Genomic DNA, 57,671 nt, shown 5'->3' on the forward strand with positions numbered 1-57,671 from the left:
TAAAATTGATGAATAATCCTTTGCTATTTTATCTATAATTAATGGACGATTTAATTCTCCAATTATAGCTGGTTTATTTGCACGAAAAATACCAGATTTTTCTATAGCAATCTTATGTCGAGTTCCACCTAAAAAATCACTATGATCTATTGCAACATTCGTAATTACAGAAATATCTGGATTTATAATATTAGTCGCATCTAACCTACCACCTAAACCAACTTCTAAAATCACTAAATCTAATTTAAATTGCTTAAATATATATAATGCAGATAATGTTATAAATTCAAAATAAGTTAAAGCAATTCCATTTCGTGCACTTTCAACTACAGACATTGATTTCACATGTATATCATCAGGTAATTGCTTACCACATACACGAATCCGTTCTTTATAAGACAATAAATGAGGAGAAGTATATAAACCTACTTTAATATTATTATGTAATAATATTTGTTCTAATAAACAACATGTAGTTCCTTTACCATTTGTGCCTCCCACTAGTATGCTATAGAACCTAAAAGGTATTAACTTTAACTCCATAGCTACCATTTGTATTCTATCCAAATTTAAATTTACTAAAACAGGGCTTAAATTTTGCACATAATCCAACCACTCTATTAATGAATACTTTTTCTTAATTGATTTTAAGTAATTACACATATATTAAATATTTAATACCTATTATTTTCATACTCTTAACAAAACTCATCAACTCTAATTCACGCACCATCTTAATAAATTAAATAAAATTAAAAACATATAACTTCATATCATATATCTAATATGATATGACTTGATTAGTCAACTTAGATAATAAATTTGCTAACTTCATTCGCATATCTGGTCTACGTACAATTAAATCAATCATTCCTTTTTCTAATAAAAATTCACTACGTTGAAATCCTATTGGTAATTTTTCTCGAACAGTTTGTTCAATAACTCTAGGACCAGCAAAACCTATAAGCGCTTTTGGCTCAGCAATATTAAGATCCCCTAACATTCCCAAACTAGCAGACACACCCCCCATAGTTGGATTAGTTAAAACAGAAATATATGGTAAATTTTCATCATATAAAAGCGACAAAGCTGCAGTAGTTTTAGCCATTTGCATTAAAGATATAAAAGCTTCTTGCATACGAGCCCCTCCACTTGCAGAAAAACAAATAAACGGACACTTAAATCTCAAAGATTGATTCACTCCACTAATAAAACGCGATCCTACCGCCGAAGACATTGATCCTCCAATAAAATTAAACTCAAAAGCAGCCGTAACAACAACCATATTATATAAAGTTCCTTGCATAACAATTAAAGCTTCTGTTTCCTTAGTTATCTTTTGAGCAGAAATTAATCGATCTTTATACCTTTTCGAATCTTTAAATTTTAAGATATCTTTTGGTATAAACTCCTTTCCTATTTCTACAGCGCTACCTTGATCTAAAAATGCAAGTAAACGAGTTCTAGCAGAAATTTGCATGTGATAATCACACCGAGGACATACCTCTAAATTACGTTTTAATTCTTTAGTATATAACAATTGAGAACAATGACTGCATTTAGTCCATATTCCTTCCGGAATATTTATTTTTTGAGTAGACAATATCCTGTTTTTATGAATAATCCGTTCAATCCAACTCATTATTTACTCTTAATTAAAAATAAGTTATATTTTACTAATAATACAAATCCAATTATATAATTAAATAACACAATATATTCACCTTTATTTTATAAAACATTTTATACTTAAAGTAATCATAACTTACAAATAATTATATTTTTATTTTTATAAAAATATTTCTATATAAACATACATCTCAAAACATGTAATAAATTCATAAAATTCATTCTATTTGATAATTTTAAAAAATCTTCTATTTTTCAGTATCAGTAATAAAAAAATGGTTAGGATACTTTACTTCAGCTAAATATAAACCATATGCAGGAGCAGTGATTCCTGCTAATGATCTTTTACAATTTTTTAATAATTCTAAAATCCACATTTCTGGTTGATTTCCACATCCAACTTCTACTAAGCTTCCTACAATATTACGAACCATACGATATAAAAATGAATTAGCTTTAATATCTATAATTACATAATGACCTACACGAACAATTCTCAAATGATATATATTTCGATATGCAGAACATGACTGACATCTTGATGCCCGAAACGCTGAAAAATCATTCTCCCCTAATAAATATTGAGCTGCCCTAGTCATTTTACAAGTATCTAATAACTTTGAGTAATGCCAAGTGTTTTTAAAAAAAACAGCAGATCTCATTACATCATTATAAATACAATAATAATAACGTCTAGAAATCGCACTGAACCTAGCATGGAAATTTTTTTTTACTAAACTAGCCCAACGTATACAAATATTGTCGGGTAAATAACTATTTACTCCCAAAGTCCAAGCAGATTTTGGATATTTTACATCAGTTTCAAAATGTATAACTTGACCTAAAGCATGTACACCAGAATCTGTTCGACCTGCGCAAAATACCGTCACCGATTCTGATGTAATGGTATTTAAAGCCTTTTCTATACAATCTTGTACACTAACCCCACACTTTTGCTTTTGCCAACCACAATATCTAGATCCATCATATTCGACTCCTAAAGCTAATTTAGGCATACATATTTTATATATTAATAATAACAAATAATGATATATTACTAAAAATAAATCTCTTTTCCATTTTTATATAAAAAAATAAATAATCATCCTCACAATAAAAAATTTAAAATATACTAAAACCAAAATTTTTTAGTATTTCATCCGTATAATCTTTTCCAGAATTTACTAATATAGCAGACCACTCTCTACGAAAAAAATAATATTTACGTAACATATCAAATCCTCCTAAATTTAACGCATAACTTTTCAATAAAACATGATCTTTATATATATTATATACGGTTTTAATTAAATTAAATATAACATATTCATCTACTTTTTTTACAGAAAAAAAATTAACAAAAGATGACAATAAATTCAATACATTAATTTTATCAGAAATATCAAAATATTCACAATAAGCATTATATATCATAATAATACTTCTTATTTTACTTTCAATAGAGTATCCAGCAATATGAGCAGTCCCAATGTCTACATATAATAATAGTGGAAATAATAATCTTGGTTCACACTCCCATACATCTAAAATAATATTTATTTTTTTCCCACGTTGTAAAATTTGTAATAAAGCATCATTATCAAATACTTCTCCTCGTGAAGTATTAATCAACGTTTTATTAGATGGTAATGCTTCCAATACATCTTTATTTACCATATGCCATGTAGGATATTTCCCTGTATAAGTTAGAGGTGTATGAAAAGTTAAAATATCTGATTCAGCAACTAATCTTTCTAAAGATTTCCATGATTTATTAATATTTATCTTTGATAAATAAGGATCATATAATAAAGTTTGTATTCCAAAACTATTTAATCTTTGATTCAATAAACTTCCTATATGTCCAACTCCAATTATACCAATAATCTTATCTCTTAAAAAAAAATGATCGCGTTTTGCTAACCAAAATAATGCTGAAAAAACATATTCTACAACAGCAATAGCATTACTACCTGGAGCAAAAACACATTTAATTCTACGCTTCTTTAAATAATCTTGATCAATATGATCTACTCCAGCGGTAACAGTCCCAATAAATTTTACTGAACTATCATATAATAAAGAATGATTTACTTTAGTAGTTGACCGTATTATTAATATATCTATATTTTTTACATGTTTAGCAGAAATAAAACGTCCTTCATATGTTTGTATTTGATTATTTAATCTAAATAATTTATTAACATAAGGTATCTCTTTATCTACTAAAATTTTCAAATATTATACTCCGTATTTCAATAATTCATTGTTTAATAACAATCCTAAGTATTATACAAAATTAACTATGTTATATTATTAACCAAATATTCAATACAATTAAACAATTAAATTTAAAAATTATTAACTATATTTAATTACTTTATATAACTTTAGTTAATTGATCTAATTAAAAAATATTTTTAATTAGAAAAATAACTTTATATGCATCTTAATATAATCAAAATTAACAAAAAATTTTCATTATATCTTTGAAATTAACCATTACGTCATTATTTGTAATTCAAACATACTTACGAATAATTAATGTAGCATTTGTTCCGCCAAAACCAAAACTATTTGTCATAACCGTATTTAACTGCTTCAATTTTGGTTTTCTTACAATTTTCATATTATTTAAATACGGATCTAATTGATCAATATTAATGCTTGGTGCAATAAAATTGTATTTTAACATAAGCAAAGAATAAATAGTTTCATGAACCCCTGCTGCTCCTAAAGCATGTCCAGTCATAGATTTAGTAGAAGAAAAATATGGATGTTTGTCTCCAAAAATTTCACGAATAGCCCACAACTCCTTTAAATCTCCTATTTGAGTAGAAGTTCCATGCATATTAAGATAATCTATAGAATCATCAATATCCTTTAATGCCATTTTCATACATCTTACAGCTCCCTCTCCAGATGGAGCGACCATATCAAATCCGTCAGAAGTAGCACCATATCCTACAATTTCACCATAAATAAATGCTCCTCTATTTAAAGCATGTAGTAATTCTTCTAATACTATTACTCCTCCACCGCCTGAAATTACAAATCCATCCCTATTCAGATCATATGGACGAGATGCTTTTGTAGGAACTGTGTTATATTTAGTAGATAAGGCACCCATCGCATCAAATTCACATGCCATTTCCCAACATAATTCTTCTCCTCCTCCTGCAAAAACAATAATTTGTTTTCCTGATTGAATTAACTCAAATGCATTTCCAATACAATGAGTAGATGTAGAACATGCAGAACTAATAGAATAACTAACCCCACGAATTTTAAATGAAGTTGCTAAACATGCCGATACACCTGAAGCCATAGATTTAGTCACCATATAAGGTCCAACTCCTCTTAATCCTCTTAGTTTCATCCCATTAGACCCAAGAACTTGATTATAAGGAGAACCACCACCAGAACCAATAATTAAACCAGTCCTATCGTTCATAATCATTTCAGAAGATAATTTAGAATCTTTTATAGCCTGTTCCATAGATAAATACGCATATACAGAAGCATCACTCATAAATCGAGCAACTTTTCGATCAATTAATCCCTCCGTTTTTAGTTTAATATCTCCCCAAACATGACTACGCATACCTGACTCTTTTAATTCTTTAGAAAAAGTTATGCCAGATTGCCCATGTTTTAAACAATATAACACTTCATTTTGATTATTACCAATACTCGATATAATTCCCAAACCAGTAATAACAACACGTTTCATTTTAATATACCTCATATAATAATAGTTTGAGCATTACAGACATATTATATATATATACGATATTATTTTTTTTAAACAAAATATATCTAATAATGGCAATAAAATTGCCTAATCAAAAAAATTACACTTACAAGAATTATCCATAATCCCTATATTAACAAAGGCTATTATCTACTACTAAACAAAATTCCATTCTATAGAATATATAAAATAGAATATATATCATCCAAAAAAAATAATTTACTATTATATTTCCATAAATAATTTAACTTATTTATTACATACATACAAATAAATATAAAAATAACTGACACTATTTACTGTTTATATTCTTACTACCTAAATTTTAATAAATTATACTACACTTTATACTAATTAAGTCACATATAATATTATTATTATATTTATTAATAATACAGATAATTTTATATTATTAAATATTACATATTTAATAATATATATCAAATATAACTATAATAATTTAATTGATACATACTTAATAACTTAAAAATAAAAAATTCTTATTATCTAAATACTCATATAATTTTAGGTTAATATCATTATATATTTTTTACTTATATACATATATAATAAAAATCATTAATTACACAAATATTAAAAAATAATAAAATGCGTACTATATTAGATATGATAAGATGGTCTGTAAGTCAATTTAATTCCACGCAACTATATTATGGACATGGTACTAATAATTTTTGGGATGAAGCATTACATTTAATTTTAAGTAGTATAAAACTCCCAATAAATACACCAGTTGAAATGTTTTCTGCTTATTTAACTAAAAAAGAACGATCGTTAATCACTAAATTAGTCAATCTTCGTGTACATAAAAAAATACCAGTTCCTTATTTAACTAATAAAGCATGGTTTTGCGGTTTAGAGTTCTATGTGAATAATCATGTCTTCATCCCTCGTTCTCCTATAGGAGAATTAATTATGTCAAATTTTCATGATATTTTACCAATTTCTCCCAAATATATACTTGATATGTGTACTGGAAGTGGATGTATAGCAATCGCTATCGCTATGACAATATATCCAAAATCAGAAATAGATGCTTCAGATATTTCTATAGAAGCCTTAAAAATTGCAGAGTACAACATCAAATTATATAATTTAGAAAACAAAATCATCCCTATACACTCAAATTTATTTAATAATATTCCTAAACTCAAAAAATATGATTTAATTGTAATAAACCCTCCATACGTAAATAGTGAAGATATATGTAATCTACCTACAGAATTTCTCCATGAGCCTGTATTATCTTTATCTGCTAAACAAAATGGATTAGAAATAATTCATCAAATTTTTAAAAAAATTACCGATTATTTAAATAATGATGGTATATTAATATGTGAAGTAGGGATAACAAAAAATGAGTTAAAAAAATACTATTCAAATATCCCATTTTATTGGTTTAATCTTAAAAATGGTGGAACAGGGGTATTTGCATTAACTTATAAACAATTAATATTTTTAAACAAAAATTATAAATCACATCACTAGGGTATCATCATGGCTGGCAATAGTATTGGACTATATTTCAAAGTTACAACTTATGGAGAATCTCATGGGTTCGCTATAGGAGGTGTTGTCGATGGGGTACCACCTGGTTTTTCTTTACAAGAAAAAGATATACAATACGATCTAAATAGAAGACGACCAGGAACATCTCAATATACTAGTCCTCGAGTAGAATTAGATACCATAAAAATTTTATCTGGAGTTTTCAATGGAAAAACAACAGGAACAAGCATAGGATTAATGATTAAAAATACTGATCAACGACCACAAGACTATGAAAAAATAAAAAATTTATATCGTCCTGGTCATGCAGATTATACTTACGAAAAAAAATATGGATTAAGAGACTACCGTGGAGGAGGACGATCATCCGCTCGAGAAACAGCTATTCGGGTAGCAGCAGGTGCTATCGCAAAAAAATATCTTTTTGAAATTAAAAATATTAAAATTCGAGGATTCTTAGCTCAAATAGGCAATATTTATTGTGATTTAAAAGATTGGAATCAAATAAATAGTAATCCTTTTTTTTGTCCAGATCCTGATCAATTAAAAAAAATAGATTTATTAATACGTAATTTAAAAAAATCTGGAGATTCTATTGGAGCAAAAGTAACTATAATAATAGATAATTTACCTGTTGGATTAGGAGAGCCAGTATTTGATCGTTTAGATGCTGATCTTGCTCATGCATTAATGAGTATTAATGCTGTAAAAGGAATAGAAATTGGGGATGGTTTTTCAGTTATTACTAAATATGGAAGTGAACATCGTGATGAAATTACTCCTCAGGGATTCAAAAGCAACCATTCTGGAGGTATATTAGGAGGAATAAGTACTGGACAACCAATTATTATAAGTATAGCCATTAAACCAACTTCTAGTATATCAATACCAGGAAAAACCATAACAAATAACAATGAAGGAGTACAAATTATTACAAAAGGTAGACACGATCCATGTATAGGAATTAGAGTTGTTCCTATTGCAGAAGCAATGGCATCTATCGTATTAATGGATCATCTATTAAGGTATAGAGCTCAATGTGGCAACAAATAAATAATCACATTTAATAACACGTGAAACGTGTATATATTTATTGTTAATTACAATTAAATATTACTTAATATCTCTACAATACTTATTAAAGTATAATCAATATATAAACTTTTAATTAATATTTTTATTCTTTATGAAATATCATTTAATTTGCTTACAAATAACTTAATAAAATTTAAAAGTAATATGATATATACTATCTTTTCTTTATGTAGTCTTCGTAGTTAAATGGATATAACAAGCTTCTCCTAAAAGCTAATTGCAGGTTCGATTCCTGTCGAAGACAAACCTATCTATAAAAACTGCAACTACTCAATCATCAATACAATTAAATTATTATCATAATAATAGTAATTTTTCCCATTCTATTCTGTAAAAATACCTATTAATAAATATATATTTAATCCAATTACAATAGTTGTGATCATCCAACCAATAAAATTAATCCATGAAGAATTTACTAACTCATGCATCATATTAATATTTCCAGTAAATAACAACAACGGAATAATCGCTAAAGCAATCCCAAAACTCAATAACACTTGACTCATAATTAAAATACGAGTCGAATCCATTTCTAAAGCAATAATTATAAATGACGGAAGCATAGTGATAATACGACGTAACATCATCGGAATATAAAACCGAACAAAACCTTGCATGACAACTTGACCAGCTAAAGTACCTACTACCGTTGATGATAAACCTGCAGCAGTTAAACTTAATCCAAAAATTATAGCAGCAGTATGATTCAATAATGGAGAAAGAGTCAAATAAGCTTCATCTAAACTAGCAACACCAGTATGTCCACTAAAATGAAATACTGCTGCTGCTGTAGCCATTATAGATAAATTTACAAACCCCGCTATAGTCATGGCAATAGCAACATCTAATTTAGTAGAATCATATCTTTCTAATTTAGTTGATTCATTGACTTCATCCTGAGTAAGTGAAGAGTGTAAATAAATAACATGAGGCATAATAGTTGCACCTAACACCCCAGCAGATAAAAACACTGACTCTTTATTCGGCAATATAGGCAACAACATACCCATACCTAATACTAATAATTCAGGTTTAGAATAAAATAATTCAATCACATATGCAACTGCTACAAATAATAATAAACCACCTACAATTACTTCTAATGGCTTTTTACCATAATTTTGTAAAGTTAAAATTAAAAAAGTAGCTAAACCAGTCAATAAAGCTCCTTTTAATAAAGAAATTCCTAACAAAATTTGAAATCCAATAGCAGCTCCTATAAATTCTGCTAAATCTGTTGCCATAGCCATCACTTCTGCTTGTATCCAATACATCCACACTACAGACTTAGGAAATTGATCTCTAATATGTTCTGCTAAATTTTTTCCAGTAGCAATACCTAATTTTGCAGAGAGCAATTGAATCAACATAGCCATCACATTAGCCCATACCACCACCCATAATAATTGATATCCAAAAGTAGCTCCAGCTTGAATGTTGGTAGCAAAGTTCCCAGGATCAATATAACCAATGGCTGCTATAAAAGCTGGACCAAGTAATGTAAGTTTTATTTTTCTTTTAGCATAACTTTCTACTGCATCAGATTTATTTTTCAGCATTGAACCTCTCATTAAAATATATTTCTATATATTAATTGCAACGACATAACACTATTCTTAAAAAATATTTTAGTATATCGCAATTAATTTTTAAAAATCCTTTTAAATACATTGTCAAAATAATATACATTATATTCAATACATCTAAAACAAAAATAACAACTATATTATAATTTTTAAAATCAAACCATGTAATCAGATCATATGAAAAATACAAATACTATAACAATCACGATCCTGTATTAATAATACACTCCTATTAAAAATTAACACATAACCCCATGTTATACTACACCCTCAAAATCTTAATAATAGTAATTCCTAAACATTTTACCTTATATTACTTTAAAAATTACATAAAAATTTACATACTACTTATTTCTGTAATTAAAAACATTATTTTTAAACTAAACAGTATAAATTTCATATATTAATAAAATATATACATAAAATATTTGTTTTGTTAACACACCACATTTTAATATTTTAAAATTTTTATTTCTGCACTCATTAGTGTTAAACAAAAATCTTAAAAAATCAATTGATATTATTTGAATGAAAATATTAATTCTGTATATTTAAAACAAAATAATATATAAAATTACAAGATTTATAATTTTCAAAATCTCATCAAATATAATTTAAATTAAAATATATACTATAATAATATTTAACGCATTACTACATCTTTATTAATAAATACAATAAACACATTAAATTTTTACAAAATATATATAAGCAGCTAATACACTATACAACATATCTAACACTATTTATAGATAAATATACAATTTTGTTATCTTTATTACAAAAAACAAAAAATCTATATAATAACTACAATTACTTATTTTAAGTATTCATCATAACTTTTAAAGTAATATAAATGCACTTCTATTAAATTCAATATAACTACCAACATTATATAATTATGATAAATTTTATCATAATAATTAATCTTACGTAACGATTAAGTATATACTGTCTCTATAATCTATAAAAATTTTATTCATTTTAGCATTCTCTTCCAATTTTGACGACTAAAATTGTAATCAGCAATATTTAAGTAATAAATAAAAGACTTATATTATATATAATATAAGTCAAAACTAAATATACAAGTTAATTTTAATTAATTTCACAATTAACTACAGTAACAAACTCAATCACCTAACATTCATATTATTAGTAATAATAAAAGATATTACTTACAACATTATTCTATATTATAATTTTTTAAAAACAGCTCTAAATTATATCAAATTCTTGCATAAAAACTATGGAGCTAAGCGGAATTGAACCGCTAACCTCTTATATGCCATACAAGTGCTCTACCAATTGAGCTATAGCCCCACAACAATAATAATTGATTCTTTACTTAAGAATACTAAAAAATTTCATAATAAAACAATAATTATCTCTTTTATATAAATATTTTTATTAAACTAAACAAAAAATTAAATATGTAAATATATAACTTAATACCGCACATAATATCTACAATAGGACACAATATATATACATTTTTAATCAAATTTGCGTAAAATCATACAATTAAAACAGTTTAAATTAAAAATTCAGATTTATTATGTATGTAATCTACTGCTTTACTAAGACGATGTAATACTTGATGTTTTCCAATAATATATATAACCCCCCCTAGATCAGGAGATCTATCAGAGCCAGTTAAAGCAACTCGAAACGGAATACCTATGACATTCATATTCACATTCATCTCATCAATGGTTTCCTGTATTGCCATCTTAATTGAATCTATTGTCCAATTATCTATTTTACCTATCTTTTTTTTAAACAATTCTAACGGAGATAAAATAAAAGGAGTTAAAAATTTATTAGCAATTAATGGTTTATCAAAAATATTAAAATCTTTGTATACAGAAAAATAATTCAACACTATTTCTTTTAAAGTATTAGAACGTTTTAAAAATAGTTTTATTACATCCGATAATTTTGATTTCATAGATATACAATCCATACCTTGTTCTTTCATGTATACTAATAAATACTTTTCTATACTATTCACCGGTAAATGATTCATATAATAATTGTTATACCAAATTAATTTTTTCAAATCAAAGACACTAGAAGATTTACTAATTCTAGTAAAGCTAAAATATTTTTTCATTTGATCTATACTAAAAATCTCTTGATTACCATAAGACCACCCTAATCTAACCAAATAATTTAATATGGCTTCAGGTAAAAATCCATTATTCTTATATTTAAGAACTCCTGATTCTCCATGACGCTTAGATAACTTTTGCCGATTACTATCCAAAATCATCGGCACATGTGCATACTGAGGTATCATAGCATTTAATGATTTTAAAATATTTATCTGTCGTGGAGTATTATTAATATGTTCTTCTCCTCGTATAACATGAGTAATTTTCATATCCATATCATCTATTACAACACAAAAATTATAAGTAGGAATTCCATTAGCTCTACAAATAATTAAATCATCTAACTCTTCATTATTAATTGAAATCTTACCTCGAATTTGATCACAAAATGTTACTTTTCCAATCAACGGATTACAAAATCGTATTACATAAGAATCGCTATTATTAGTGCCATTATTATAATTAGAACACATATGTTTCATACGACAATAACCATCATATTTAGGTTTTTTACCACACTTTATTTGATTCGATCTAATCGTATTCAATCGATCTGTAGAACAATAACATCTATAAGCTATATTGTTCTTTAACATATCATTTATTATATGTTTATATCGATTTAATCTATCTGTTTGAAAATAAGGACCTTCATCCCAATCTAAATGAAGCCAACGCATTACAGAATAAATATTTTCAACAACATCATCATTAACAGAATTTTTAAAATTAGTATCTTCAATACGTAATATAAATTTACCTCCCTGTTGTTTAGCAAATAACCAAGCATATAAAGCAGTACGAATATTGCCAATATGTAAATTACCAGTAGGACTAGGTGCAAATCGAGTTTTTATAATCATAAAAATAATGCCAGTTATATTAATTTAATATTGATAAAAAAATAATTTATCATATTATATATTGAATAAATTAAAAACTATTTTTATAAAAACCATTGACTGTACATTATGAATTTATATAATTTCAATTCAAGTGATAGGTGATTAGCTCAGTGGTAGAGTATCTCCCTTACAAGGAGAGGGCCGGCGGTTCAAATCCGCCATCACCTATATTTGTTTACTAATGACTGTTTTTATTTTTATAAAAAATCATATATTATTTAACTTCTTAAATTTCTCTACGGGGTCGTTAGCTCAGTCGGTAGAGCAGTTGACTTTTAATCAATTGGTCACAGGTTCGAATCCTGTACGACCCATATTTATATCATATACAAAAATTTTTAATTATAAAAATATTTACTCACTCAAAATAAATACTCAAATAAATAATTACTTACCATTATGCTGTTTAAGTTCTATTTAATAGTCTCTTATTTATATATAATAAATTTTACTCAATCATTTTTTTGAAATCCATTGAATTCCAATATCTGGATGTATTAAATCTTTAATATTTTTTAAATTTAACGGATCTTGAAAAAAAGAATATATATTCGAAGCTACAGTATTTCCTACATATGGCAATTTAGACAAAGACTGAAAGTCTGCAGACATTAAATTCTCAATAGTTTTATACTCAACAGCTAAGCTACCAGCCACTGATTCTCCAACATTAGAAATACCTAATGCATATATAAAATTCATCAAAGTGGTTTGTTTTGACAACTCAATAGATCTTAGTATTTTTTCTATAGATTTTATCCCATATCCATTTAAATAAAACAATAGATCTTTTTTATTTAAATAAAAAAGATCTATTGGAGAAAACACTAATTTTTTATCAACTAATTGATTAATAATTTTCTCTCCCATACCATGAATATTCATAGCTTTTCGAGAAACAAAATGTTTCAACATTGCTTTTCGTTGTGCTAAACATGTCAATTTTGCAGGACAACGTAATATAGAAGATTGTATCTTCAATCTTTTCAGTAAGGTATTGCATACTGGACAAAATTTAGGCAATACTATAGCTTTCATCTCATTAGTACGTTTCGATGTAATTACCTTTACAATCTTAGGAATAACATCTCCTGATCTTTGTACAAGAACTGTATCACCAAACATTAAATCAAATCGTTTAACCTCATTAATATTGTGCATGCTCACTTTTCTAATAGTAACATTATTAATTATTATAGGATTAATGTAAACTACAGGAGTAATTAATCCTGTACGTCCAACCATAAACATTATATTATTTATTTTTGTCAATCTTGATTCTGGAAGAAATTTATACGCAACAGCCCAATACGGAGCTTTTAACCCATAACCTAATTTTTTTTGGAAACTGCAATCATCTACCTTCACAACTATTCCATCAATATTATATTCTAAATCAGATCGTATACCCTCTATATGATTATAATATTGAAAAACTTTATCAATTCCATTAACTAATTGCGTATGATCATTTATCGGTATACCTAAACTAGAACATAACTGCAACCGATCCCAATGACTATTCGGTAACTCATCATCTCCAATATAATAACTAATCCCATAACAATAGAATATTAAAGATCTCGATGCAGTAATATTAGGATTCAACTGTCTTAATGATCCAGAAGCTGCATTCCTTGCATTAGAAAAAAATTTTTTTCCAGAATTCAACATATCTTGATTTAATTTTAAAAAACACGACTTTGATATAAATATTTCTCCCCTAATTTCTAATAAAAATGGTAATTTTATACGACTATTTTTTTTTAAAAATTGAGGTATTGAAGTAATCATTCGAACATTTTTAGTAACATCTTCTCCAAATTTTCCATCCCCTCTAGTAGCAGCTTTCAATAATTTCCCTGATCGATACAATAAACTGATTGCTACCCCATCTATTTTTAATTCACAACAATATGTAATAAATCTACATTTTTTATTATCACAACACAATTTATATTCTATTCGATTATTAAATAATGATAACTGAGATTGATTCCTAATGCTATTTAAAGATAACATTGGTACTAAATGACGTACTCGACAAAAATCATCTTTTAACATTTTTCCAAAAGACTGAGTAGGAGAATCTTCAGTAATTAAATGTGGATATTGATATTCTAATTGATTTAATTCTTGCAAAGCATTATCATATTCTTCATCAGATACTTCAGATTCATCTTTTAAATAATATGTATATTCCCATTGACGTAATTTTTTTATTAAATTTTGTATCTTTTCTTTAATCAGCTTCATAATATATAATTATTTTCTAAATCATTTAAATACCGTGATATATAATAAAATTAATCAAAACACTGAAAACTATAATAAATTATATAATAATACAGAGTATTTATAGAATCGTCCCAGTTATCTCTTCTTACAAAACAATAAAATTTATAAAAATCAACATATTTACAAATTATGATGTATCAATTGTAACTATAGTGTATAATTATAATTTATTTATACCAGAAAATCGATATATGCACACATATACTCATTACAATAACACAACAAATCTATACAAGCGTTCTATATTACATATCAAAAGGATATATAAAAATTATGAATAAAATTTATCAAGACAATTCTTATACTATAGGTAATACTCCACTAGTACGACTCAACCACATTGGAAACAAATATATTTTAGCTAAAATTGAATCTAGAAATCCAAGTTTCAGTGTAAAATGCAGAATTGGATCTAACATGATTTGGGATGCAGAGAAAAAAAAATTATTAAATCCTGATATCACTATAGTAGAAGCAACAAGTGGAAATACTGGAATAGCTTTATCATATGTAGCTGCTTCTAGAAATTACAAATTAATTTTAACCATGCCAGACACTATGAGTATTGAACGTAAAAAATTAATGAAAGCATTAGGAGCAGATATAATTTTAACAGCTGGAAATTTTGGAATGAAAGGTGCTATTGATAAAGCAACTGAAATTGTTTCTAATAACCCTAATCAATATCTATTATTACAACAATTCAATAATCCAGCTAATCCAGAAATCCATGAAAAAACCACAGGACCAGAAATTTGGAATGATACAAATGGAGAAATAGATGTATTTGTGTCTGGAGTTGGAACTGGAGGAACTATAACAGGTGTAGGAAGATTTTTAAAACAAATCCAAAATAAAAAGATTTCTATTGTAGCAGTAGAACCAAAAAACTCTCCAATAATCACTCAAACATTATCCGGAAGACCAATAAAACCATCACCACATAAAATTCAAGGCATTGGAGCAGGATTTATTCCTAAAAATTTAGATTTAAATATAATTGATCATGTAGAAACAGTAGACGAAAATGATGCAATCAATTACGCAAGACTTTTAATGAAAAAAGAAGGAATTTTATCGGGAATTTCTTCAGGAGCAGCATTATCAGCAGCAATACAATTACAAAAACAAAAAAAATACATGAACAAAAATATTGTAGTAATCTTACCATCATCCGGAGAAAGATATTTAAGCACTATTTTATTCCAATAAAAAATAAAAGAAATATATACACTATCAATATACTTTTTATATTTACTTTTACACAAAAATATTGTGCATTTTATTTATTATGAAATCTTCAAAAAACATTGAATTAATTACATTATATAATAAAATACTGATTCTGTTATAATCAAAATGGTATAGAACTAAATAATCTTTTATTAATATTTATCTTTGTGAAAAATTATTTATACAAAAACAAAAGTTTATTAAAATATATAAACAAAAAAGATAATACTGATTAAAAATATTATTTTAAATGCCATATATAATTGTTAAATATAATTATGGAGATAAAAATGTTCCAAAAAGAAATCATGATCACTGCAATTAATGGATTACATACACGTCCTGCTACAAAATTTGTAAAAGAAGCAAACAATTTCAGTTCAGATATTACAATTATTTCTAATGGAAAACAAGCCAATGCAAAAAGTTTATTTAAATTACAAACTTTAGGTTTAAGTAAAGGCTCCATAATTACTGTTTCTGCTGACGGTGTAGATGAAAAACAAGCGGTACAACATTTAATTAAATTAATCTCAACTCTAGAATAACAATCTGACATGAAAAATAACTCAACTTGTAATCTGAATACAAAAAAAATTACAATTTCAGGAACTTCAGTATCTCCAGGTATTGCTCTTGGAAAAGCGTTACTTTTAAAAGAAAAAAAAATCATCATTAATACAAAAAAAATTTCTGTATCTTCCATCAACAAAGAAATTAATAAATTTATTTCTGCTCGATTTAAAACTATCGAACAATTAAAAGAAATTAAACAAAAAATAAGAAAAGAATTAGAATCTAAACAAGAAACTATTTTCGATGGACATATCTTGCTATTAGAAGATAAAGAATTAGAACAAGATATTACAACACTTATTAAAGAAGAACTACTTAGTGCTGATGCTGCAATACATTCTGTTATAACAACTCAAGCAAAAGCTTTAGAAAAATTAGATGATGAATATTTAAAAGAACGAGCAATTGATGTACGTGATATTGGCAATAGATTGCTAAAAAATCTTCTAAATATACCAATAATTGATCTTAATTCAATTACTGAAGAAGTGATCATTATTGCAGTAGACTTAACTCCTTCTGAAACTGCTCAATTAAATTTAACTAAAGTATTAGGATTTATTACTGACCTAGGGGGTAAAACATCTCATACTTCTATTATGGCTCGTTCTTTAGAATTACCTGCAATTGTAGGAACAGGTTCAATAACAAAACAAATTAATGATGGAGATTATCTTATTTTAGATGCTTTAAATAACAAAATTTATATCAATCCTGATAAAAATATCATTACTACTATACATATATTACAAAAAAAATATATTTCTGAAAAATATGAATTAAAAAAATTAAAATACTTTCCATCCACCACTATAGATGGACATCATGTTCGTATATGTGCCAATATTGGTACTACACGCGATATTATTAAAGCTCAAGAAAACGGATCGGAAGGAGTAGGTTTATACAGAACTGAATTTCTGTTTATGAATCGTAATGAATTACCTACTGAAGAAGAACAATTTCAAGTCTATAAAAATGCGGCAGAATACATGTCTAATAAATCTATTATCATACGCATTATGGATATTGGTGGAGATAAAAATTTACCTTATATGAACCTTCCTTATGAAGAAAATCCATTTCTTGGATGGAGAGCAATTAGAATTATGATGGATAAAAAAGATATATTACATACTCAACTAAGAGCTATTCTTAGAGCATCTTTTTTTGGAAAATTACTCATTATGTATCCTATGATTATTTCAGTAGAAGAAATACAAAAATTAAATATAGAACTAAATTTATTAAAAACTCAATTAAGAAATGAAGGAAAAAATTTCGATGAAAATATTAAAGTAGGAATTATGATAGAAACTCCTGCTTCAGCAATAATTTCACATCACTTAATTAAAGAAGTAGATTTTTTTAGTATCGGTACTAATGATTTAACCCAATATACTCTTGCTGTAGATAGAGGAAATAAATTAATTTCTCACCTATATAATCCCATATCTCCATCTATATTAATTTTAATAAAAAAAGTTATTGAAGAATCACATGCTGCAGGAAAATGGACTGCTATGTGTGGAGAGATGGCAAGCGATGATCTTGCTATCCCATTACTATTAGGAATGGGATTAGATGAATTCAGCATGAGCTCTACATCTATCTTACGAATAAAAAACATCATACGTAACATACAATACAAAGATGCTAAAAAATTAGCTCAAAAAGCATTAACTTACTCCACTACAGAATCTTTAATGAAATTGCTAAAAAATTATAATGATGAAATATTTCAAACTATGTAAAAGTATAAAAATATATTTAAGTTTAAACCTATTATCTACAATTAAATAAATGTAATAATAAAATTAACAATAAGTAATTAATTGAATATATTTAAGCTTTTTAATAGTTATTTTTTTGTTTTAAATAAATTATTATATTTATTTAATTGTAATAAAAACAAATATATCAAAATTATTCTATTAAATTTCTCCTATTCATCAACACAAATTTAAAAACACAAAAACTTTCATTACTTTTATGATATAAAAATAAATACGATACTTAATAATAATTATTTCAATACTAATTCTTCTGGATATAAACGAGCATTCCGTCCGCTTACATAACAATATATACCAGATTTTGGCACACCAAATACATCTGTCACTCCCAAAATAACAGTCAATAAATCAACATGCCAGCCTAAAGGTTCTACACTTAATTGCCAATAATATCCGTGTAAACTAACATTTATAATCTTTACTGGTAATGGAGAAAAAATACTAAATTCTCTTCTTAATTCCATTTCCCAAGGTCTAAAAAATAATTCAATCTTCCCTTGAATATTCGGTACATAAGATAAAAACCAATGATAAGGACCTATAAATATTTGTTTACCATACACTATTCCGTTTACACAATTAACTTCACTTAAAAATCTCAAAACAAAACGAGTTGCTGGCATATACCAAATATCTTCAGGAGTACCTATTTGTTCAATACTGCCGTGATTCATTATGGCTACACGATTAGCCACTTCCATCGCTTCTTCCTGATCATGAGTGACAAAAACTCCAGTAAACTTTAACTCATGATGCAATTCACGTAACCAACGTCTTAATTCTTTCCGTACTTTTACATCCAAAGCTCCAAACGGTTCATCTAATAACAAAATTTTTGGTTCAATAGCTAAGGAACGAGCTAACGCTACACGTTGTTTTTGTCCACCAGATAACTGAGCAGGATATCTATGTGCTACATGATCTAATTGTACCATACTAAGCAATTCCATAACTCTGTTACTAATAATATGCTTATCAGGTCTTTTGTTACGTGGAAGCATACGAATTCCAAAAGAAACATTATCTATCACTGTCATATGCCGAAACAACGCATAATTTTGGAATACAAAACCCACTCTACGGTCTCGAGCACTTAACTTGCCTACATCTTTACCATAAAAACGTAAACATCCACTATTATGATTCTCCAATCCTGCTATAATACGTAATAATGTTGTTTTACCAGAACCAGATGGTCCTAATAATGCTATTATTTCTCCAGATTTAATATATATAGAAATATCAGTCAATACCATTTCAGAATCAAAAAATTTAGTAATCTTATCAACTTCAATATTCATTTCTTGACCTTAAAAATACTATATAAAAATATAATACTATATATTATTTTTTTCATAATAATATTTAAAATAATTTTTTACAAACAACATAATAATCGATACTAACGCTAACAACGATGCAGCTATAAATGCACCTACAGTATTATAATCCTGATATAATAATTCTATATATAATGGTAAAGTATATGTTTCCCCTCTGATTAAACCTGATACAATGGATGATGCTCCAAATTCTCCCATAGCTCGAGCGTTAGTAATAATTACTCCACATAATAAAGCCCATCGAATACTTGGGAAAGTAACATTCCAAAACATCCTCCAACCTGAAGCTCCTAATAAAATAGCTGCTTCATCTTCCTGATTACCTTGATTAATCATAACAGGAATTAATTCATTAGCAACAAATGGACAAGTAACAAAAATTGTAACTAATACTATACCAGGCCAAGTAAACATAATTTGGATATTATATAAATCTAACCAATCCCCAATAATACTATTATTTGAATAACATAACAAATATAACAAACCAGCGATCACAGGAGATACAGCTATAGGTATACTTAAAACAGCCAACAAAAATTGTTTCCCAAAAAAATTAAACCGAGTTATTAACCATGCCATAAATATTCCAAAAATTACATTTAAAGGAATTACCATCAATGACACAGTAATCGTTAAAAAAATAGCATGAATCATGTCTTTATTTAAAAGATTTAATACTACTACATGTAACCCTGATGAAAAAGCAGATATAAAAATCATAATTAAAGGAATAATTAATAATACTATAGAAATAAATACGCTTAAAAAAATTAACATCCACTTCCATAATTTGATAGATGAAAAAACACTATTATTTATTCTTTTAATATATCTAATATCAAAAACATTGATCATTATTAAAACCCTTTAAATCTTTGTTGTGAATGTAGCTGAAATACATTAATAAAGATCAATAATAATAACGATATGATCAATATTACAGAAGAAATCGCACTAGCTGCAGGATAATCAAATTCTTGTAATCTAACAAAAATAACTAATGATACAACTTCATTTTTCCAAGAAATATTTCCAGCAATAAAAATTACTGCTCCAAATTCTCCTAAACTACGTATGAATGACAATACTGTACCAAATAACCAAGCTGGAGCTAATTCTGGAAAAATTATATTATAAAAAATCTGCCAATTATTCGCTCCAAGAATTTTAGCCGATTCTTCGTATTCTATAGAAATTTCCTCTAAAACAGGCTGAACAGATCTTATCACAAATGGAATACTCGTAAAAATCATTACAATTGAAATGCCTATCCATGTATAAGATAACGATATTCCTACATGAGTCATTAAATAACTACCATACCATCCAGATTCTGAAAATAATGCAGCTAAAGTTAAGCCAGCTACAGCTGTTGGTAAAGCAAAAGGTAAATCTATTACGGCATCTAATAATCTGTGACCAAAAAATTTATACCTAACAATAACCCAAGATACCATTATTCCAAATACTGAATTAAATAACATTGCTATTCCTGCAGATAAAAAAGTCACTTTATAAGCCATTAACAATGCTGGATCTGTAATTATATTCCAATATTGAATCCAACTAATTTGAAGTAATTGAATTATTAATGCACTTAAAGGTAATAATAAAATCAAACAAATAAACAATAAACTATTTCCAAGAGCTATACCAAATCCAGGTAATTTTTGACTACCGACAAACAACATAATTAATTTTTTCCTATAGATGATAATAATTGATCTAATTCTCCACCACGTTTGAAATGAGTACGCATAATAACATTCCAATCTTTTCCATATTGATCCTCTACTCTAAATAACTGAATAGAAGAAAATACATTTTGATCTATTTGTGTAGAATTAGTTATATCCACTCTGTATCCAAATTTACCAATAATTTTTTTAGCATCATCAGTATAAAGATATTCTAAATAAGCCTTAGCTATATCTTGAGTGCCATTTCTAAAAACATTTTTATCTATCCAAGTTACTGGAAATTCTACAAGAACATTTGGATTAGGTATAATGATTTCATAATTGTTATCTTTAAATTGATCTTGTATAAATTTCGATTCTGACTCAAAATTTATTAATACATCTCCTTGATTACGATCAACAAAAGTAGCAGTAGAAGATCGTCCTCCGGAATCAAATACTATTACATTTTTTAAAATTTTTCGCATTTTTTCACGAGTAAACTCTATGTTGTTGCCGCTATCTTTTAAAAAAGAATTCCAAGCAGCCAAATAAGTATAACGCCCATTTCCAGATGTCTTCGGATTAGGAAATACTATTTTCAATCCATCTTGTGTTAAATCATCCCAGTTGTAGATATTCTTTGGATTTCCCTGTCTAACTAAAAATGACATTATTGAATAAAAAGGAGAACTACGATTTGGTAATCTATCTTGCCAATCTTTAGGTATTAAATGCCCCCGATCATGTAATATTTGTACATCTATGACTTGATTATAAGTAACTACATCTGCTCGTAATCCTTGTAATATAGCTATTGCTTGTCTAGTAGATCCTGCATGAGACTGACGAATAATTACTGTATCTTCAGGGTATTTACTTTTCCAATATAAAATAAAATTAGAATTAATTTCTGAAAATAATTCTCTCGACACATCATACGAACTATTTAATAAAATAGTACTATAAACTGAAGTACATATTATATAATATAATAATATTGTTATTTTTATTATTCGAAAAAAACTACCTACAACAATCATAGGGAAATTCAATATAAAAATTGTAATAAAATAAAAAAAATATTTATTAATTTGCAGATAATATACAACTTATCATAATTATAGTACTAATAACCTCATACAAACAATTTCATTTATAACTGTTAATCTTATATTATATAATAAACTCTTCTTTACTACTAATAACAACCATGAGCCATTACCAGCGTTCTGTTTTATACAATACAAAACTATATATGAAATATATATACATAATTATAAATACACAAACCTTATTTATATCTCGTAGATATTTGATAAATAATACTATTTCATTGACCTTAGTTAATTAACGATACATCAATTATATAAAATAATTTTTACCATAAATCAATTTATCAAATTTATTTAAAATTACAAAATATATCATAATTGAATATATTAACATATATATAATTATATATATAAAAAATATATTATATACATTTTTCTTTTTAATTAAGTATAATAATTTATTTCCTATAATTAGTTTCTAAAAAAATAATTCTTTACTTGAAACAATAAATGCATTCATTTAATATATGATATTTCTGCTACTTTAAATAAAATGAATTTAATACTTTTATAAACATATGCTGTCTTCATGTATTAATTGCATTAATAACTAGTTTTATATTATAAAATATGAATTGTTAAACATATAATATATAACAAATAAAAAATAATTAAATGATTTTTATAGTTTCTACTACACATATAAAATAGAACTCATAAATTATAATGAACCAATTAAATAGTTTAAAAAAAAATTCTATAATTTTAGTAAACACTAAAAACATTGAAGATATTTTATTGCCTAAAACTCAATATGCTACAACTCATCCATCTTTTATTCTAAAATCTCTATTATTTACTATATATTCTGCATTATTTAAAAATAAACTGACTTATGCTCAACAATTAACATACAATCAAAATAACAAATTAATTCATGCTAATGAAAAATTAGTAATAAATATTGGATCCAAAATTCTAAAGAAAATCCAAGGATACGTTTCCGCTGAAATACATGAAAAACTTTTTTTTTCAAAAGATTTAATAATACAAAAAGCACATAAATTTATTAAATCATACCAAGAAAAAAATGCAGATGTACTACTGACATTAATAAAAATTTCAGCTATTTATAAAAAAATTAAATCAACTAAAAAATTAAAAAAATTTAAAATAAAATATAATAACCTGCTAATATTATTATTCTCCTTTATTCAAGAAAATACATGCGATAAAAATAACACATATTTAATATCACCTTTAATTAGTCGTAATTATTATAATTGGTACAATAAAAATAATTTATTAACAATATATTGCATAAATAATAACCCTAACATCAAAGTGTTAAAAAAATATCATTATTATCAAATATACAATTATAATAAAATAAATATAAAAATTAGTTTTTATGCATTTCAGTACATTTTAATTAGATATAGTTATAATTATTTAACTATTTCTCTAAATTTATTAAAAGAAATATGCAATAATTCAGGATCTATTAAATATAAATTATTTCTTCCTGAAAAAAATATTTAAAAGTCTAATCCTTCTTTCACAATTAAACTTTTTATTAAAATATAAAAAACAAAATGAAAGTTGATAACGTAAATAAAAGTATCAAAATTTTTTACAAACCAACAATATTAAAATGAACTTTTTATTAAACAACTGTAATTACATCATTCAATGTTATTTATAATAAATAATAAGACAAGAGGAAATATCTATGGAACAAAAATATAAAACCTTAGCTAATGCCATACGTATCTTAAGTATAGATTGCATACAACATGCAAACTCTGGACACCCAGGAGCTCCTATGGGTATGGCTGATATTGCTGAAGTTTTATGGAGAGACTACATGAATCATAACCCAAATAATCCACACTGGATAAATAGAGATCGATTTATTCTATCAAATGGACATGCCTCTATGTTGCTATACAGCATTTTGCATCTTACAGGATATAATTTATCTATAGAAGATTTAAAAAATTTTAGGCAACTAAATTCCAAAACTCCTGGTCATCCAGAATACAAACATACCGATGGAGTCGAAGTGACAACAGGACCTTTAGGACAAGGCTTAGCTAATGCTGTAGGATTTGCATTAGCTGAACGAACGCTTTCAAAACAATTCAATCGTCCTTCGTTTAATATTATCGATCATTATACTTATGTTTTTACTGGAGATGGTTGTATGATGGAAGGAATTTCTCATGAAGTCTGTTCATTAGCTGGAACGATGAATTTAAACAAATTAATTGTATTTTACGATAGTAATAATATTTCTATTGATGGAGATACTGAGGAATGGTTTTCTGATAACACAGCTATGAGATTTAAATCTTACGGATGGCATGTCATAGATAATATAAATGGACATCACAGAGGTTCTATTAAAATCGCTATTGAGCAAGCTAGATCTGAAATAAATAAACCATCATTATTGATTTTTAAAACTATTATTGCTTTTGGCTCTCCAAATAAACACGGAAAATCTAGTGCTCATGGGTCACCATTAGGAATATCAGAAATTTCTGAAACTAGACGTGCATTATCTTGGAAAGAAGAAACAGCATTTTTAATTCCTCCAGAAATATACCATGATTGGGATGCTACTCAAACAGGAGAAAAAAAAGAAAATGAATGGAACAAAATATTTTATCAATATCAAATTGCTTATCCTATTTTATCTCAAGAACTTATAAGACGAACAAAAAATGAATTACCAAAAAATTGGAATACAGAAATACAAAGAATTATAAAAGAAATAAATGAAAATCCTAAAGATATTGCTACTCGTCAGTCGTCTCAAATTGTTATTGAATATTTATATAAAAAATTGCCAGAACTTTTAGGAGGATCAGCTGATTTAACCCCTAGTAATCTAACTACTTGTTCTCAATCTGTCTCTATTGCAAAAAACCCCTCAGGTAATTATATTCATTATGGTGTTCGAGAATTTGGAATGACTGCAATAGCCAATGGAATAGCTAGTCATGGAGGTTTTTTACCTTATACAGCAACTTTTTTAACATTTAGTGACTATTCTAGAAACGCCATTCGTATGGCAGCTCTTATGAATAATCATCACATCATGATTTATACTCATGATTCTATTGGGTTAGGAGAAGATGGACCAACTCATCAACCTATAGAACAACTATCTAGTTTACGTATTATTCCTAATTTACAAGTTTGGAGACCTTGCGATCAAATAGAAACTACAATTGCTTGGAAATCAGCAATTGAATATCAAGGTCCAACCGCTTTAATTTTATCTAGACAAACACTAAAACAACAACAATATACATTAACACAAATTACTAATATTTCCCGTGGAGGATATATATTAAAAAACTGTCAAAACAATCCTGACTTAATAATCATTGCTACTGGATCTGAAGTTGAATTAGCAATTCAAACATATTATATACTTACTGAAAAAGGATATAAAATACGAATAGTTTCTATGCCTTCTACTAATATTTTTGATAAGCAAGATATCGAATACCAAGAATATGTACTACCAAAAAAAATATCAAATAAATTATCTATTGAAGCTGGTAGTAATGATTTTTGGTACAAATATGTAGGACCATGTGGCAAAATAATTGGAATAAATGAATTTGGTAAATCTGCTCCAGCACATAAATTATTCAATTTTTTCAATTTTACTATAGATTATATATTACAAGAATCATATAAATTACTAAAATTAAGTTAAATTTTTACAATTATTTGCATAATTTTATTAAATTATGCAAATAAAAATTAATTGAAACAAGAATAATCATATATATGATTATAAAAATTGTCTAATTATTAATTACATTAATAATATAATATGACTATCTCATTAATAGAATTAACCAAAAAATTAATTAACCAACCTTCAATTACTCCACATGACCATAACTGTCAACATATTATCTCTTGTTATTTAAAATCATTACAATTTAATATAGAATTTATGAATTTTTATAACACACACAATATTTGGGCCTATCGAGATGGACAAAATAAACAAAAACAACATACATTGTTATTTTTAGGTCACACAGACGTAGTATCTCCTGGCAATAGTCAAAATTGGAAATATCCACCTTTTTCAGGAAAAATAAATGATGGAGTACTATATGGTAGAGGTGCATCAGATATGAAAGGAGCTTTATCAGCAATGCTAGTAGCTACTTATTATTTTATTAAACAATACCCTCATCATAAAGAAAGAATAGCATTTCTTTTGACTTCTGATGAAGAAGGTTCTGGTAAATATGGAACAAAAAAAGTAATACAAAATTTAATCGATAGAAATGAACAAATAGAATACTGTATAATAGGTGAACCATCCAGCCAAAATAAAATAGGAGATATCATTAAAAATGGACGACGAGGATCCTGCACTTGCAAATTAACTATATATGGTGTATCAGGACACGTAGCTTACCCTGAACTCTTAAAAAATCCAATACATTTAACAATTCCTATATTATCTGAATTAATACACACTAAATGGGACCAAAAAGATAGCATAATATTCCCTAAAACTTCTATCCAAATAACTAACATTAACAGTATTCCTAACTATATAACAAATAACACCACACCTAATCAATTAATATTAAATTTTAATCTACGATTTAGCGAACAATCTTCTATTAAAAGCATTCAAAATCGCATTAATAAGATTTTATCAACTCATCATTTGAATTATTGTATTAATTGGGAGTCAATGTCAAAACCTTATTTTAGTAAACCTGGAAAACTTACTAATACTGTTATTAATATTATCAAAACATACTATAATCATAATATCATTCCTCAATTAGAAACAACTGGAGGTATTTCTGATGGAAGATTTATCGTTAAAATGGGGACAGAAGTTTTAGAACTAGGCGCCCTTAATAATACTATTCATAAACTTAATGAATGTATTAAGCTAACAGATTTACAATTATTAAGTTATTTTTACTTCAAAATCATGGAAAAAATATTATTGTAAATTCATTTATAATTTTATATGTAAATTATTTATTAAAAATTACAGTTAACTTAAACTATAACTAATATAATGATTAAAATAACTAAAAACACATTTATACATATATTTCAATTTAATGTATTATCCTTCTCTAATACAACAGGAGGGCATATACTAATATTACTACTGTTTTTATAACTTTCATTTATTTTTTTTGTTTCAACAATATCCGTGATACTAGGTATACTATAATCAATACATGCATCAGGTAAAACAATATCCAAGTTTTTTGGAATTCTTAGTTGATATAAATAATAATTATCTTTACAATAACTTGAATATTTTAAATTATCATCTGAATTTATTGTGCAACAAAAAACATTTCTATTTACTTTTCTAGCAGAAAAACATCCTGATAACAAAAATATACAAAAATATTGTAAAATCAATAACCGACTATATATGTATACGTAGTTACCTTTTTTAATTTTATACAATACACACCACCTATATAAAATATTTTATTAATAATTACTATAGTAAATTAGCACTTATTAAAGATTTTCTCACTAAATTTATATTTTTTTCTGATAATGAAGTCATAGGAAGCCTAAGAGTGTCATAAGGTATTAAACCTAATTCTTTACAAGCCCATTTTACTGGAATAGGGTTAGAATCGAAAAATAAAGCTTGATGTACTGGTATTAAACAATTATTTACATATTGAGCATGTTTAAAATTATTTTTCTTGACTAAATCACAAAGCATTGACATTTCTTTTGCAGCTATATTTGCTGTTACAGAAATCACTCCATCTCCTCCTAATCTCATAAAATCTAATGCACTTAAATCATCTCCACTAAGCAAAATAAAATCTTCATCAACCAATCGCTTAATTTGATTTACTCGATTTAAATTTCCTGTAGCTTCTTTAATTCCTATTATATTTTTAATTTTTGACAAACGACCTACTGTTTCAGGCAACAAATCACATCCAGTTCTAGCAGGCACATTATATAATATTTGCAATAATTCTGTATTTTCTGAAATTGCTTGAAAATGTGTAAATAAACCTTCTTGATTCGGACGATTATAATAAGGAGTAACACTTAAACATGCAGCTATATCACTATTATTAAATTGCTTAGTTAACAAAATAGCTTCAGCAGTAGAATTCGACCCAGTTCCAGCTATTACAGGCAATCTTCCATCACAAAATTCTAAAGTCCACATAACTACATTAACGTGTTCTGCATGTGTAAGACCAGACATTTCTCCTGTAGTTCCTACAGAAACAATAGCAGAAGTTCCACTAGTTACATGATACTCTACTAATCTTTTTAAACTTTTTCGATCAATAGAACCCCTCAAATCCATCGGCGTAACTAATGCAACTATACTACCAGTAAACATGAATCATCCTCTCTCTCCAAAAAACACATAACATAAAGTCTATATATCAAAAATATAAAAAAATAAAACAATAACCAAATATTAAAATATTTATTGTATATAAACTGTTGTAAGCAATTTAAAAAAAATTATACTTGACATATAGTTTAATTTCTATTAATAAAAAATTAACTTGTACTTTAATAATAGTTACATTCTATATTATAGAATGTAACTATTAAATGCAATAACTAACATTAATAGACATCGATTTATTATAATTCATACTTAAAACTAAATGATATTTATTTATCATAATTCTACTATTAATAAACATTATTAATAATGTTATTCTAAAATCTAAATATAATAAAATTGAAAACAGAATTAGCATTAATTTTAATAAATTAGAAAGATTGTCTATTTTCTGAAAAATTTATACTTTATATTTAATCTTGTATATTAACTTTATTAAAAGTTTAATACATAGTAAAATTACAAATAAAAATATAACAAAATTTATAAAATCGATTATTATTAACAAATCAACAAAAAAATAACTGCATAAACAAGCATTCAAAAATTAAAACCATACCAAAAATTATATTAAATTATTTTAAATATATAAATTAATTTTATATATTAATACTAAATATTAAATATTTTAAATATCTATAATTAGACTGCTATATTACTGATTATGCTTAGAAATTTTATTAAAATACTAATAAAAATAATATAATTAATCATCTAATTATTATTTTGTTCCAAAAATTTTATCTCCAGCATCCCCAAGCCCAGGAATAATGTAACCATGTCTATTCAGCTGTTGATCAATAGATGCTAAATATAATTCAACATCTGGATGTTTTTTTTCCAAAGCTGTAATACCTTCTGGAGCAGCTACCAAAGATAAAATTTTTATATTATGGCATCCTGATTCTTTTAACAAATTGATAGCAGCAATTATAGTGCCACCAGTAGCTATCATAGGATCTAATACCATTGCCATACGTTTATTAATTTTAGACACTAATTTATGAAAATACGGTATTGGTTCTAAAGTAATTTCATGTCTATACACTCCTATCATACTAATACGAGCACTAGGAATATGCTCTAAAACACCATCCATCATACCTAACCCAGCTCTTAAAATAGGCACAACCGTTATCTTTTTTCCTTTTATACGTGCAATTTTTACTAATCCATTCCATCCTTCAATTACTACTGTTTCTATTTCTAAATTATCAGTAGCTACATAAGTTAATAAACTTCCTAATTCTGAAGATAACTCACGAAAACGTTTAGTACTAATATCACAAATACGCATTAATCCTAACTTATGTTGTACTAAAGGATGATGAACTTCAATTATTTTCATACAATTATATTCCTATTGAATACACTATCATACTATTCTAATACAATATTAGATTTTATGATTATAATTTATTACAACATAAGCAACAAAAATGATAATAACTAAAAACAATTACATTATATATAATTATTTTTAATTCAATATTAGATATGCAACAAATATCATTTAATAAAAATTTTTAATATACTTTTAATGAAAATTTTAAAATAATCTATAATATTACTTTTTACATTAAAAATTCTATTTTATTTCATAATTCCATTGATATATTTGTAATATCATATATCATTATGACCAATGAAAAAAAAGAAAACAAAAACTAGAATTGCGAAAGGAGTTTTTTTAATCAGTTTTATTATATTAATAATTCGATTGATTTTTTCTTTGATTAATTCCTGGAATTACTATAAAATGAATAATCTCAATTGTTCTTCTTACTATCTTACAAGTAATTCAAGAGTAAATGATTAGTTTTTTAACTAATACTCGATTCATTAGAATCTCAGTTATATTTAAATTGTTATTTATTTTTCATCTTTCTAAATAAAAGCACTACATTAATAAAAAATAAATACAATATTTCATACAAAAATTTCTTGTTGTAATATAAAATTAACAATATGCTGTACTCCATCTCCTATTTTTAAATTAGTAAAAACCCATGAGTTCTTTTTACGAATTCGACTAATATCTCTATTCATTACTTCTAATGATGCTTCAACATATACGGCCAAATCAATTTTATTAATTATTAATAAATCAGACTTAGTAATACCCGGTCCTCCTTTACGAGGTATTTTATCTCCTGCCGCAACATCAATAACATAAAAATTTAAATTTGTTAATTCAGGGCTAAATGTAGCACTTAAATTATCTCCACCACTTTCTATAAAAATAATATCTAAATCTTTAAATTTATTTATTAATTCTTCAACAGCCAGTAAATTCATAGACGCATCTTCTCTAATAGCAGTATGAGGACATCCACCAGTTTCCACTCCAATAATACGATCAGATTCTAATGCACCTGCATCTACTAAAATACGCTTATCTTCTGTAGTGTAGATATCATTAGTTACCACTGCTAACTGATAATTTTGCTTCATTCTTTTACATAACACCTCAATTAACAAAGTTTTTCCAGAGCCTACAGGACCACCAACCCCTACTTTAAGAGGTTTTATTATATTAATATTTTTTCTCATCATTAACAAAACACCATTTTATTAATTAAATATTCTTAAATTATATTATATATTTGAAAAATAATAATACATATTAATATAAAATCAAACTATCATTAAGAACGAAACAATCTAGAATACTGAACTTCATGATACGACGAAGCTATAGATTGCAACAAAAAATTACTTCCTAATTCACAATCTGTTACAATTTTTGCTTTATCCCAAGCTTTTGGAAAAAAACTTGATAAATATCTTATCAATTGTTGTGCTTTATTTTGACCAAAAGGTAATAATTTTACCCCTATAATTATAGAAGATTCCAATATATTATAAGCATATCCTAATGCCAAATTTTTAATAGGAATATTCCAAAAACAACCTAGCCATGCTATTGAAGCTAATCCACTATATTGAAACCCTGATATCCAAACTTCATCGATCGGAGAATACCATTGCAAAATCAATTTAGACATTGCTTTTCCACGTTGTTGTTCTTCCATTCTTAATTCATGAGTATCATAATATGATAAAATTCTTAAAGCACACTCTTCAAATTTTACAGAATCATTAATTTTAGAATAATAATAACAACGTTTTAACATAGGCCAATCTAGATACATGAGTTGGCCATGTATCCACTGTTTTTGCCAATCTATAAAATTTTCAATAGATTCTACCCATCCCAATTCTATTGCCGATTCTAATCCCTTAGAATAACTAAATCCTCCAATTGGCAAATTAGAGCTAATCAATTGTATAAGAGATAATAATGCTTTATCACTATGATAAACGTCCATTATATAATACAAAAATATTACAACATATATTTTATAGTATTATACATAAAATGTTTTAATTCACAAATATAAAAATACACTTCTATATATAGATATATTTTTCATGTATTAATCAATTAAAATAAAAAATAACGCTGTGTCATTGGAAGCTCAGAAACAGGTTCACAAATCAATAATTTTCCATCTGCTCTAACTTCATACGTCTGAGGATCTACTTCAATAACAGGTTGCCACGAATTATTAATCATATCTTTTTTTTGAATACTTCTACATTTTTTAATTTTTCCAATCAAACTAACCAATTTTAAACGATCGATTATATCTAAATTATAACTCATTTTAGATACAAAAGTCATTCGAACAGAATGTCTAGCATGTCCAAATCTTCCGAACATTAATCTATAACGTACTGGCTGTGGAGTAGGTATAGAGGCATTAGGATCTCCCATAATTGCAGATACAATCATTCCTCCTTTTATAACTAAATCTGGCTTAACGCCAAAAAAAGAAGGATTCCATAATACTAAATCTGCTAATTTACCTAACTCAACAGAACCAACTTCATGAGAAATGCCATGAGTTATAGCAGGATTAATCGTATATTTAGCAATGTATCGTTTTATACGAATATTATCATTATATTTACAATCTTCTTTTAATGATCCACGTTGTAATTTCATTTTATGAGCAGTTTGCCAAGTTCTTAAAATTGTTTCTCCAATCCTACCCATAGCTTGTGAATCAGAAGATATCATGGATAAAGCTCCTAAATCATGTAAAATATCTTCTGCAGCAATTGTCTCTCTACGAATTCTAGATTCTGCAAAAGCTATATCTTCAGGAAGATTAAAATTTAAATTATGACAAACCATCATCATATCTAAATGTTCATCAATAGTATTAGTAGTATATGGCATCGTTGGATTAGTAGATGATGGTAAAACATTACTAAATTCACACATTCGTATAATATCTGGAGAATGTCCTCCACCTGCTCCTTCAGTATGATAGGTATGTATAGTTCTATTATTTATAGCAGATATTGTATCTTCTACAAATCCAGATTCATTTAAAGTATCTGTATGAATAGATACTTGAATATCAAATCGATCTGCTACATTCAAACAACAATCAATAACAGCAGGAGTAGCACCCCAATCTTCATGTATTTTTAATCCAACTGCTCCAGATTCTATTTGCTCTATCAACGATTCTGGTAATGAAGCACTACCCTTTCCAGTGAGACCAATATTCACAGGTAATGAATCTGCTGCTTGTAACATTCTAGACATAAACCATGGTCCAGGAGTGCAAGTCGTTGCATTAGTTCCGGTAGATGGACCCGTACCTCCCCCAATTAATGTAGTAATTCCAGAATATAATGCTTCTTCTATTTGCTGAGGACAAATAAAATGAACGTGCGTATCAATTCCACCAGCAGTAACAATTTTACCTTCTGCTGATATCACCTCCGTTCCAGGACCAATACAAATAGTAACTCCAGGCTGAACATCCGGATTACCTGATTTTCCAATACCAACAATACGCCCATTAACTATCCCAATATCAGCTTTAATAATACCCCAATGATCTATAATTACTGCATTAGTTAATACTAGATCAACACAATCTTTACTACTCAATTGACTCTGTCCCATACCATCTCGTATAACCTTTCCTCCTCCAAATTTTACTTCTTCTCCATATATAGTAAAATCTTTTTCTATTTTAGCCCATAAATCAGTATCTGCCAATCGCACAGAATCTCCAAAAGTTGGACCATACATTTCAGAATATGTTTTCTTACTTAATCTATACATAAACTATTGATTTAATCTCCCCATAATTTTCTTTTGAAATCCAAAAACTTGCAGTTTTCCTGAATATTGTACTAACTCTACTGTCCTATTTTGCCCTGGTTCAAATCTTATTGATGTTCCGGAAGGAATATTTAATCGAAAACCAATAGATATCTCCCTATTAAATTTTAACATAGTATTTACTTCATAAAAATGAAAGTGAGACCCAATTTGAATTGGTCTATCTCCATAATTTGTAACAGTAACAATTACATATTTTCGATCAGAATTTAATTCTATTACACCATCTGTTATATAAAATTCACCTGGAATCATGATTTTTTGCTTTAAAATATCATACAAAAACTTTAAATTATTGGATCATGTACAGTTATTAACTTAGTTCCATCAGGAAAAGTAGCTTCAACTTGAATATTATCAATCATTTCAGGAACTCCCAACATTACATCATCTCTACTCAATATTGATCTTCCTAATTCCATTAATTCTGACACACTTTTTCCTTCTCTAGCACCTTCTAAAATCACAGAACTTATTAAAGCGATAGACTCAGGATAATTCAATTTTAACCCTTTATCACGTCTTTTTTGTGCTACTAAAGCAGCCATAAATACTAACAGCTTATCTTTTTCTCTTGGTAATAATTTCATAAATAATAAATTTCAATTTTTTATGTAAACCAAATACGTGGAATCACAGCTTCCTTTCCAATTATAACAGGACGTATTGTGCTCCAAATACAAAACAACAATTTTTTTAACTTTTGACTATCATTCCCTAACAATCTTACTATAAGTAACTCATTTAATAATGTTACTCCACCTATTTGAACTCCTACAACAGATTGAATTAATTTTCGTACTTGTTTTAATACAATTGCATTCGATGGAATTGCAAATAAATTAGCACTTATTTTAAAACCTCCTAATTTACTAGTAATACCATTATCTTGTTGAGTGCTAATTTTCAAGCGATCTCTTAATCCTACAAACCCAAATGCACATATATTTAAAGAAATATCTATTTCCTTTGGAGCTTTATACATCCCCATAAGATTAGTATTTCCAAAACATAAAATTTCAAATGAGATCATTCTAGCTCCTTTTTCTAACTGAAAAGTTGTATGCATTTTAACTTTTGATTTAGGAAAAAAAATACTATCTTGAGGAATCCATTCTAAAGCAGCACCATTTTGTATCTTAAAAAAATATTTTTGAAACGCCAATTTTCCATTAGTTTTATAAAATTTGCCAGCACTTGGGGTAGTCAACAATGCTCGACTTTTAGTTTCTAAATTTACCGATAATTCTAATCTATCTCCTCCTACCATTCCTCCAGAAGGATGTAATAAATATACATGAGGAGTACTTCCATCTTTTTCTGGATAAAAACTTTTTTGTACTACAAATGGACCAAAATGACGATTTCTTATCAGCACACTACGTCCTTTTATTACAGAAAAATTTAACTCCAATTTTCCTAACCAACCATCAAGATTGTTGTATAATAAATTCTCTTCTATCACAATAATTAAACTTGATTTGTTATAATTTAACTATTATTTATTTAATATTTAAAAAATTAATTTAAATTAATTCAATTCACTATATTTTATATTAACCTCAAAAAGATCATTTAACAGTATAAATCTCATATACCCAAATCTATAATATCATTAATGATTATCTATCTTTTTTATACATAAATCCCACCAGTATAATTCTTTTTTTATATAAACAACCGCTTTCTTCTTATTCTATTCATATTATATTCACAATAAATGTAATTAAACTATTCCCATTCAATAGTAGCAGGAGGCTTACTAGAAATATCATATACAACACGAGATATATCTTTAATTTCATTAACAACACGATTAGATACTTTATCTAAAAATTTATAAGGTAAATTTACCCATCTAGCTGTCATAAAATCTACTGTTTCTATAGCACGTAATGCTATCACCCACTTATATTTCCGATTATCTCCTTGTACTCCTACTGAATGAATAGGTAAAAACACTGCAAACGCTTGATTTATTTTGTCATATAAATTTTCATTGTACAACTCTTCAATAAAAATTTGGTCAGCTCGTCTAAGTATATTGCAATATTCTTCCTTGACTTCTCCTAGTATCCTGACAGCTATTCCTGGTCCAGGACAAGGATGTCTATACACTATTTCATGAGACAAACCTAAACTCAATCCAATACTACGTACTTCATCTTTAAATAAATTCTTTATAGGTTCTAATAACTTTAAATTTAAAATACCTGGAAGACCTCCTACATTATGATGGGATTTAATTAAATGAATCATTGAGTTTCTATTCTTAGGTGATACTCCAGATTCAATTATATCAGAATATATAGTACCCTGAACAAGCCATCTAACATTTTTCCTTTCACTTACATATGACTCAAATACTTCTATAAATGTCTTTCCTATTATTTTTCTTTTTTCTTCTGGATCTACAACACCAACTAAAGCATTTAAAAACCTCTTTTCTTCCGATAAACACACAATATTCAGATTCTGATATTCTTTACAAAAACTATTAAATCTATCGATTTCATTATAACATAACAACCCATTATTCACAAATACACAAATAAATCTATTATCAATTGCTCCTTGTAATAATAAAGCAGTAACACAAGAATCAACACCACCAGAAAAAGCAAGCACCACCTCATCTTGACCTACTACTTTTTTTACATTTTTAATAATATCTTTAATGATATTTCCTGATCTCCATGAAGATTTACATTTACAAATATCTATAACAAATCTTTTTAAAATATTAAGACCCTTTCTAGTATGCGTAACTTCTGGATGAAACTGTATACCATACCAATAATATTTTTTATGAGCTATAATAGCAATTTTATTATATTGGGTTAAACCAATAATATTAAAACCATTAGGAACAGAAATAACTAAATCTCTATGACTCATCCAAACTTCCAATATTGAATTACCTTCATTATTAATGAAATCATAAATATTATTTACTAACACATTTTGAGTAATAATTTTAACTTGAGCAGAACCAAATTCCCCTTGATTACCTGCATGTTGCACTATACCACCTAATTGATTAACCATAATTTGCATACCGTAACATATTCCCAATATTGGAATATTTAATGTAAAAATAAAATCAGGAATACATGGTTTATTATCTGCATATACACTATAAGGTCCACCGGAAAGAATTATGCCATCAGGATTCAACTTATTAAATTGAAATATATCAAAGTTCCAATGACACAAAACGGAATACACTCCTAATTCTCGAATTCTTTTTAAAATTAATTGAGTATATTGAGAGCCAAAATCTACAACCAAAATCCGATATTTAGCACATTTCATGTATTACATTTAACCCTATCAATAATCTTAAAATAATTCAAAATATTAAATACTATATATATGCTGTAAATCCCTCTTTATTTACACACATATAAACCATGAAGTATACGATATTTGTAATTCTTTTTCTATTTGAATCTATAATTCGGAGCTTCTTTTGTAATCATTACATCATGTACATGTCCTTCTCGCATCCCAGAATGGCTGACTCGTACAAATTTTGTTTTTGTCCTCAAATCATCAACAGTCAAACATCCTGTTAATCCCATACAAGAACGTAATCCACCCATTAACTGATGTATAATCATTTTTAATTTTCCTTTATAAATAACCCGACCTTCAATTCCCTCGGGAACTAATTTCCCAACAATATTTTCATCTTGTTGAAAATATCGATCAGATGAACCACGATTCATAGCTCCTAAAGAACCCATTCCTCTATAACTCTTAAACGATCTTCCTTGATAAAACTCTATATCTCCTGGAGATTCCTCAGTACCTGCTAATAAAGAACCAACCATAACACAATGTGCTCCTGCTGCTATAGCTTTAGCTATATCTCCAGAAAATCTAATACCTCCATCAGCAATAATAGGTATATTAGTATTTTTTAATGCTTGCGATACATCATATATAGCAGTGATTTGAGGAATGCCTACACCAGTTATGATCCGTGTTGTACATATAGAACCTGGTCCTATTCCAACTTTTATTGCATTAACTCCAGCTGCCTTTAAAGCTAACGCTCCCTCTTTAGTAACAACATTTCCTCCTATAATAGGTAAATTAGGATATATTCTTCGAATATTTGAAATAAAATTCAATATACTTTCCGAATGACCATGAGATGAGTCAATTAATAAAATATCTACACCAGCATTAACCAATCCATCAATTCTATTTCTATAATCTGTATTAATACCAATTGCTGCACCCACTCTTAATCGACCATCACTATCTTTACATGCGTTAGGCTTACGTTCTGATTTTTCAAAATCTTTTGCAGTAATCATACCTTTCAAATGAAATAAAGAATCTACTAATAATATTTTCTCTACTCTTTTCTCATGCATCTTATTAAGAACTGTTTTTCGATCCTTTTTCTCACATACTGTTATTAATCGATTCTTAGGAGTCATAACATCAGAAACTAATGTTTTTAAATTATTTATAAAACGTACATCTCGGCTAGTTACAATTCCCACTAATTCATTCTTATTTATTACCACCGGATAACCAGCAAATCCATTTCGAAAAGTTCTTTCTTTTACTTCCAATAATGTAGTATTAGGAGAAACACATTGAGGATTAGTTACAACACCACTTTCGTAACGTTTAACCCGACTTACTTCATCAATTTGTTTTGTTAAAGACATATTTTTGTGTATAAAACCTACTCCTCCTTCTTGAGCTATAGCAATAGCTAAACTAGATTCTGTTACCGTATCCATAGCTGCAGAAATAACAGGAATATTTAACATAATAGAATCAGTTATTCTAGTTTTTAAAATCACTTCTGCAGGCAACACAGACGATCTCTCTGGAACAAGAGACACATCATCAAAAGTCAAAGCTTCTTTTAAAAAAAACATATCACATATACTGTCATTATATAATTTAATAAAATACTATACAAAATTATAAAAATAATATATACATATATTTATATCATATCAATCTACTCATACAAAAAATCCCTTAATAATCAAAAAAATCTATTCTGGTAGACACACCCACTATTTTATCACAGATAAAAATAATATATCTTTATATCATCAAAATAATTAAATCTTTATATATAAATCACTTCATCAAAACAATTAATGATATCTTTTCTTAAAAATATTGTATATTTTTTTATAAAAATATAATATAAATAAAATATTAAATATTTTATAGAACTATTATATTCATTAATGTGTTAGACTATTATTTAAACTTATTAAAAATCAATATAATTAACTGCATGTTCACATGAACAACAATTTTATTAATCAAAAATTGTTACAACAATCAAATATAAAAATACATTCTCCTATTGATGTTGCATTAATTGGAGCTGGTATTATGAGTACAACATTAGGGATGGTTCTAACATTGTTAGAACCATCTTGGAAAATAAATATGTATGAACGCTTAAATGAACCAGCTCAAGAAAGTTCTAACGCCTGGAATAACGCAGGAACAGGACATGCTGCATTCTGTGAATTAAATTACACAGAATATGACAATATAAACAATTCTGTTAACATTAAAAAAGCACTTACAATAAATACTGCATTTGAATTATCACTACAATTCTGGGCATATTTAACTAAAGAAAATATTCTCAAAAATCCAGAATCTTTTATTCGTAATATTCCTCATATAAGTTTTGTATATAATGAAAACAACATTGCTTTTTTAAAGACACGATTTCAGGAATTAAAAAAAAATATATTTTTCAATGGAATGATTTATTCTGAAAATCCCAAAGAAATTGAATCATGGATTCCTCTAATCATGACAGGACGAAACAAACATCAAAAAGTAGCTGCTACTTATATGTCAATGGGAACAGACATTAATTTTGAGGAAATTACACAACAATTATTAAATCAATTAAATAAAAATCCTAATTTTAATATATATTTTCAACATAACGTGACATGTATACAGTCTCATAATAATATCTGGAATATATCCATACAAAATACACAACATAAAATCAAAAAGAATATTCATGCTAAAAGTATATTTATTGGAGGAGGAGGAGGATCTCTTAATCTATTACAAACCTCTAAAATTAAAGAAATTCAAGGATACGCTGGTTTTCCAGTGGGGGGGCAATTTCTTATTACGCAAAATCCGAAAATAGTATCACAACATTCAGCAAAAGTATATAGTAACTCCCCACTTCATATGCCTCCTATGTCAATTCCTCATTTAGATGCTCGTATACTTAATGGAAATAAAGTTTTATTATTTGGGCCATTTGCTACTTTTAGTGGAAAATTTTTAAAATACGGATCTTGGTTAGATTTATTTCATTCTTTAAATAAAAACAATCTTTTACCAATGATTCAAGCTGGATTGGATAATATATCTTTAATTAAATATTTAATTCAGCAATTAACTATGTCTCATAAAGATCGCATTTATTCTCTTAAAAATTTTTATCCAGAAGCTGATTCAAAAGATTGGTCACTAATACAAGCAGGTCAACGAGTTCAAATTATTAAAAAAAACCACAAAAATAAAGGTATTTTGCAATTTGGAACGGAAATAGTAAATTCATCAAACGGATCGTTATCAGCATTACTCGGTGCATCTCCAGGAGCATCAACTTCTGTAGCAATAGCAATAAAATTGTTATATATTATGTTTAATAAACAAATACACAGAAATTCCTGGAAATCTAAACTTCAAGAAATAATACCATCATGTTTTCAATATATTAATAATAATAATATAACAATAACAAATCAACTTAGAAAAAATACTAGAAACTCCCTGAATTTAATTTTTATAGAATAAAAATTAAACAATAAATTATGTGTTTTATACAATATATTCCACATTAAGTTAATATATTCTTTATGATTTCATAACAAAAGGATTAATAGCATCCTTAAATTTTATACGAAAAAAAATGCCATTTAAATTTAAAGCACGACAAAAATATTTTTTTAAATATTTTTTATATTCAACAGATAATTGATTAACTTTAGTTCCGTGAATAACAATAGTTATTGGATTATACCCTCCAATGTGTACATATTTAGGTTTAGGTGCTACACCTTTCATTTTTAAAGAAAATGGAGGATTGTGTTCAACAAGAGCTTCATTCATAATACGAGTTAAAACAGCTGTACTAATAATCTTTAAAGAATTATAATATATCTTTGATATTGATTTAAATAATAATTTAATTCCACCTCCATGCAACGCAGAAATAAAATGAATTTTAATTGTTGAAAAACCCATAAACCTTATTTTATTCATTAAAGATTTAATAATAATTTCTTTAGATAATTTTTCATTTTTAAATGAAAAATTATCCCATTTATTTAATGCTATTACCAACGATTTACCATTATTCATAATAAAACTCAATAAAGATAAATCTTGATCTACAATACCTTCTTGAACATCAATCATTAATAAAGTTACATGAGCATTTTTAATAATTCGTAAAGTTTTAAAAATAGCTATTTGTTCTGCTGAACAACTATTATTATTAATGTATTTTCTATTTCTTCGAATTCCTGCTGTATCAATTAATATGTATTTTTGATTATAATAAACAACCGGAATATATATAGAATCTCTAGTAGTACCTGGAATTCTAGAAGTAATCACACGATTTTCTTGTAATATATAATTTATAAAAGTAGATTTCCCAGAATTTGGACGACCCACTACAGCTAATTTAATAGCAGAACCATCTTCTGATGCTATAAATTCTCTATTTTTACTTTCTCTGTTTATAAAATAGGATTGTCTTTTATCACTAACAAATATTTTTTGTGCTATTTTAAAAATCTTATCTATCAAAATATCAATACCATTTCCATGAATCGCGGAAACAGTTATAAATTCTTCAATTCCAAAAGAATAATAATTATACCCAGTTTCTAAATTCTTAGACTTAAAATTATCAATTTTATTAACTACAATAAATATATTTTTTTTTCCTAATTTACGTAAATTTTTAACAATATTATAATCCGTTGATGATTCTAAAGAATGTCCATTTACTACAAATAATACAATATCAGCTTCTTTAATAGCTAAATTTGCTTGATAATTAATAGAATCTTGAAGAAATGAGTTAAAATTTTCATTAATTCCACCTGTATCTATGATGATACATCTATTATTCTTGTATTGAATGCATCCATATTGTCTATCTCTAGTAAAACCAGAACAATTCGTTGCCAATGCAAAACGATTTTGTGTTAATTTATTAAATAAAGTAGATTTTCCTACATTTCTTTTTCCAATTAATGCAACAATAGGTAATTTTTTTTTGTCCATTTTAAATAAAACCAATTTAATAAATTAACACAACCATTTTAATGATAACTAAAGATCTATTTTTAATCTTTAAATACAAAATTTTTCAACTTTCTAATAATTTCATTATATGTGAAAATATTTTGATTTTTAGATTTTATATCTTTCAAAACAACTGTTTTTTCATAAACATTTTGATCTTTTATAATCAAAACAAATCGAGCATTATTCTTAATAGCTTGATCGAATTGCTTCTTAAAATTCCCTCCTCCATGATTTACCATTAAACGTAACAACGGCAATTCATTTCTAATATTTTCTGATAAAGTAAATAAATATTGTTGAGAATAATTACTTAGATTTATGATGTAAACATCTATATTCATAAGAGTGCTCGTAATTATGTTATTATTACTAATACTCTTAATTAGCAATAATACGCGTTCTAACCCAATAGATAATCCTACAGCAGGTACCGATTGTCCTCCTAACTGTTTTGATAAATTATCATAACGACCACCTGCACAAATAGTGTTTTTAGCTCCTAATTTATTTGTCACCCATTCAAAAACTGTACGATTATAATAATCCAATCCACGTACTAAATACGGATTAACAACATAAGATACTCCAAGATTATCTAATAATTTACATAATTTATTAAAATGACTCTTAGAATCCTCATCTAAATAATCATACAAAATAGGAGCTTTTATCAATATTTTTTTTAGCTCTTCATCTTTTGTATCTAAAATACGCATTGGATTGGAATATAAACGGCGAATCATATCACTTTTTAAACTATCTCTATTTTTTTCTAAAAAATTTATTAATTTTTCTCGATATAATTCCCTAGATGATAACAACCCTATAGAATTTAATTCTAATGTTACATATTCACTAATTCCTAATTCCTTCCAACAACGCATAGCGATTAAAATCAGTTCAACATCTATATCTGGACCAATTTGACCAAAAACTTCTGCACTAAATTGATGAAATTGTCTATATCGACCTTTTTGAGGCCGTTCTCTTCTAAACATTGGTCCTATATACCATAATCTCTGTTCTTGATGATAAAACAAAGAATGCTCAATTCCAGCGCGAATACATCCAGCTGTTCCCTCTGGTCTTAATGTTAAATTATCTCCATTCTTATCATTAAAACTATACATTTCTTTTTCAACAACATCTGTTACTTCTCCAATTGCTCTTTTAAATAAATCTGTAAATTCTACAATAGGAAATCTAATTTCATTATATCCATAACTACTCAATATAGATTTGAACACATTTTCAATTTTCTGCCATAAAAAAGTATCTTTAGGTAAACAATCACACATCCCTCTAACAGATTGAATTCTTTTCATACACTATATAAATATACATATTTAATTATATTGAACATTTTAATTATATTACTTACTCTAAGTAATATAATTATATAGTTATTTATTCATAGATCTAGCACGAATTCGACGCTCTAATTCTTTGACTATCGATTTATTATCGCAACGTTCTTTTTGTCTAATCCCATCTTCATATATTCCACTTTTATTTTTAGCTCCTGCTACTCCTATAGTTGACGATAATGATTCTCCTGGTCCATTAACTACACATCCAATAATAGATACATCCATAGATGTATCTATATCACATACTTTCTTCTCTAAAGAATTTACCACACTAATAACATCAAATTCTTGCCTTGCACATCCTGGACAAGCTATAAAATTGACTCCTCTAGTTCGTATCTTTAAAGCTCTTAAAATATCAAATGCTACTTTTACTTCTTCTACAGGATCTGCAGCTAAAGAAATACGTATGGTATCCCCAATTCCTTCCGTCAATAAGAACCCCAAAGCTATTGAAGATTTAACCGTTCCATTACGCAACAAACCAGCCTCAGTTAATCCTACATGTAGTGGTTGATCAATTCTAGATGATATCTTTCGATATGCACGTAAAGTAGTAAATAAATCTGAAGACTTAACACTTACCTTAAACTGATGAAAATTAAACTTATCTAAAATATTTATATGCCGCATTGCAGATTCTAATAAAACATGTTCCACAGAACTTTCTTTATATTTATTTACTAAATCACGTTCTAAAGATCCAGAATTCACTCCAATTCTAATCGAAATATTTTTATCTTTCGCACAATCCACTACAGATCTAATACGATTATTATTACCAATATTCCCGGGATTAATCCTCAAACAATCTGCACCATATTCTGCAGCTTTTAACGCAATACGATAATCAAAATGAATATCAGCTACCAATGGAACATCAATAATTTTTAATTTAATTTGCTTAAACGCTTCAGCTGCATCCATAGTAGGAATCGATATTCTTACAATATCGACTCCTACTTTTTTTAAAGCATTAATTTGATTGATTGTTCCTACAATATCTGTAGTACGAGTATTAACCATAGATTGCACTGCAATCGGAGCTCCATCCCCTATAGGAACATCGCCAACGTATATGCGAGTAGACTTTCGACGAATAATATTAATTGAATCATTCATATTACTACCTCGATTTTTATATTAAAAAAAACACACATATTCTTATACTATCAATAAAAATTCTTTATTGCTTTTAATTATGTTATTAAAAACATAAAAAAAAAGAACAATTAATCTAATTTATTTAATAATAAATAAATAAAATTTTTTTTAAATATAAAATATGTATTACATCCAATACACTAATATATTAATGTGTATTCCTGTACTTATATTGATTATTATAAATGATAAATTTGGTCATTACTATTATCTAATTTAATATATCTTGTTACTCATGTATCTTATTATTAATAAAATTTCCTATTAATTGTCCACATGCAGCATTTATATCTAATCCTCTTATTCTTCTAATTGTCGTTACAATACCATAACTTTTTAAAATTTTATAAAATTTATTCATTCTTTTATAAGAAGTACTTTGTAAGTTTTCAGTATTCTCAATAGGATTCCAAAACATTAAATTAACTTTACATGAAAACGTAATAAGTTTTCTCGCTAATTCATGTGCATGTTTTACCTCATCATTAATATGATTTAACAATATATATTCAATTGTTACCTTCTTACCCCGAAAAGTTTTTTGTTGTAAATAACAACGAATTGATTTTAATAAACAATCAATATTATATTTTTGATTAATTGGCATAATTTTATTTCTAATTACATCATTAGGCGCATGTAAGGATACAGCTAAAGATATATCAATCATATCTTTTAATTTATCTATACCTGGAACAATTCCAGATGTAGACACTGTTACATGATGTTTAGATAAATTAAAGCCAAAATTACTCAATATAATCTTAATAGATGATACAACATTTATTAAATTCAATAAAGGCTCTCCCATTCCCATAAACACTACATGAGTAATAGGAATAATTTTATTATTATTTTTTAAATGTGTATTATTATAAAAAATAAATTTTGCTATTCTCCACATTTGACCAACAATTTCTGATGTTTTTAAATTTTTCACAAATCCTAACTTCGCTGTACCACAAAAACTACATCCTAAAGCACATCCGCATTGTGAAGATATACATAAAGTTGCTCTCTTATCGTCAGGAATATACACTGTTTCAATATATTTATTATTATCAATCTTCATTATCCATTTTCTTGTTCCATCATCAGATTGTTGTTCATGTACAATAACAGGAGCATTAATTTCTGATATTTGATTTAACTTTCGTCTTAAATTTTTATTTAAATTAGTCATCTTGCTAAAATCATCGCAATACTTTTTATAAATCCAATCCATTATCTGTTCAGAACGAAAAGAACATTCTCCTAATTCATTAAAAAAAACTAACAATTTGTCAGGAGACATATCAAGTAAATTGATTTTTTTTAACAACATAAAATATTTTCTATTGAATAGTTAAGTTATCTAGTAATTTAGTAACACATATTGAATTCGTTTATATTCATACTTATAATATATTTATTTTTATTTTGTATTAAAAAAATATGATATTTCAAACTCAGCAGAACTTTTAGAATCTGATCCATGAATAGCATTTCTAGTACAACTCTCCCCATAATCAGCTCTAATAGTTCCAGCTAGTGCATTATTTGGATTAGTAGATCCCATGATTTCACGATTTCGTCGTATTGCGTAATCACCTTCTAAAATTTGAATAAATATCAAACCAGAAATCATAAATTCAATTAAATCATTAAAAAATAATTTGCTTTTATGTTCAGAATAAAATCCTGAGGCTTCTTCCCTCGTAAGCTGTAACATTTTAGCTGATACTATAGTCAATCTAGAAATTTCAAACCGGCTAATTATAGAACCAATCACATTTTTAAATACTGCATCAGGTTTAATAATTGATAATGTACGCTCTTTTACCATATTTATTCCTTATCAACATATACATTACTTTATTTTTAATAAGCATTATGAATAAGATTATTAATGAATTATCAAAAACTATTTATAATCAAACACTTATTTGAATATATATTAATATATTGTATATTGATTTTTTATTAATAACCTTATTCATAATAAATGTATCATTTCATTTAACTTCATAACTGTAGCAACAATTTGATGAATAGCATAATCTATTTCTTCTTCTGTTGTAAATCTTCCCAAAGAAAATCTAATTGAATTATAGGAAAGTGTAGGATTTACTCCTAAAGCTGTTAAAACATGCGATACACTCATTGTCTCAGAGGTACACGCTGATCCAGAAGACAAAGCAAAATCTTTTAATGCTATCATTAATGTTTCTCCATCAATATTAATAAAACTAACATTTAATAATGTCCCAATACAATGATCTAAATCGCCATTTATTGTAATTCCTTCAATTTGTTGCAATCCTTTCCATAAACGATTTCTCATTTTTTTTAAAAAACTCATTTCCATTTCCATTTCTTTTTTTGCTATCTGATATGCTTCAGCCATACCAACAATTAAATGTACCGGCAAAGTTCCAGATCTCAAACCATACTCATGTCCGCCTCCATGTATCTGAGGTAAAATATTAATTTTAGGTTGTAGTATTGTTGTTTTATTTATATAATTATTATATTTACGCACATATAATCCTCCAATACCTTTTGGTCCATACAACTTATGAGCGCTAAAAGACATTAAATCTATTGGTAAAATAGATAAATCAATATGTAACTTTCCAATACTTTGTGCTGCATCTACATGAAATATCACATTATTTGAACGACATAACTTACCAAATTCTTCAATATCTTGAATAATTCCTATCTCATTATTTACATGCATAATAGATAATAAAATTGTATCATCACGTAATACTTGACGAATTTGATCTACATAAATCAATCCATTACTTTGAGGAATGATTTTAGTAATTTCAAATCCTTGATCTGCAAGATTCTGACAAGTATCAAGTACGGCTTTATGTTCAGTTGCGCTAGTAATAATATGCTTGCCTTTCTTATAATAAGAATATGCTATACCTTTAATAGCTAAATTTATTGATTCAGTAGTTCCTGAAGTAAAAATAATTTCATCCGATTTGGCTCCAATTAATGACGCAATACGTTTACGAGATAACTCTACTGCTTCTTCTGCCTTCCATCCATAATAATGGGATCGAGATGATGAATTACCAAATATACCGTCTATAGTCAAATATTGATACATTTTTTCTGCAACTCTTGAATCTACTGGAGATGTGGCAGCATAATCAAAATATATTGGTAATTTCATTCTATATGTACTCCAAAAAATAAAAAGATTACTGTAATTCAAATAAATTATATACTTTATAAATATAAAGTATATAATCACTCATTACAATTTATTTATTTTAAACCAATCACTCATATATATGAATATTTATATATGATATAAAATTTAATTATTTGTTTAAAATTACATACGTAATATTTAACATTTTTATCTCTAATAAATATTTAGTAATTAATGAATAGATTTGTATGTGTTCAACATGACTATATAATCACGTCTATTTAATAAATTTATTACTAAATAGATATTATATTTAATAATAAAGTACATAATATTATAAACTGTAATTCATCAAATAATACTATTTAAATCTTTATATATAAAATTATATTACAATTCATATATATGAAATTTTATATATAAACAAAATACATGCATCCAATACTAAATATCGCTATACAAGCAATAAGAAAAGCTGGGAATTTTATCATCAAACAATATGAGTTAGCTAACAGCTATAATACAAAATCAACAAGTTGTATACAAAATTTCTTAAACAAAATACATACTGAATCCAATCAAATTATTTCAACAATTATAAGAAAATTCTACCCTTCACACGTAATCATTAATACTTATGATCAACATACTATAATCATTCCAGATTATAACACAACATATTGGATCATAAATTCTATAGATACTAATACTAATTTTATTAAACAATTTCCATTTTTTACTTTATCTATTGCTGTTCAACAAAAAAAAAAAATTGAAATAGGTATAATATATGACCCAATACATAATGAATTGTTTAGCGCATGTCGAGGGAAAGGAGCTCAATTTAATAATTATTATCGTATTCGACTACATCATCATCAAAACTCTTTAAAAATATCAAATAAATTTATATTTACCATAACATCATGTAATACCGAGTATACAAACCATAATAATATTATAAATCTATTAAATAAATTAAACGACTTAGACCATATCGTCATAAATTTTAGGTGTACCGGATCTATAAATTTAGATTTGATTTATGTTGCAATGGGTCGATTAGATGGATGTTTTTTAATATCTTTAAAAAAAAATATTAAATTAGCTAGTAGTTTTCTGATAATTAAAGAATCAGGAGGCATGATTATAGATTTCAATGGAAATATAATCAATGATCACTTATTTCAAGGCAACGTAATAATTGGACACTCAAAACTAATAAGAAAAATACTACCTTTTACAAAAAACTACTCCAGTTAATATACTTTTTATTTAAATACCAAAATTTATATCTGAATATACTGGTCGTGAATTACACTTTTTTAAAACCTTATTCTTTATAGCTAAAATATTTTTTTCATTATTTATGTGAGTTAATATATCAATTATCCATTCAGATAACTCTAAAATATCATCATTGCTAAAACACCGTCTAGTAACTGCAGAAGTACCAATACGTATCCCAGAAGTTAAAAAAGGACTTCTATTATCATTAGGTATACAATTTTTATTTACAATAATATTAGCTCGCTCTAAAGCTAAGCTAGCATCTTTTCCAGTAATGTTATGATTTGTTAAATCTAATACAAACAAATGATTTTTTGGAATACCAGAGATAATTTTAAAACCATTCATTAGAAATTCTTTTGCCATTATTTGAGCATTTTTTACAACTTTCTTTTGGTACTCCTTGAAATTTGCAGTCATAGCTTCTTTAAAAGCTATAGCTTTAGCTGCAATAACATGAACTAAAGGCCCGCCTTGAGAACCTGGAAATACAGAAGCATCTATTTTTTTATAAAATTCTAAATCACCTCTGCTATCTTCATTATTGAAATTATTATTTCCATTTGATAATATTATCCCTCCTCTTGGTCCAGATAAAGTTTTGTGTGTAGTAGCAGTCACAATATGAGCATATGGAAGAGGACTTGGATATATTCCTGCAGCGACTAAACCTGCAATATGAGCCATATCAACAAATAAATATGCTTTAATAGAATCAGCAATTTCTCGCATTTTTCTCCAATTTACAATACCAGAATATGAAGAGAAACCACCTACTATCATCTTTGGCTTATATATCTCAGATAAATGTAATAATTGTGAATAATCAATATCTCCAAATTCATCTAAACCATAAAATACTGTATTATATAATTTTCCAGAAAAATTTACTTTAGATCCATGAGTTAAATGACCTCCATGCTGTAAATTCATACCTATAACAGTATCTCCAGGATTTAATAAAGCGTTATAAACAGAAAAATTTGCTTGAGAACCTGAATGAGGCTGTACATTTGCATACTTAGCAGAAAACAATTTTTTAGCCCTATCTATAGCCAGTTGTTCTATCAAATCAACATATTTACACCCACCATAATAACGATTACCAGGATATCCTTCTGCATACTTATTAGTGAAAGGAGACCCCTGAGCTTTCATAGCTTCAATACTAATGTAATTTTCAGAAGCAATTAATTCTATATGTTGCTCTTGTCTGATAATTTCCTTTTTTATTATATCCCATACTTCAACATCATTATATATCATATTATTACTCTATTAAATTAGAACCGCTACTAATATATGCTAACATATAACAACATCTAAATCAATGTCATTAATTTATATAATAATTTATAAAACAAACAACACATATGAATTTTATATTATAATACTCACAACGATAATTTATTATTTCTATACATGGAATTAACGTTTATTTTTAAAAAATCTTTTTATTTGTTTCGAGCAAATCTTATTCAACACTCCTGTTGTAATAGAAAAACGATGATTAATCACAGAACGATCTATTAAATAATTATTCCATAATACATCTATCCACCGTACTTTATTATCTTTTGCTCCACACACTAATCTAAAAATACGCGCATGAATCATTGCTCCAATGCACATCATACATGGCTCCATTGTTACATATAAAGTAGTATTTAATAAACGATAATTACCTAAAAACCTTCCACCAACACGCAATGCTATAATTTCTGCATGAGCACTAGGATCATGGTATATGATTGAAGAGTTATACCCATACCCTATAAGTCTTCCGTTATAAATTAATACTGACCCTATTGTAATATTTCCATAAAAACCAGCAAGATTAGCTAGAATTATAGCATAACGCATCCATATTATATCCATATCTAATAAATTAGACATATCATATACATTTTATTATGACCAATAATACATACTATAATTACATCAATAAGATAATTTATCAGAATTATTTTATTAATATTTTACTTAATACATCTGCTTTATTTATTTTTGTTATAATTTTATTTATATAAATACACAAATATATATTTATTTTTAAAAAATAAATATACAAAAACAATAAATACATTAACATTCTAAAATTACTACTGCACAAGCATACATATGAGTATCAGTTAAAGTGACATATGTCTTTTTTAAAGATAAAGACTTAGCTAACTGAGCAGCACAAGAAAATAAACGTAACACTGGCTTTCCATAATCATCATTAAATATTTCAAACTGATTAAAAGTCACTCCACGAGTCATACCTATTCCAAATGCTTTTGATGCTGCTTCTTTTGCAGCGAATCTCTTGGACAAAAAATAAATAGAATTATTTTTATTGTAATATATTTCTAATTCTGATTTTCTAAGAATACGCTTAGCTAATTTATCTCCACTACATACTACTATTTTTTTTATCCTATTTATCTCTACTATATCTATTCCTATTCCCCGAATCACTATTGATTCTCCTCGATTCTATTAATAATCTCTTCATATCCAGAATTGCTTTAGGTAATCCATCAAACATAGCTCTACTTAAAATAGAATGTCCTATATTTAATTCTTCTATCTTAGTCAACATTGCAATATTCTGAACATTATTATAATTAAGTCCATGCCCAGCATTTACTATAAAACCACAACTATTAGCATATTTTACACCTGTTTTTATGCGTTTATACTCTATATCAGCAATTTTAATGTCATTCTGACTTACAGACTCAGCATATGATCCTGTATGCAACTCAACACACGAAGCTCCAATAGTATACGCTGCATCTATTTGTTTTTCATCAGGATCTATAAACAATGAAACTCTAATTCCAATATCCTGTAGCTTAGACACTATATCTTTTAATTTGTTTATCTGGTTAATTAAATTTAAACCACCCTCAGTAGTTAATTCTTGACGTTTTTCAGGAACTAAACAACAATAATTAGGCTTTACCTCACATACAATATCAATCATCTCATCTGCTACTGATATCTCTAAATTCATAGTAGTTTGTATAGTTTCTCGAAGTAATTTTACATCTCGATCAGTAATATGTCTTCGATCTTCTCTTAAATGTACAGTAATACCATCTATTCCTGACTGTTCTGCTATAAACGCAGCATAGATAGGATCAGGATATTTAGTACCTCGAGAATTTCTTATAGTAGCAATATGATCAATATTTAAAGCTAACAATAAATCAGACATAACTGTATTCCACTCAAATTATTTATATAATAAAACTTAGATTTTTAATTTAATAAACCAAAATGACTTAAAAATACCAATACTCAATTAATAGTAAACAATATCTATTATGAAATTTTTTTCCTACATATAAATTAATAATTTTTAAAATTTACATTATCCGTATTATCATACGATATTAATATCTTTAATGCATTTTTTGCTGCTAATTGTTCTGCTTTTCGTATACTAGATCCAAAACCTACTGCTGGATTTGCTAATTGACTAACCTGGCAAAATATAGTAAATACTTGATTATGCGCTTGACCTTGCACTTGATTTACATAATATATAGGTAAAGGTAACCGGCGTCGTTGTAAATATTCCTGTAAACGAGTTTTAGGATCTTTCTGATTACTTTTAAAACTGATCATATTTAAATGAAATTTATACCAATTTTTAATTAATATTTCAACAACTTTTATATTACTATCCAAAAAAATCCCTCCTATTATAGCTTCCACAGTATTAGCCAAAATAGATTTTCGTTGAAAACCTCCACTTTTTAACTCACCTTGACCTAATTTTAAATATTCTCCTAAATTAAATTCTTTAGCTAACATCGTTAAAGTTCCAGAACATACTAAATTAGCACGTATTCTACTCATATCTCCTTCACTAATATGATTATATTTATGGTATAACACACTAGCAATCACATAATTTAATATAGAATCTCCTAAAAATTCCAATCTCTCGTTATGTTGTTTACTAAAACTTCTATGAGTCAAAGCTAATACTAATAAATCTAACTTACTAAAAAAATACCCTAATTTTTCTTGAAGAACATTAAAATCTACAAAATTCATATAAAAAACACTTAAAATCCATATATCTCATAAATTCATATAATTTATTATTTTAAATATTAATAATCATTTATTATCTTATTTAACTTTCAGATATTTTTATTGTATTATGCTTCCTATTCTATCAAACTGAATACCAGTAGGCCATTGTCCTTCTTGTTTTTTAAAGCTCATCCAAACTATCACAGCTTTTCCAATGATATTTCTAGTAGGAACACATCCCCAATAACGACTATCTGAACTATTATCTCTATTATCACCCATTACAAAATATTCATTTTCAGGAACAAGCCATTCAGATACTAAATGACTGGAATATTGATCATACATATCCATAAATCTAATATCTCCAGGAGAAATCATGGTTAAAATACTATGATTCAATCCATTTAGTGACTCTGTCGTTTTAACTAATCTAATTCCAGAAGAATAATCTTTTGTTGAATTCGAATCTTTAATTTTTATAAAATCTGTACTTATTGTTCCAGTTTTAGATTTATGAAAAATCTGAATAAAATCACTTAATTTAATATCACTATAAGTAATTGATAACTCTTTACTATAAAGACCATCCTTTCCTATAGGAAATATTATTAACTTTTTGCTTATTATATTATAAATTATTTTATCTCCAGGCTCCCCTATCACTCTCTTAATATAATTCAATTTTGGATCTTTAGGATATTTAAATACGACTAAATCTCCACGCTTTGGATGGTTATTAAAATCAATTAAAGTTTTATGACTAATAGGATCTTTAATTCCATACACAAATTTATTCACTAAAATTAAATCTCCTATTAACAAAGTAGGCATCATAGAGCCAGATGGTATTTGGAATGGTTCAAAAATGAATGATCGAAATATAAAAATTATTAACAACACTGGAAACATAGAAGATATGAATTCATATAATTTTAAAAAAAATAATAAAAATGTACTAAACGCACCATTTGAATTCAAAAAATAATTTCTTATTCCTGCTAAATTCATTTTTTCTAATTTATTTCGTTTATTTATTATTATATATAATTTTTTTATCATCCAAAAAATTCCTGACACCGCTGTAATTAATATCAAAACAAAAGAAAATATATTAATCATATATAACTCACAATAGAATAAATATTTAATGCCTATATCAATGATTTTTGCTCAAAAGAGACAGAAAAACCCCATGCGTTAAATTCACATTACCTAATTTTTTCATTCTTTTTTTTCCAATTTTTTGATTATACAATAATTTTTTTTTTCTGGTAATATCCCCTCCATAACATTTATATGTAACATGTTTTCTTAACTGTTTTACAGTATTACGACATATAACACGACTTCCAATAGCTGCTTGAATTGAAATGTCAAACTGCTGTCTTGATATCAATGATTGCAACTTATCTATTAGCATACGACCCCTCTTTTCAGCTATCATTCGATGTGTAATTAAAGCTAATTCATTAATACGTTGTTTATTAATTAATATTTCTAAACATACTATATCAGATACTTGAAATCGATTGAACTTATATTCAAAAGAAGCATACCCTTTAGATATTGATTTAACTCGATCAAAAAAATTCAATATTATCTCTGACATAGGTAACTCATAAACTAAAATTACTTGATCCCCTTTGTAATTTAAAGATATTTGAATACCTCGAATTTCAACACATAATTCAATAATTCCTCCAAGATATATTTTTGGAAACACAAAACTACATAACGCGATAGGTTCACGTATCTCTTTAATATTAGTTATAGATAAAAACTTTGATGAATTATCTACAGATATTATTTTATTATCAATAGTTAAAATCTCATAAATTATTTCCGGAGCAGTAATAATGAAATCTACAGAATATTCTCTTTTCAATCTTTCTTGTATAATATCCATATGTAATAATCCTAAAAATCCACAACGAAAACCTAAACCGAGATATGCAGATCTATTGGGTTCATAATGTAAAGATGGATCATTTAAACCTAACTTATATAAAGCATCAGAAAATATCTTTTGAGTCGTAGTACCAATAGGAAATAATCCAGCATATACAAAATGCTGAACTTTTTTAAATTTAGGCAATGGAGTTTTTGATGGATTCTTCAATAAAGTTAAAGTATCTCCTACTTCAATTCCTGTAAAATGTTTAGAAGAACATATTAACCAACCTACTTCTCCGCAATTTAATAACTCACGTTTTATCTGTTTTGGAGTAAATATTCCCACTTGATCTACAACATAAATTTTACCTGTACTCATAGATTTTACAATATTACCCTTACGTATTACTCCATTTTTAACACATACTAATAATACAATACCCAAATAATTATTAAACCATGAATCAATAATTAATACCTGTAAAGGAGCATCAGGATTTCCTTGAGGAGAAGGAACATCACAAATTAAACGTTCTAATATATTAGATACACCAAATCCAGTTTTCGCAGAACATAAAATTATATCTTTTTCATCAATACCAAGAATATTTTGTATGTTAATAGATATTTGTTTAACATCTGCTGTTAATAAATCTATTTTACTTAATACAACAATAATTTTTAAATTCATTTTTATAGCAATTTGATAATTAGCTATAGTCTGTGCTTCAATTCCTTGAGATGCATCGACCACTAATAAAGCACCTTCACATGCTGATAAAGAACGAGATACTTCATACGAAAAATCAACATGTCCAGGAGTATCGATTAAATTAAATTGATATCTGTTACCGCTTTTAGATAAATAATTTAAAGTTACATTCTGTGCTTTAATAGTAATACCACGTTCTCGTTCTAATTCCATAGAATCTAAAACTTGAGATTTCATTTCACGTTCATTTAATCCTCCACAAATCTGAATGAATCGATCAGATAATGTTGATTTACCGTGATTAATATGAGCAATAATAGAAAAATTACGTATATATTTCATGTTAATATTTTTATATTTCCAAATACTAATCAAAAAACTACTATATTAATTACAAATAATAATATTAATTGTAATAAGTTATTATTAATTTAAAATAAATACTATACTAATAAATTTTATTATATAAAATTATCTTTTATGAATCAAAAATTCACCTGGAAACTCTTTTTATCAAAAGAAAAAAAACTTCCTTATTTTAAAAATATCTTAAATATTTTAAATCAAAAAAGTAAATTAGGAATCACTATTTATCCCAAAAAAAATGATATTTTTAATGCATTTCGTTTTACCGAATTCAAATCTGTAAAAGTCGTAATATTGGGACAGGATCCTTACCATCAACCTAATCAAGCTCATGGACTTGCATTTTCTGTTTCTCCTGGAATTAATCCACCTCCTTCATTAAAAAATATTTATAAAGAATTATCAACTGACATCAATGGATTTATTCCTCCAAAACACGGTTGCTTAAAATCTTGGACTCAAGAAGGAGTATTGTTACTAAACAGTATTTTAACTGTTGAAGCAGGAAAAAGTTGTTCTCATGCAAATATTGGTTGGGAAAAATTTACTGATAAAATAATACATATACTTAATATATACCGAAAAAATATTGTATTTTTACTATGGGGCAACTATGCTAAAAAAAAGGGACAAATTATAGATCATCAAAAACATTATATTCTTAATTCTTCTCATCCTTCTCCTTTATCAGCTCATTACGGGTTCCTAGGATGTAAACATTTTTCTAAAACTAATGTATTTTTATTAAAACATAATAAAAAAATTATCAATTGGAAATTATAAAAACATAATTTTATGTTTAACACAAATAAAATAATATATGTCTACTATTCATTTTAATAATAAATAGCCAATACAAGACCTAACTTTATGTGCTAAACACAAAGCTACTTTAAAACAAATCACTAACAATCTATTACTTTAAATAAAAGTTAATTATCCCATCAAAAATTAAGTACTTTTACATATAAAATAATAATCATTAATTATATTTAATAATATAATTCTATCTAATAATTTTTCATCTTAACATTTAGATTTAGATACTGTAACCATAGCTGGACGAATTAATCTACCATTAAGCAGGT

At 26.6% G+C, this 57,671-nt stretch carries 48 protein-coding genes and 4 tRNA genes (2 of these 52 cut by a window edge); 14 read left to right on the top strand and 38 right to left on the bottom strand.

Annotated features, from left to right (window positions below; genetic code table 11):
• The 5 genes from folC to fabB all read right to left on the bottom strand — a co-directional run.
• Positions 1–663, bottom strand: partial view of a bifunctional tetrahydrofolate synthase/dihydrofolate synthase gene (gene folC, locus Bfest607_RS02495; RefSeq protein WP_500838173.1) — the 5' portion only. 624 nt of this gene lie to the left of the window's left edge; only the first 663 of its 1,287 coding nucleotides appear in the window; its start codon is at positions 661–663; its stop codon lies beyond the left edge, outside the window.
• A gap of 118 nt (positions 664–781) precedes the next feature.
• Positions 782–1,642, bottom strand: a complete 861-nt coding sequence (gene accD, locus Bfest607_RS02500) for an acetyl-CoA carboxylase, carboxyltransferase subunit beta (protein WP_500838174.1) — start codon at positions 1,640–1,642, stop codon at positions 782–784.
• A 235-nt stretch (positions 1,643–1,877) separates the two neighbouring features.
• A complete protein-coding gene (truA, locus tag Bfest607_RS02505) occupies positions 1,878–2,645 on the bottom strand; it encodes a tRNA pseudouridine(38-40) synthase TruA (RefSeq protein ID WP_500838175.1) in 768 nt (255 codons plus the stop codon).
• A gap of 106 nt (positions 2,646–2,751) precedes the next feature.
• Positions 2,752–3,867, bottom strand: a complete 1,116-nt coding sequence (locus Bfest607_RS02510) for a 4-phosphoerythronate dehydrogenase (RefSeq protein WP_500838176.1) — start codon at positions 3,865–3,867, stop codon at positions 2,752–2,754.
• Positions 3,868–4,150: 283 nt separating this feature from the next.
• On the bottom strand, positions 4,151–5,362 hold the full coding sequence (gene fabB / locus Bfest607_RS02515) for a beta-ketoacyl-ACP synthase I (protein WP_500838177.1): 1,212 nt from the start codon (positions 5,360–5,362) through the stop codon (positions 4,151–4,153).
• A gap of 630 nt (positions 5,363–5,992) precedes the next feature.
• On the opposite strand from fabB, the gene prmB reads away from it, so the two are divergent.
• The 3 genes from prmB (at position 5,993) to Bfest607_RS02530 (ending at position 8,252) form a co-directional block, all read left to right on the top strand.
• A complete protein-coding gene (prmB, locus tag Bfest607_RS02520) occupies positions 5,993–6,892 on the top strand; it encodes a 50S ribosomal protein L3 N(5)-glutamine methyltransferase (RefSeq protein WP_500838178.1) in 900 nt (299 codons plus the stop codon).
• 9 nt (positions 6,893–6,901) lie between these two features.
• Positions 6,902–7,966 (top strand): chorismate synthase, encoded by a 1,065-nt coding sequence (gene aroC / locus Bfest607_RS02525; protein WP_500838179.1) that lies wholly within the window; start codon positions 6,902–6,904, stop codon positions 7,964–7,966.
• A gap of 214 nt (positions 7,967–8,180) precedes the next feature.
• A tRNA-Arg gene (locus Bfest607_RS02530) sits at positions 8,181–8,252 on the top strand.
• 79 nt (positions 8,253–8,331) lie between these two features.
• Here Bfest607_RS02530 and Bfest607_RS02535 read toward each other — a convergent pair.
• The 3 genes from Bfest607_RS02535 to gltX form a co-directional block, all read right to left on the bottom strand.
• Positions 8,332–9,570: an Nramp family divalent metal transporter gene (locus tag Bfest607_RS02535; RefSeq protein ID WP_500838593.1), complete on the bottom strand. Its 1,239-nt coding sequence runs from the start codon at positions 9,568–9,570 to the stop codon at positions 8,332–8,334.
• A 1,277-nt stretch (positions 9,571–10,847) separates the two neighbouring features.
• Positions 10,848–10,920 (bottom strand) — tRNA-Ala (locus tag Bfest607_RS02540).
• Between the two features lie 211 nt (positions 10,921–11,131).
• A complete protein-coding gene (gene gltX / locus Bfest607_RS02545) occupies positions 11,132–12,577 on the bottom strand; it encodes a glutamate--tRNA ligase (RefSeq protein ID WP_500838180.1) in 1,446 nt (481 codons plus the stop codon).
• Positions 12,578–12,715: 138 nt separating this feature from the next.
• On the opposite strand from gltX, the gene Bfest607_RS02550 reads away from it, so the two are divergent.
• Together Bfest607_RS02550 and Bfest607_RS02555 are read left to right on the top strand one after the other, a co-directional pair.
• Positions 12,716–12,787, top strand: a tRNA-Val gene (locus tag Bfest607_RS02550).
• Between the two features lie 73 nt (positions 12,788–12,860).
• A tRNA-Lys gene (locus Bfest607_RS02555) sits at positions 12,861–12,933 on the top strand.
• A 142-nt stretch (positions 12,934–13,075) separates the two neighbouring features.
• On the opposite strand, the gene ligA is transcribed toward Bfest607_RS02555, so the two are convergent.
• Positions 13,076–14,875, bottom strand: coding sequence for an NAD-dependent DNA ligase LigA (ligA, locus tag Bfest607_RS02560; protein ID WP_500838181.1), 1,800 nt, complete (start codon positions 14,873–14,875; stop codon positions 13,076–13,078).
• A 315-nt stretch (positions 14,876–15,190) separates the two neighbouring features.
• On the opposite strand from ligA, the gene cysK reads away from it, so the two are divergent.
• The 3 genes from cysK (at position 15,191) to ptsI (ending at position 18,480) form a co-directional block, all read left to right on the top strand.
• Positions 15,191–16,129 carry a cysteine synthase A gene (cysK, locus tag Bfest607_RS02565; RefSeq protein ID WP_500838182.1) on the top strand — a complete coding sequence of 313 codons (939 nt, stop codon included), beginning with the start codon at positions 15,191–15,193 and terminating at the stop codon, positions 16,127–16,129.
• A gap of 311 nt (positions 16,130–16,440) precedes the next feature.
• Positions 16,441–16,698 carry an HPr family phosphocarrier protein gene (locus Bfest607_RS02570; protein ID WP_500838183.1) on the top strand — a complete coding sequence of 86 codons (258 nt, stop codon included), beginning with the start codon at positions 16,441–16,443 and terminating at the stop codon, positions 16,696–16,698.
• Positions 16,699–16,707: 9 nt separating this feature from the next.
• On the top strand, positions 16,708–18,480 hold the full coding sequence (ptsI, locus tag Bfest607_RS02575) for a phosphoenolpyruvate-protein phosphotransferase PtsI (protein ID WP_500838184.1): 1,773 nt from the start codon (positions 16,708–16,710) through the stop codon (positions 18,478–18,480).
• A gap of 272 nt (positions 18,481–18,752) precedes the next feature.
• Here ptsI and cysA read toward each other — a convergent pair whose 3' ends face one another.
• From cysA to cysP, 4 genes are read right to left on the bottom strand one after another with little or no spacing between them, the layout of a single operon-like run.
• Entirely contained in the window at positions 18,753–19,823 is a 1,071-nt protein-coding gene (gene cysA / locus Bfest607_RS02580) for a sulfate/thiosulfate ABC transporter ATP-binding protein CysA (protein WP_500838185.1), read from the bottom strand.
• Positions 19,824–19,859: 36 nt separating this feature from the next.
• Positions 19,860–20,723 (bottom strand): sulfate ABC transporter permease subunit CysW, encoded by an 864-nt coding sequence (gene cysW / locus Bfest607_RS02585; protein ID WP_500838186.1) that lies wholly within the window; start codon positions 20,721–20,723, stop codon positions 19,860–19,862.
• A gap of 2 nt (positions 20,724–20,725) precedes the next feature.
• Entirely contained in the window at positions 20,726–21,559 is an 834-nt protein-coding gene (cysT, locus tag Bfest607_RS02590; protein ID WP_500838187.1) for a sulfate/thiosulfate ABC transporter permease CysT, read from the bottom strand.
• A 2-nt stretch (positions 21,560–21,561) separates the two neighbouring features.
• Entirely contained in the window at positions 21,562–22,590 is a 1,029-nt protein-coding gene (gene cysP / locus Bfest607_RS02595) for a thiosulfate ABC transporter substrate-binding protein CysP (RefSeq protein WP_500838188.1), read from the bottom strand.
• 738 nt (positions 22,591–23,328) lie between these two features.
• Here cysP and Bfest607_RS02600 point away from each other — a divergent pair.
• The 3 genes from Bfest607_RS02600 to dapE all read left to right on the top strand — a co-directional run bounded on the left by Bfest607_RS02600 (position 23,329) and on the right by dapE (position 27,616).
• Complete coding sequence (locus Bfest607_RS02600) at positions 23,329–24,144, top strand: transaldolase family protein (RefSeq protein WP_500838189.1); 816 nt, start codon at positions 23,329–23,331, stop codon at positions 24,142–24,144.
• Between the two features lie 190 nt (positions 24,145–24,334).
• Positions 24,335–26,338, top strand: a complete 2,004-nt coding sequence (gene tkt / locus Bfest607_RS02605) for a transketolase (RefSeq protein WP_500838190.1) — start codon at positions 24,335–24,337, stop codon at positions 26,336–26,338.
• Positions 26,339–26,458: 120 nt separating this feature from the next.
• Positions 26,459–27,616 (top strand): succinyl-diaminopimelate desuccinylase, encoded by a 1,158-nt coding sequence (dapE, locus tag Bfest607_RS02610; protein ID WP_500838191.1) that lies wholly within the window; start codon positions 26,459–26,461, stop codon positions 27,614–27,616.
• A 107-nt stretch (positions 27,617–27,723) separates the two neighbouring features.
• Here dapE and Bfest607_RS02615 read toward each other — a convergent pair whose 3' ends face one another.
• From Bfest607_RS02615 to guaB, 11 genes are all read right to left on the bottom strand, one after another.
• Entirely contained in the window at positions 27,724–28,017 is a 294-nt protein-coding gene (locus Bfest607_RS02615) for a hypothetical protein (RefSeq protein ID WP_500838192.1), read from the bottom strand.
• A 112-nt stretch (positions 28,018–28,129) separates the two neighbouring features.
• Positions 28,130–29,008 carry a 4-hydroxy-tetrahydrodipicolinate synthase gene (gene dapA / locus Bfest607_RS02620; RefSeq protein WP_500838193.1) on the bottom strand — a complete coding sequence of 293 codons (879 nt, stop codon included), beginning with the start codon at positions 29,006–29,008 and terminating at the stop codon, positions 28,130–28,132.
• Positions 29,009–29,744: 736 nt separating this feature from the next.
• Complete coding sequence (gene upp / locus Bfest607_RS02625; protein WP_500838194.1) at positions 29,745–30,371, bottom strand: uracil phosphoribosyltransferase; 627 nt, start codon at positions 30,369–30,371, stop codon at positions 29,745–29,747.
• A gap of 581 nt (positions 30,372–30,952) precedes the next feature.
• Entirely contained in the window at positions 30,953–31,564 is a 612-nt protein-coding gene (gene ureG / locus Bfest607_RS02630; RefSeq protein ID WP_500838594.1) for an urease accessory protein UreG, read from the bottom strand.
• Positions 31,565–31,671: 107 nt separating this feature from the next.
• Positions 31,672–32,355 (bottom strand): urease accessory protein UreF, encoded by a 684-nt coding sequence (locus tag Bfest607_RS02635; RefSeq protein WP_500838195.1) that lies wholly within the window; start codon positions 32,353–32,355, stop codon positions 31,672–31,674.
• Positions 32,356–32,471: 116 nt separating this feature from the next.
• The gene (gene ureC / locus Bfest607_RS02640) at positions 32,472–34,175 is read right to left on the bottom strand and encodes an urease subunit alpha (RefSeq protein WP_500838196.1); all 1,704 of its coding nucleotides are present in this window, start codon (positions 34,173–34,175) and stop codon (positions 32,472–32,474) included.
• Positions 34,176–34,178: 3 nt separating this feature from the next.
• Positions 34,179–34,490 (bottom strand): urease subunit beta, encoded by a 312-nt coding sequence (locus tag Bfest607_RS02645; protein WP_500838197.1) that lies wholly within the window; start codon positions 34,488–34,490, stop codon positions 34,179–34,181.
• 32 nt (positions 34,491–34,522) lie between these two features.
• Positions 34,523–34,825 carry an urease subunit gamma gene (locus Bfest607_RS02650; RefSeq protein ID WP_500825234.1) on the bottom strand — a complete coding sequence of 101 codons (303 nt, stop codon included), beginning with the start codon at positions 34,823–34,825 and terminating at the stop codon, positions 34,523–34,525.
• Between the two features lie 20 nt (positions 34,826–34,845).
• Positions 34,846–35,700 (bottom strand): urease accessory protein UreD, encoded by an 855-nt coding sequence (locus tag Bfest607_RS02655; protein ID WP_500838198.1) that lies wholly within the window; start codon positions 35,698–35,700, stop codon positions 34,846–34,848.
• A 266-nt stretch (positions 35,701–35,966) separates the two neighbouring features.
• A complete protein-coding gene (gene guaA, locus Bfest607_RS02660; protein ID WP_500838199.1) occupies positions 35,967–37,550 on the bottom strand; it encodes a glutamine-hydrolyzing GMP synthase in 1,584 nt (527 codons plus the stop codon).
• Between the two features lie 128 nt (positions 37,551–37,678).
• Positions 37,679–39,142, bottom strand: coding sequence for an IMP dehydrogenase (guaB, locus tag Bfest607_RS02665; RefSeq protein ID WP_500838200.1), 1,464 nt, complete (start codon positions 39,140–39,142; stop codon positions 37,679–37,681).
• Between the two features lie 382 nt (positions 39,143–39,524).
• On the opposite strand from guaB, the gene mqo reads away from it, so the two are divergent.
• Complete coding sequence (gene mqo, locus Bfest607_RS02670) at positions 39,525–41,066, top strand: malate dehydrogenase (quinone) (protein ID WP_500838201.1); 1,542 nt, start codon at positions 39,525–39,527, stop codon at positions 41,064–41,066.
• Between the two features lie 60 nt (positions 41,067–41,126).
• Here the strand turns inward: mqo and der are convergent, their stop codons facing one another.
• The 6 genes from der to Bfest607_RS02700 all read right to left on the bottom strand — a co-directional run bounded on the left by der (position 41,127) and on the right by Bfest607_RS02700 (position 48,299).
• Positions 41,127–42,569, bottom strand: a complete 1,443-nt coding sequence (gene der / locus Bfest607_RS02675; protein ID WP_500838202.1) for a ribosome biogenesis GTPase Der — start codon at positions 42,567–42,569, stop codon at positions 41,127–41,129.
• Positions 42,570–42,631: 62 nt separating this feature from the next.
• On the bottom strand, positions 42,632–43,918 hold the full coding sequence (gene hisS, locus Bfest607_RS02680) for a histidine--tRNA ligase (RefSeq protein WP_500838203.1): 1,287 nt from the start codon (positions 43,916–43,918) through the stop codon (positions 42,632–42,634).
• A 78-nt stretch (positions 43,919–43,996) separates the two neighbouring features.
• Complete coding sequence (gene ispG, locus Bfest607_RS02685; protein WP_500838204.1) at positions 43,997–45,085, bottom strand: flavodoxin-dependent (E)-4-hydroxy-3-methylbut-2-enyl-diphosphate synthase; 1,089 nt, start codon at positions 45,083–45,085, stop codon at positions 43,997–43,999.
• Positions 45,086–45,356: 271 nt separating this feature from the next.
• Entirely contained in the window at positions 45,357–46,451 is a 1,095-nt protein-coding gene (gene rlmN, locus Bfest607_RS02690) for a dual-specificity RNA methyltransferase RlmN (protein ID WP_500838205.1), read from the bottom strand.
• A gap of 90 nt (positions 46,452–46,541) precedes the next feature.
• Positions 46,542–46,952: a nucleoside-diphosphate kinase gene (gene ndk / locus Bfest607_RS02695; RefSeq protein WP_500838206.1), complete on the bottom strand. Its 411-nt coding sequence runs from the start codon at positions 46,950–46,952 to the stop codon at positions 46,542–46,544.
• 150 nt (positions 46,953–47,102) lie between these two features.
• Positions 47,103–48,299, bottom strand: a complete 1,197-nt coding sequence (locus Bfest607_RS02700; RefSeq protein WP_500838207.1) for an IscS subfamily cysteine desulfurase — start codon at positions 48,297–48,299, stop codon at positions 47,103–47,105.
• Between the two features lie 414 nt (positions 48,300–48,713).
• Between Bfest607_RS02700 and Bfest607_RS02705 the strand changes: the two genes are divergently transcribed.
• Positions 48,714–49,544: an inositol monophosphatase family protein gene (locus Bfest607_RS02705; protein ID WP_500838208.1), complete on the top strand. Its 831-nt coding sequence runs from the start codon at positions 48,714–48,716 to the stop codon at positions 49,542–49,544.
• 12 nt (positions 49,545–49,556) lie between these two features.
• Here Bfest607_RS02705 and glyA read toward each other — a convergent pair whose 3' ends face one another.
• The 7 genes from glyA to lepA form a co-directional block, all read right to left on the bottom strand.
• On the bottom strand, positions 49,557–50,837 hold the full coding sequence (gene glyA, locus Bfest607_RS02710; protein ID WP_500838209.1) for a serine hydroxymethyltransferase: 1,281 nt from the start codon (positions 50,835–50,837) through the stop codon (positions 49,557–49,559).
• A 162-nt stretch (positions 50,838–50,999) separates the two neighbouring features.
• Positions 51,000–51,467 (bottom strand): tRNA adenosine(34) deaminase TadA, encoded by a 468-nt coding sequence (gene tadA / locus Bfest607_RS02715; RefSeq protein ID WP_500838210.1) that lies wholly within the window; start codon positions 51,465–51,467, stop codon positions 51,000–51,002.
• A gap of 189 nt (positions 51,468–51,656) precedes the next feature.
• Complete coding sequence (gene acpS, locus Bfest607_RS02720; RefSeq protein ID WP_500838595.1) at positions 51,657–52,037, bottom strand: holo-ACP synthase; 381 nt, start codon at positions 52,035–52,037, stop codon at positions 51,657–51,659.
• Positions 51,994–52,779 (bottom strand): pyridoxine 5'-phosphate synthase, encoded by a 786-nt coding sequence (pdxJ, locus tag Bfest607_RS02725; RefSeq protein WP_500838211.1) that lies wholly within the window; start codon positions 52,777–52,779, stop codon positions 51,994–51,996. The genes acpS and pdxJ overlap by 44 nt, the downstream gene beginning before the upstream one ends.
• 134 nt (positions 52,780–52,913) lie before the next feature.
• Entirely contained in the window at positions 52,914–53,627 is a 714-nt protein-coding gene (rnc, locus tag Bfest607_RS02730) for a ribonuclease III (RefSeq protein WP_500838212.1), read from the bottom strand.
• Positions 53,628–53,726: 99 nt separating this feature from the next.
• Positions 53,727–54,731 (bottom strand): signal peptidase I, encoded by a 1,005-nt coding sequence (gene lepB / locus Bfest607_RS02735; protein ID WP_500838213.1) that lies wholly within the window; start codon positions 54,729–54,731, stop codon positions 53,727–53,729.
• A 37-nt stretch (positions 54,732–54,768) separates the two neighbouring features.
• Positions 54,769–56,559, bottom strand: a complete 1,791-nt coding sequence (gene lepA, locus Bfest607_RS02740; protein ID WP_500838214.1) for a translation elongation factor 4 — start codon at positions 56,557–56,559, stop codon at positions 54,769–54,771.
• 138 nt (positions 56,560–56,697) lie between these two features.
• On the opposite strand from lepA, the gene ung reads away from it, so the two are divergent.
• Positions 56,698–57,366, top strand: a complete 669-nt coding sequence (ung, locus tag Bfest607_RS02745) for a uracil-DNA glycosylase (protein ID WP_500838215.1) — start codon at positions 56,698–56,700, stop codon at positions 57,364–57,366.
• Positions 57,367–57,609: 243 nt separating this feature from the next.
• Here ung and grpE read toward each other — a convergent pair whose 3' ends face one another.
• Positions 57,610–57,671 carry the end of a nucleotide exchange factor GrpE gene (grpE, locus tag Bfest607_RS02750; RefSeq protein ID WP_500838216.1) on the bottom strand. 529 nt of this gene lie beyond the right edge of the window, so 62 of the gene's 591 nt are visible here — the last part of the coding sequence; the start codon falls outside the window, past its right edge — the gene reads right to left on this strand; its stop codon occupies positions 57,610–57,612.

The sequence above is a fragment of the Candidatus Blochmannia festinatus (nom. nud.) genome (assembly GCF_059936355.1).

Coding starts and splice junctions, on each gene's coding strand:
- Bfest607_RS02600 (WP_500838189.1), top strand. CDS start 23,329: ATGAACCAATTAAATAGTTTAAAAAAAAATTCTATAATTTTAGTAAAC.
- cysP (WP_500838188.1), bottom strand. CDS start 22,590: ATGATTGTTGTAGGTAGTTTTTTTCGAATAATAAAAATAACAATATTA.
- ligA (WP_500838181.1), bottom strand. CDS start 14,875: ATGAAGCTGATTAAAGAAAAGATACAAAATTTAATAAAAAAATTACGT.
- ispG (WP_500838204.1), bottom strand. CDS start 45,085: ATGAATGATTCAATTAATATTATTCGTCGAAAGTCTACTCGCATATAC.
- aroC (WP_500838179.1), top strand. CDS start 6,902: ATGGCTGGCAATAGTATTGGACTATATTTCAAAGTTACAACTTATGGA.
- tadA (WP_500838210.1), bottom strand. CDS start 51,467: ATGTCTAATTTATTAGATATGGATATAATATGGATGCGTTATGCTATA.
- mqo (WP_500838201.1), top strand. CDS start 39,525: ATGAACAACAATTTTATTAATCAAAAATTGTTACAACAATCAAATATA.
- cysW (WP_500838186.1), bottom strand. CDS start 20,723: ATGATCAATGTTTTTGATATTAGATATATTAAAAGAATAAATAATAGT.
- Bfest607_RS02535 (WP_500838593.1), bottom strand. CDS start 9,570: ATGCTGAAAAATAAATCTGATGCAGTAGAAAGTTATGCTAAAAGAAAA.
- accD (WP_500838174.1), bottom strand. CDS start 1,642: ATGAGTTGGATTGAACGGATTATTCATAAAAACAGGATATTGTCTACT.
- rlmN (WP_500838205.1), bottom strand. CDS start 46,451: ATGTTGTTAAAAAAAATCAATTTACTTGATATGTCTCCTGACAAATTG.
- lepB (WP_500838213.1), bottom strand. CDS start 54,731: ATGATTAATATATTTTCTTTTGTTTTGATATTAATTACAGCGGTGTCA.
- truA (WP_500838175.1), bottom strand. CDS start 2,645: ATGCCTAAATTAGCTTTAGGAGTCGAATATGATGGATCTAGATATTGT.
- glyA (WP_500838209.1), bottom strand. CDS start 50,837: ATGATATATAATGATGTTGAAGTATGGGATATAATAAAAAAGGAAATT.
- fabB (WP_500838177.1), bottom strand. CDS start 5,362: ATGAAACGTGTTGTTATTACTGGTTTGGGAATTATATCGAGTATTGGT.
- ureC (WP_500838196.1), bottom strand. CDS start 34,175: ATGTATAGATTAAGTAAGAAAACATATTCTGAAATGTATGGTCCAACT.
- cysK (WP_500838182.1), top strand. CDS start 15,191: ATGAATAAAATTTATCAAGACAATTCTTATACTATAGGTAATACTCCA.
- ptsI (WP_500838184.1), top strand. CDS start 16,708: ATGAAAAATAACTCAACTTGTAATCTGAATACAAAAAAAATTACAATT.
- Bfest607_RS02700 (WP_500838207.1), bottom strand. CDS start 48,299: ATGAAATTACCAATATATTTTGATTATGCTGCCACATCTCCAGTAGAT.
- upp (WP_500838194.1), bottom strand. CDS start 30,371: ATGAAAATAATTGAAGTTCATCATCCTTTAGTACAACATAAGTTAGGA.
- gltX (WP_500838180.1), bottom strand. CDS start 12,577: ATGATTATAAAAACTCGATTTGCACCTAGTCCTACTGGTAATTTACAT.
- guaA (WP_500838199.1), bottom strand. CDS start 37,550: ATGAAATGTGCTAAATATCGGATTTTGGTTGTAGATTTTGGCTCTCAA.
- Bfest607_RS02635 (WP_500838195.1), bottom strand. CDS start 32,355: ATGGACGTTTATCATAGTGATAAAGCATTATTATCTCTTATACAATTG.
- Bfest607_RS02645 (WP_500838197.1), bottom strand. CDS start 34,490: ATGATTCCAGGTGAATTTTATATAACAGATGGTGTAATAGAATTAAAT.
- prmB (WP_500838178.1), top strand. CDS start 5,993: ATGCGTACTATATTAGATATGATAAGATGGTCTGTAAGTCAATTTAAT.
- ndk (WP_500838206.1), bottom strand. CDS start 46,952: ATGGTAAAAGAGCGTACATTATCAATTATTAAACCTGATGCAGTATTT.
- dapE (WP_500838191.1), top strand. CDS start 26,459: ATGACTATCTCATTAATAGAATTAACCAAAAAATTAATTAACCAACCT.
- rnc (WP_500838212.1), bottom strand. CDS start 53,627: ATGAATTTTGTAGATTTTAATGTTCTTCAAGAAAAATTAGGGTATTTT.
- ung (WP_500838215.1), top strand. CDS start 56,698: ATGAATCAAAAATTCACCTGGAAACTCTTTTTATCAAAAGAAAAAAAA.
- Bfest607_RS02570 (WP_500838183.1), top strand. CDS start 16,441: ATGTTCCAAAAAGAAATCATGATCACTGCAATTAATGGATTACATACA.
- cysT (WP_500838187.1), bottom strand. CDS start 21,559: ATGTTGTTTGTCGGTAGTCAAAAATTACCTGGATTTGGTATAGCTCTT.
- Bfest607_RS02705 (WP_500838208.1), top strand. CDS start 48,714: ATGCATCCAATACTAAATATCGCTATACAAGCAATAAGAAAAGCTGGG.
- der (WP_500838202.1), bottom strand. CDS start 42,569: ATGGACAAAAAAAAATTACCTATTGTTGCATTAATTGGAAAAAGAAAT.
- dapA (WP_500838193.1), bottom strand. CDS start 29,008: ATGTTTACTGGTAGTATAGTTGCATTAGTTACGCCGATGGATTTGAGG.
- hisS (WP_500838203.1), bottom strand. CDS start 43,918: ATGAAAAGAATTCAATCTGTTAGAGGGATGTGTGATTGTTTACCTAAA.
- cysA (WP_500838185.1), bottom strand. CDS start 19,823: ATGAATATTGAAGTTGATAAGATTACTAAATTTTTTGATTCTGAAATG.
- tkt (WP_500838190.1), top strand. CDS start 24,335: ATGGAACAAAAATATAAAACCTTAGCTAATGCCATACGTATCTTAAGT.
- pdxJ (WP_500838211.1), bottom strand. CDS start 52,779: ATGTCTGATTTATTGTTAGCTTTAAATATTGATCATATTGCTACTATA.
- Bfest607_RS02650 (WP_500825234.1), bottom strand. CDS start 34,825: ATGAAATTATTACCAAGAGAAAAAGATAAGCTGTTAGTATTTATGGCT.
- lepA (WP_500838214.1), bottom strand. CDS start 56,559: ATGAAATATATACGTAATTTTTCTATTATTGCTCATATTAATCACGGT.
- guaB (WP_500838200.1), bottom strand. CDS start 39,142: ATGTTTTTTTTAAAAGAAGCTTTGACTTTTGATGATGTGTCTCTTGTT.